This is a genomic window from Nocardia sp. alder85J (genome assembly GCF_020176955.2).
In the GTDB taxonomy this organism is placed as follows: Bacteria; Actinomycetota; Actinomycetes; order Mycobacteriales; family Mycobacteriaceae; genus Nocardia.
On the sequence record NZ_JAIUCZ020000010.1, the window covers coordinates 112,946 to 170,616 of the forward strand.

Annotated in this window: 50 protein-coding genes (1 of these 50 cut by a window edge); 29 read left to right on the top strand and 21 right to left on the bottom strand. The window is 70.7% G+C overall.

The features are described from left to right. Positions 1-132 precede the first annotated feature (132 nt). From LBW94_RS32910 to LBW94_RS32920, 3 genes are read right to left on the bottom strand one after another with little or no spacing between them, the layout of a single operon-like run. Entirely contained in the window at positions 133-2,346 is a 2,214-nt protein-coding gene (locus LBW94_RS32910) for a heavy metal translocating P-type ATPase (RefSeq protein ID WP_266272722.1), read from the bottom strand. Then, positions 2,343-2,588 (bottom strand): hypothetical protein, encoded by a 246-nt coding sequence (locus LBW94_RS32915; RefSeq protein ID WP_225062528.1) that lies wholly within the window; start codon positions 2,586-2,588, stop codon positions 2,343-2,345. Before LBW94_RS32915 ends, LBW94_RS32910 begins: the two co-directional genes overlap by 4 nt. Next, positions 2,585-2,794, bottom strand: coding sequence for a heavy-metal-associated domain-containing protein (locus LBW94_RS32920; protein ID WP_225062529.1), 210 nt, complete (start codon positions 2,792-2,794; stop codon positions 2,585-2,587). Before LBW94_RS32920 ends, LBW94_RS32915 begins: the two co-directional genes overlap by 4 nt. A 155-nt stretch (positions 2,795-2,949) precedes the next feature. Here LBW94_RS32920 and LBW94_RS32925 point away from each other — a divergent pair, with 155 nt between their 5' ends. Further along, complete coding sequence (locus LBW94_RS32925) at positions 2,950-3,879, top strand: 4-(cytidine 5'-diphospho)-2-C-methyl-D-erythritol kinase (RefSeq protein WP_225062530.1); 930 nt, start codon at positions 2,950-2,952, stop codon at positions 3,877-3,879. A 95-nt stretch (positions 3,880-3,974) separates the two neighbouring features. Continuing rightward, positions 3,975-5,777, top strand: a complete 1,803-nt coding sequence (locus tag LBW94_RS32930; RefSeq protein ID WP_225062531.1) for an ABC-F family ATP-binding cassette domain-containing protein — start codon at positions 3,975-3,977, stop codon at positions 5,775-5,777. A 104-nt stretch (positions 5,778-5,881) separates the two neighbouring features. On the opposite strand, the gene LBW94_RS32935 is transcribed toward LBW94_RS32930, so the two are convergent. Together LBW94_RS32935 and LBW94_RS32940 are read right to left on the bottom strand one after the other, a co-directional pair. Next, the gene (locus LBW94_RS32935) at positions 5,882-6,700 is read right to left on the bottom strand and encodes an Abi-alpha family protein (protein WP_225062532.1); all 819 of its coding nucleotides are present in this window, start codon (positions 6,698-6,700) and stop codon (positions 5,882-5,884) included. Further along, complete coding sequence (locus LBW94_RS32940; protein WP_225062533.1) at positions 6,691-8,055, bottom strand: hypothetical protein; 1,365 nt, start codon at positions 8,053-8,055, stop codon at positions 6,691-6,693. Before LBW94_RS32940 ends, LBW94_RS32935 begins: the two co-directional genes overlap by 10 nt. Positions 8,056-8,264: 209 nt before the next feature. Here LBW94_RS32940 and LBW94_RS32945 point away from each other — a divergent pair, with 209 nt between their 5' ends. Further along, the gene (locus tag LBW94_RS32945; protein WP_225062534.1) at positions 8,265-9,149 is read left to right on the top strand and encodes an Abi-alpha family protein; all 885 of its coding nucleotides are present in this window, start codon (positions 8,265-8,267) and stop codon (positions 9,147-9,149) included. A 105-nt stretch (positions 9,150-9,254) separates the two neighbouring features. Further along, positions 9,255-9,761 carry a nuclear transport factor 2 family protein gene (locus LBW94_RS32950; RefSeq protein WP_225062535.1) on the top strand — a complete coding sequence of 169 codons (507 nt, stop codon included), beginning with the start codon at positions 9,255-9,257 and terminating at the stop codon, positions 9,759-9,761. 3 nt (positions 9,762-9,764) lie between these two features. Here the strand turns inward: LBW94_RS32950 and LBW94_RS32955 are convergent, their stop codons facing one another. After that, positions 9,765-11,408 carry a peptide chain release factor 3 gene (locus tag LBW94_RS32955; protein WP_416276994.1) on the bottom strand — a complete coding sequence of 548 codons (1,644 nt, stop codon included), beginning with the start codon at positions 11,406-11,408 and terminating at the stop codon, positions 9,765-9,767. Positions 11,409-11,486: 78 nt separating this feature from the next. Then, positions 11,487-11,924 carry a plastocyanin/azurin family copper-binding protein gene (locus LBW94_RS32960; protein WP_225062536.1) on the bottom strand — a complete coding sequence of 146 codons (438 nt, stop codon included), beginning with the start codon at positions 11,922-11,924 and terminating at the stop codon, positions 11,487-11,489. Between the two features lie 972 nt (positions 11,925-12,896). Here LBW94_RS32960 and LBW94_RS32965 point away from each other — a divergent pair. From LBW94_RS32965 to tsaD, 7 genes are all read left to right on the top strand, one after another. Continuing rightward, entirely contained in the window at positions 12,897-14,336 is a 1,440-nt protein-coding gene (locus LBW94_RS32965; RefSeq protein ID WP_225059581.1) for an NAD(P)H-hydrate dehydratase, read from the top strand. A 308-nt stretch (positions 14,337-14,644) separates the two neighbouring features. Beyond that, positions 14,645-15,799 carry an alanine racemase gene (gene alr / locus LBW94_RS32970; RefSeq protein ID WP_225059580.1) on the top strand — a complete coding sequence of 385 codons (1,155 nt, stop codon included), beginning with the start codon at positions 14,645-14,647 and terminating at the stop codon, positions 15,797-15,799. Continuing rightward, on the top strand, positions 15,796-16,881 hold the full coding sequence (locus LBW94_RS32975) for an alpha/beta fold hydrolase (protein ID WP_225059579.1): 1,086 nt from the start codon (positions 15,796-15,798) through the stop codon (positions 16,879-16,881). The genes alr and LBW94_RS32975 overlap by 4 nt, the downstream gene beginning before the upstream one ends. Then, positions 16,874-17,320: a tRNA (adenosine(37)-N6)-threonylcarbamoyltransferase complex ATPase subunit type 1 TsaE gene (tsaE, locus tag LBW94_RS32980; RefSeq protein WP_225059578.1), complete on the top strand. Its 447-nt coding sequence runs from the start codon at positions 16,874-16,876 to the stop codon at positions 17,318-17,320. The genes LBW94_RS32975 and tsaE overlap by 8 nt, the downstream gene beginning before the upstream one ends. A gap of 64 nt (positions 17,321-17,384) precedes the next feature. Then, positions 17,385-18,101: a tRNA (adenosine(37)-N6)-threonylcarbamoyltransferase complex dimerization subunit type 1 TsaB gene (gene tsaB / locus LBW94_RS32985; protein WP_225059577.1), complete on the top strand. Its 717-nt coding sequence runs from the start codon at positions 17,385-17,387 to the stop codon at positions 18,099-18,101. Between the two features lie 11 nt (positions 18,102-18,112). Beyond that, positions 18,113-18,607, top strand: a complete 495-nt coding sequence (gene rimI, locus LBW94_RS32990) for a ribosomal protein S18-alanine N-acetyltransferase (protein WP_225059576.1) — start codon at positions 18,113-18,115, stop codon at positions 18,605-18,607. Beyond that, a complete protein-coding gene (gene tsaD, locus LBW94_RS32995) occupies positions 18,604-19,638 on the top strand; it encodes a tRNA (adenosine(37)-N6)-threonylcarbamoyltransferase complex transferase subunit TsaD (RefSeq protein ID WP_225059575.1) in 1,035 nt (344 codons plus the stop codon). The genes rimI and tsaD overlap by 4 nt, the downstream gene beginning before the upstream one ends. A gap of 218 nt (positions 19,639-19,856) precedes the next feature. Here the strand turns inward: tsaD and LBW94_RS33000 are convergent, their stop codons facing one another. Both LBW94_RS33000 and LBW94_RS33005 read right to left on the bottom strand, forming a co-directional pair. Beyond that, positions 19,857-21,050, bottom strand: coding sequence for a Dyp-type peroxidase (locus tag LBW94_RS33000; protein WP_225059574.1), 1,194 nt, complete (start codon positions 21,048-21,050; stop codon positions 19,857-19,859). Positions 21,051-21,486: 436 nt separating this feature from the next. Then, a complete protein-coding gene (locus LBW94_RS33005) occupies positions 21,487-22,956 on the bottom strand; it encodes an Hsp70 family protein (RefSeq protein ID WP_225059573.1) in 1,470 nt (489 codons plus the stop codon). Positions 22,957-23,495: 539 nt separating this feature from the next. Here LBW94_RS33005 and groES point away from each other — a divergent pair. Further along, complete coding sequence (gene groES, locus LBW94_RS33010; protein WP_225059572.1) at positions 23,496-23,798, top strand: co-chaperone GroES; 303 nt, start codon at positions 23,496-23,498, stop codon at positions 23,796-23,798. 158 nt (positions 23,799-23,956) lie between these two features. Continuing rightward, positions 23,957-25,564, top strand: coding sequence for a chaperonin GroEL (gene groL, locus LBW94_RS33015; protein WP_225059571.1), 1,608 nt, complete (start codon positions 23,957-23,959; stop codon positions 25,562-25,564). A gap of 81 nt (positions 25,565-25,645) precedes the next feature. On the opposite strand, the gene LBW94_RS33020 is transcribed toward groL, so the two are convergent. The 3 genes from LBW94_RS33020 to LBW94_RS33030 all read right to left on the bottom strand — a co-directional run bounded on the left by LBW94_RS33020 (position 25,646) and on the right by LBW94_RS33030 (position 27,087). Beyond that, the gene (locus LBW94_RS33020) at positions 25,646-25,906 is read right to left on the bottom strand and encodes an RskA family anti-sigma factor (RefSeq protein ID WP_225059570.1); all 261 of its coding nucleotides are present in this window, start codon (positions 25,904-25,906) and stop codon (positions 25,646-25,648) included. Between the two features lies 1 nt (position 25,907). Further along, the gene (locus LBW94_RS33025) at positions 25,908-26,561 is read right to left on the bottom strand and encodes a sigma-70 family RNA polymerase sigma factor (protein WP_416276995.1); all 654 of its coding nucleotides are present in this window, start codon (positions 26,559-26,561) and stop codon (positions 25,908-25,910) included. A 232-nt stretch (positions 26,562-26,793) separates the two neighbouring features. Then, complete coding sequence (locus LBW94_RS33030) at positions 26,794-27,087, bottom strand: WhiB family transcriptional regulator (protein WP_026344120.1); 294 nt, start codon at positions 27,085-27,087, stop codon at positions 26,794-26,796. A 642-nt stretch (positions 27,088-27,729) separates the two neighbouring features. On the opposite strand from LBW94_RS33030, the gene LBW94_RS33035 reads away from it, so the two are divergent. The 3 genes from LBW94_RS33035 (at position 27,730) to LBW94_RS33045 (ending at position 30,754) form a co-directional block, all read left to right on the top strand. Then, a complete protein-coding gene (locus tag LBW94_RS33035; RefSeq protein WP_225059568.1) occupies positions 27,730-28,725 on the top strand; it encodes a hypothetical protein in 996 nt (331 codons plus the stop codon). 144 nt (positions 28,726-28,869) lie between these two features. Next, entirely contained in the window at positions 28,870-29,448 is a 579-nt protein-coding gene (locus LBW94_RS33040; protein WP_225059567.1) for a sigma-70 family RNA polymerase sigma factor, read from the top strand. Next, positions 29,441-30,754, top strand: coding sequence for an anti-sigma-D factor RsdA (locus LBW94_RS33045; protein WP_225059566.1), 1,314 nt, complete (start codon positions 29,441-29,443; stop codon positions 30,752-30,754). Before LBW94_RS33040 ends, LBW94_RS33045 begins: the two co-directional genes overlap by 8 nt. Positions 30,755-30,946: 192 nt before the next feature. Here the strand turns inward: LBW94_RS33045 and LBW94_RS33050 are convergent, their stop codons facing one another. Next, complete coding sequence (locus LBW94_RS33050) at positions 30,947-31,360, bottom strand: DUF5319 domain-containing protein (RefSeq protein ID WP_019932909.1); 414 nt, start codon at positions 31,358-31,360, stop codon at positions 30,947-30,949. 239 nt (positions 31,361-31,599) lie between these two features. Here LBW94_RS33050 and guaB point away from each other — a divergent pair, with 239 nt between their 5' ends. Both guaB and LBW94_RS33060 read left to right on the top strand, forming a co-directional pair. Then, on the top strand, positions 31,600-33,141 hold the full coding sequence (gene guaB, locus LBW94_RS33055; protein ID WP_225059565.1) for an IMP dehydrogenase: 1,542 nt from the start codon (positions 31,600-31,602) through the stop codon (positions 33,139-33,141). Between the two features lie 230 nt (positions 33,142-33,371). After that, positions 33,372-34,523, top strand: a complete 1,152-nt coding sequence (locus LBW94_RS33060) for a GuaB3 family IMP dehydrogenase-related protein (protein ID WP_225059564.1) — start codon at positions 33,372-33,374, stop codon at positions 34,521-34,523. Between the two features lie 23 nt (positions 34,524-34,546). Here LBW94_RS33060 and LBW94_RS33065 read toward each other — a convergent pair whose 3' ends face one another. Continuing rightward, positions 34,547-35,338, bottom strand: a complete 792-nt coding sequence (locus LBW94_RS33065; RefSeq protein WP_225059563.1) for an alpha/beta fold hydrolase — start codon at positions 35,336-35,338, stop codon at positions 34,547-34,549. A gap of 98 nt (positions 35,339-35,436) precedes the next feature. On the opposite strand from LBW94_RS33065, the gene guaA reads away from it, so the two are divergent. Further along, the gene (gene guaA / locus LBW94_RS33070) at positions 35,437-37,038 is read left to right on the top strand and encodes a glutamine-hydrolyzing GMP synthase (protein WP_225059562.1); all 1,602 of its coding nucleotides are present in this window, start codon (positions 35,437-35,439) and stop codon (positions 37,036-37,038) included. Positions 37,039-37,100: 62 nt separating this feature from the next. Here guaA and LBW94_RS33075 read toward each other — a convergent pair whose 3' ends face one another. The 3 genes from LBW94_RS33075 to LBW94_RS33085 form a co-directional block, all read right to left on the bottom strand. Then, positions 37,101-37,343 (bottom strand): hypothetical protein, encoded by a 243-nt coding sequence (locus LBW94_RS33075; protein ID WP_225059561.1) that lies wholly within the window; start codon positions 37,341-37,343, stop codon positions 37,101-37,103. Further along, positions 37,336-38,907, bottom strand: a complete 1,572-nt coding sequence (locus LBW94_RS33080) for a PspC domain-containing protein (protein WP_225059560.1) — start codon at positions 38,905-38,907, stop codon at positions 37,336-37,338. Before LBW94_RS33080 ends, LBW94_RS33075 begins: the two co-directional genes overlap by 8 nt. A 141-nt stretch (positions 38,908-39,048) precedes the next feature. Next, positions 39,049-39,693, bottom strand: coding sequence for an MspA family porin (locus LBW94_RS33085; protein ID WP_225059559.1), 645 nt, complete (start codon positions 39,691-39,693; stop codon positions 39,049-39,051). Positions 39,694-40,145: 452 nt separating this feature from the next. On the opposite strand from LBW94_RS33085, the gene LBW94_RS33090 reads away from it, so the two are divergent. Together LBW94_RS33090 and LBW94_RS33095 are read left to right on the top strand one after the other, a co-directional pair. Beyond that, positions 40,146-41,417, top strand: coding sequence for an ATP-binding protein (locus LBW94_RS33090; RefSeq protein ID WP_225059558.1), 1,272 nt, complete (start codon positions 40,146-40,148; stop codon positions 41,415-41,417). A 122-nt stretch (positions 41,418-41,539) separates the two neighbouring features. Beyond that, positions 41,540-42,175 (top strand): response regulator, encoded by a 636-nt coding sequence (locus LBW94_RS33095; RefSeq protein ID WP_225059588.1) that lies wholly within the window; start codon positions 41,540-41,542, stop codon positions 42,173-42,175. A 6-nt stretch (positions 42,176-42,181) separates the two neighbouring features. Here LBW94_RS33095 and LBW94_RS33100 read toward each other — a convergent pair whose 3' ends face one another. Beyond that, on the bottom strand, positions 42,182-43,339 hold the full coding sequence (locus LBW94_RS33100; RefSeq protein WP_225059557.1) for a serine/threonine-protein kinase: 1,158 nt from the start codon (positions 43,337-43,339) through the stop codon (positions 42,182-42,184). A 231-nt stretch (positions 43,340-43,570) separates the two neighbouring features. Between LBW94_RS33100 and LBW94_RS33105 the strand changes: the two genes are divergently transcribed. Together LBW94_RS33105 and LBW94_RS33115 are read left to right on the top strand one after the other, a co-directional pair. Further along, a complete protein-coding gene (locus LBW94_RS33105) occupies positions 43,571-44,314 on the top strand; it encodes a hypothetical protein (protein WP_225059556.1) in 744 nt (247 codons plus the stop codon). A gap of 735 nt (positions 44,315-45,049) precedes the next feature. Next, a complete protein-coding gene (locus LBW94_RS33115) occupies positions 45,050-47,101 on the top strand; it encodes a DNA polymerase Y family protein (RefSeq protein WP_416276996.1) in 2,052 nt (683 codons plus the stop codon). Positions 47,102-47,110: 9 nt separating this feature from the next. On the opposite strand, the gene LBW94_RS33120 is transcribed toward LBW94_RS33115, so the two are convergent. Further along, the gene (locus tag LBW94_RS33120; protein WP_225059555.1) at positions 47,111-47,311 is read right to left on the bottom strand and encodes a DUF5808 domain-containing protein; all 201 of its coding nucleotides are present in this window, start codon (positions 47,309-47,311) and stop codon (positions 47,111-47,113) included. 79 nt (positions 47,312-47,390) lie between these two features. On the opposite strand from LBW94_RS33120, the gene LBW94_RS33125 reads away from it, so the two are divergent. Both LBW94_RS33125 and LBW94_RS33130 read left to right on the top strand, forming a co-directional pair. Then, positions 47,391-48,182 (top strand): alpha/beta fold hydrolase, encoded by a 792-nt coding sequence (locus LBW94_RS33125; protein ID WP_416276997.1) that lies wholly within the window; start codon positions 47,391-47,393, stop codon positions 48,180-48,182. A gap of 73 nt (positions 48,183-48,255) precedes the next feature. Continuing rightward, the gene (locus LBW94_RS33130) at positions 48,256-49,170 is read left to right on the top strand and encodes a sucrase ferredoxin (RefSeq protein WP_225059553.1); all 915 of its coding nucleotides are present in this window, start codon (positions 48,256-48,258) and stop codon (positions 49,168-49,170) included. A 328-nt stretch (positions 49,171-49,498) separates the two neighbouring features. Here LBW94_RS33130 and LBW94_RS33135 read toward each other — a convergent pair whose 3' ends face one another. Then, positions 49,499-50,470, bottom strand: a complete 972-nt coding sequence (locus LBW94_RS33135) for an SDR family NAD(P)-dependent oxidoreductase (protein WP_225059552.1) — start codon at positions 50,468-50,470, stop codon at positions 49,499-49,501. Positions 50,471-50,651: 181 nt separating this feature from the next. Here LBW94_RS33135 and LBW94_RS33140 point away from each other — a divergent pair, with 181 nt between their 5' ends. After that, positions 50,652-53,939, top strand: a complete 3,288-nt coding sequence (locus LBW94_RS33140) for an error-prone DNA polymerase (protein WP_225059551.1) — start codon at positions 50,652-50,654, stop codon at positions 53,937-53,939. 18 nt (positions 53,940-53,957) lie between these two features. Here the strand turns inward: LBW94_RS33140 and LBW94_RS33145 are convergent, their stop codons facing one another. Further along, complete coding sequence (locus LBW94_RS33145; RefSeq protein WP_225059550.1) at positions 53,958-54,932, bottom strand: hypothetical protein; 975 nt, start codon at positions 54,930-54,932, stop codon at positions 53,958-53,960. Between the two features lie 245 nt (positions 54,933-55,177). On the opposite strand from LBW94_RS33145, the gene LBW94_RS33150 reads away from it, so the two are divergent. The 3 genes from LBW94_RS33150 to LBW94_RS33160 form a co-directional block, all read left to right on the top strand. After that, positions 55,178-55,537 carry a hypothetical protein gene (locus LBW94_RS33150; RefSeq protein ID WP_225059549.1) on the top strand — a complete coding sequence of 120 codons (360 nt, stop codon included), beginning with the start codon at positions 55,178-55,180 and terminating at the stop codon, positions 55,535-55,537. Next, positions 55,534-57,351 carry a glycoside hydrolase family 19 protein gene (locus tag LBW94_RS33155; protein ID WP_225059548.1) on the top strand — a complete coding sequence of 606 codons (1,818 nt, stop codon included), beginning with the start codon at positions 55,534-55,536 and terminating at the stop codon, positions 57,349-57,351. Before LBW94_RS33150 ends, LBW94_RS33155 begins: the two co-directional genes overlap by 4 nt. Before the next feature lie 65 nt (positions 57,352-57,416). Next, positions 57,417-57,671 carry the 5' end (the start) of a hypothetical protein gene (locus tag LBW94_RS33160; RefSeq protein ID WP_225059547.1) on the top strand. It continues 840 nt past the right edge of the window, so the window shows 255 of its 1,095 coding nt (coding positions 1-255); it begins with the start codon at positions 57,417-57,419; the stop codon falls past the right edge of the window.

The following is a 57,671-nucleotide window of genomic DNA, read 5'->3' on the forward strand; positions in this document are numbered from 1 at the left end:
GCTGCCTGCGGTGCGACTTTCGGCACGGCCGCGTTCGCCCACCCGGTCGAGGTCTTGCGATTCACGTGCTGTGGGAAGGCTTGCGCGGCAGCGCGATCTCGCTACCGCCGCATGCGTTCTCCGGTGCTCGGTTCAGCGGAAGGTGCGCAGGCGGAGGCTGTTGGTGACGACGAAGAGGCTGGACAGGGCCATGGCGGCGCCGGCGAGCATGGGGTTGAGCAGGCCGGCGGCGGCCAGGGGGATCGCGGCGACGTTGTAGCCGAAGGCCCAGAACAGGTTTCCGCGGATGGTGCGCAGGGTGGCGCGGGACAGCCGGATGGCGGTGGCGACCGAACGCAGATCGCCGCGCACGAGGGTGATGTCACCGGCCTCGATCGCCACGTCGGTGCCGGTGCCCATGGCCAGGCCCAGGTCGGCCTGGGCGAGGGCCGCCGCGTCGTTGACGCCGTCGCCGACCATGGCCACCACCTTGCCCCGGTCCTGCAACTGCTTGATCACGTCCAGCTTGCCCGCGGGCAGGACTTCCGCGATCACCTCGTCGATGCCGACCTGCGCGGCGACGGTGTGCGCGGTGGCGGCGTTGTCGCCGGTCAGCAGGATGGGAGTGAGGCCGAGGGCGCGCAATCGGGTGATCGCCTCGGCGCTGGTGGGTTTCACGGCGTCGGCGAGGACCAGCGTCCCGCGGGCGACGCCGTCCCAGGCGACCAGCACAGCGGTGCGGCCGGCGGCCTCGGCGGTGGTCCGGGCGGCGGCCACGGCGGGCGGAACGGTGATCGACCCGTCCGCCAGCAGTTCGGCGCGGCCGATGGTCACCGACCGCTCGCCGACCGTGCCCAGTACGCCCTTGCCGCCGTGATTCACGAAGTGCCGCACCGGTTCCCGAGGCAAGCCCCGGTCGGCGGCGGCGGTGACGATGGCGCGGGCCAGCGGATGTTCGGAGCCGTGCTCGACCGCCGCGGCGGTCGCGAGCAGATCGTCCGGATCGACGCCGTCGGCGGGCAGCACCTCGGTCAGGGCCGTCGCGCCGGTGGTGACGGTGCCGGTCTTGTCCAGGACCACGGTGTCGACCCGCCGGGTCGACTCCAGCACCTGCGGGCCCTTGATCAGCACGCCCAACTGTGCGCCGCGGCCGGTGCCGACCAGCAGGGCGGTCGGGGTGGCCAGGCCCAGCGCGCAGGGGCAGGCGATGATCAGCACCGCGACCGCGGCGCCGAACGCCACGGTCGGCGCCACGCCGGTGCCGAGCCAGAAGCCCAGCGTCGCCACCGCGAGGGCGATCACGATCGGCACGAACACCCCGGCCACCCGATCGGCCAGCCGCTGCACCGGCGCCTTGCCGTGCTGTGCCGCCTCGACCAGTTTCGCCATCCGGGCCAGCTGGGTGTCGGCGCCGATCCGGGTGGCGCGCACGGTGAGCAGACCGCCGATGTTCACGGTCGCGCCCACCACCGCATCGCCCGGCCCGACCTCGACCGGGACGGATTCGCCGGTGAGCAGGCTGAGGTCCACCGCGGACGCGCCGCTGTCGACCACGCCGTCGGTGGCGACCTTCTCGCCGGGGCGGACCAGGAACAGGTCGCCGATCCGCAACTGCCCCAACGGGATTCGTTCCTCGGGTCGGCCGTCGCGCAGCACTGCGACGTCCTTGGCGCCCAGTTCCAGCAGGGCCCGCAGCGCGGAACCCGCGCGTTGCTTGGCGCGGGCCTCGAAATACCGCCCGGCCAGCACGAAGACGACCACCCCGGCGGCGACCTCGAGATAGATGTCGGAGGCGGCCGCGCCGCGGTCGACGGTGAGGGTGAAGCCGTGCCGCATGCCCGGCATCCCGGCGTCGCCGAAGAACAGCGCGTAGAGCGACCAGGCGAACGCCGACAGCGTGCCCAGCGAGATCAGGGTGTCCATGGTGGCGGTGGCGTGCCGGAGGTTGACCCAGGCGGCGCGGTGGAATCCCGCTCCGCCCCAGAGCACCACCGGGGCCGCCAGCGTCAGCGACAGCCACTGCCAGTTGCGGAATTGCAGCGCGGGGATCATCGCCATCGCGATCACCGGAACCGCCGGCAGTAGGCACAGCAACAATCGGCGGCGCAGCCGATCCGCCGCGGACCCCGGCGGATCCGGCTGTGCGGCAGTGATTTCCGGGGTGTGCACGGTGGCGGTGTAACCGGCGTCCACGACGGTCTCGACGAGTTGCCGCGCGGTGATCGCGGGCGGATGGTCGACGGCCGCCTTCTCGGTGGCGTAGTTCACCGTCGCGGTGACGCCCGCCAGCCGGTTGAGCTTCTTCTCGATACGCGCGGCACACGATGCGCAGGTCATACCGCCGATGTCGAGTTCGATGACGCTCACGGCCGATGCCCTTCGTGATCGTGCCCCGGGCTCGCCGGGGCGGTGGTGTGCGTATCGCCGGAGGGCCCGGCGCTCGGATCGCCCACGAGGGCGCCGAGGCCGAAGGCCGCCGCGAACAGGACGACCAGGCCCCCGCCGAATGCGGCGAGTCGCACCCGGTCGCCTCCGGCCCGGAGCGTTCGCCGGTGCGGCGCAGTGCTGTTCACCGCCGCGCCGGAGCCGTCCGCCGCGCTCGCGCTCACGCCGCCGCGACCTGGTATCCGGCCTCGTCGACGGCGGCGATGACGGCCGCGGCATCGATCGGGTCGGTGGATTCGACCCGCACCCGGCCGCTGTCCAGATCGACGTCGACCTCGGTGACGCCGGGGATGCCGCCGATCTCCTTGCGGACCGACGCCACGCAGTGGCCGCAGGTCATGCCGGTGACGGTGTAGGTGCTGGTGGCCATGGCGGTTCCTCCGAAGTAGCGGATTCATACGGTATGGGGGTATGTCGTACCGTCTCGAAAATACCCCCGGTGGGTACCTGGGTGCAAGCGGCCCCGGTCGTGCGCGCGGGCGGTGTGGCGGCGGGCGCCGGTCCCGCCAACTACGCTTACTGCTCGTGCTTTCCGTTGTCCCAGGTCCCGTGGTGGTACGGGCTCCGTCGAAGGTGAATCTCCACCTCGGAGTGGGTGATCTGCGCCCGGACGGGTATCACGACCTCACCACGGTCTTCCAGGCGCTGTCGCTGAGCGACGACGTGTCGGTGGCGCCGGCCGCCTCGCTGTCGGTGAAGGTGACCGGCGAGGGCGCCGCCGAGGTGCCCACGGACCGCGAGAACCTGGCCTGGCAGGCCGCCGTCCGGATGGCGCATCTGGCCGGCCGGGCGCCCCTGGTGGAGATCACCATTCGCAAGGGTATCCCGGTGGCCGGCGGCATGGCCGGGGGGAGTGCCGACGCCGCGGCCGTCCTGGTCGCGCTGAACGAGCTGTGGGATCTGGGCCTGCCCCGCGACGAACTGGCCGAGGTCGCGGCCCGGCTCGGCAGTGACGTGCCGTTCGCCCTGTACGGCGGCACCGCGCTCGGCCGCGGCCGCGGCGAGCAGTTGCTCCCGGTGTTGTCGCGCAACACGTTCCACTGGGTGCTGGCGCTGGCCAAGGGTGGCCTGTCCACTCCGGTGGTGTTCCGCGAACTGGACCGATTACGCGAGCAGGGCGAACCCCCGGAACTCGGTGAGCCGCAGGCGCTGCTGCAAGCCCTGGCCTCCGGCGACCCCACCCAGCTGGCTCCGCTGCTCGGCAACGATCTCCAGTCGGCCGCGCTCTCGCTGAAGCCCGAGTTGCGCCGCACCCTCCGCGCCGGCGTCACCGCCGGCGCCCTGGCCGGACTGGTCTCCGGCTCCGGCCCGACCTGCGCGTTCCTCTGTGAGGGCGAGGACGCGGCGGTCGCCGTCGCCGCCGAACTGGCCGGGGCCGGCGTCTGCCGCAGCGTCCGCACCGCCGGCGGTCCGGTCGCCGGGGCCCGCGTCATCGACAACGCCGCCCGGCGCTGACCCGGCGGCCCGGCGACCGGGGGACCGGCCGTCCCGTGAGATCATGAATGGTCCCAGAGGGGACCGGTGCGGAGAGAGGCGGCAGACGGCGCGTTATGGCGAACCTGGTCAATCTGGAACAGGTCCACAAGAGTTTCGGTATCACCCCGCTGCTGGACGACGTCTCCCTGGGAGTGCAGGAGGGGGAGCGGATCGGCGTCGTCGGCCTCAACGGCGGCGGTAAGACCACCCTGCTCGAGGTGCTGACCGGTATCGAAGCACCCGACTCCGGCCGGGTCAGCCGTCGTGGCGGCCTGCGGATGGCGGTGGTCACCCAGCGTGGCGTACTGCCCGAGGGCGCCGTGGTCGGCGAGGTGGTGCTCGCCGGACTGGCCGCCGACAGCCGCGCCGGCGGCTCCGACGATGTCGCCGAGCACGAGTGGGCCGCCGACTCCCGCATCCGAGGCGTCCTGGAGGGCATCGGCATCGCCGGCCTCGGCATGGACACCCCGGTCGCCAACCTCTCCGGTGGTGAACGCCGCCGCGTGGCCCTGGCCGCCGCCCTGGTCCGCGACCTGGACCTGCTGGTACTGGACGAGCCGACCAACCACCTCGACGTCGAGGGCGTGCAATGGCTGGCCTCGCACCTGCTGTCGCGCCGCAGCGCCCTGGTGGTGGTCACCCACGACCGCTGGTTCCTCGACACCGTCGCCACCCGCACCTGGGAGGTGGTCGGCGGCGCGGTGGAGAGCTACGAGGGCGGCTACAACGACTGGATCTTCGCCCGCGCCGAACGCTCCCGCCAGGCCGACGCCACCGAAGCCCGCCGCCGCAACCTGGCCCGCAAGGAACTGGCCTGGCTGCGCCGCGGCCCCCAGGCCCGCACCTCGAAACCGCGCTACCGGGTCGAGGCCGCCGAGGCCCTGATCGCCGACGTCCCCGCACCGCGCGACAGCGTGTCCCTGGCCTCGTTCGCGCGCAAACGCCTCGGCCGAGTGGTCGTCGAACTCGAGGACGTCACCCTCGAAACCCCCGACCATCGCGAACTGGTCCGTGACCTCACCTGGCGCCTGACCCCCGGCGAACGTGTCGGCCTGGTGGGTGTCAACGGCTCCGGCAAGACCACCCTGCTGCGCGCCCTGGCCGGCGACGCGACTCCCGCCGCCGGCAAGCGAATCCAAGGCCAGACCGTCCGAATCGGCTGGCTCCGCCAGGAACTCGACGACCTCCCCACCGAGATGCGCGTCCTGCAAGCCGTCTCCGACGTGGCCGAGCGAATGATGCTCGGCGACAAGGAGATCAGCGCCGGCCAACTCGCCGAACGCCTGGGCTTCACCCCCGCCAAGCAGCGCACCCCGGTAGGCGACCTGTCCGGTGGCGAACGCCGCCGCCTGCAACTGACCCGCATCCTGATGGCCGAACCGAACGTCCTGCTGCTCGACGAGCCCACCAACGACCTCGACATCGACACCCTGCAACAACTCGAGGACCTCCTGGACGGCTGGCCCGGCACCCTGGTGGTGATCAGCCACGACCGCTACCTGATCGAGCGCATCTGCGATTCCACCTGGGCCCTGTTCGGCGACAGCAAACTCACCAACCTCCCCGGCGGCATCGAGGAATACCTCCGCAAACGCGCCGCCCTCGTCGAACCCACCCGCCGCCCCGCCACCGCGACGAGCACTCCGGCAACCACCACCGACTCGGCCACCTACCGCGCAGCCCGCAAAGAACTCACCAAACTCGAACGCGCCCTGGAGAAACTCACCGAACGCGAAGACAAACTCCACGCGGCCCTGGCCGAAGCCGTCACCGACCCGGACAAGCTGATCACCCTGGGCACCGAGCTGAAACAGGTCCAAACGGAGAAGGAAATTACCGAGGAACGCTGGCTCGAACTAGCCGAAGAACTCGGCTAGCTGCACAGCCCCGGTCACCTTCGAGCAGGCCCCAACCCTCAGTATCCCCACCCCACCCCTACCGGGCTCACCCCCGCCACCACCGAGCAGACCCACCCCCCGAGTCACAACACCGGCAGACACCGCCGGACGAAGTCGGTGCCGAACTTCGTGAGCCCGATACTCCGGTACCGTACCTTCGTCCCGAACCCGGTCTGCTGCAAGATCTTCCGAACCTCCGGCTGTGACTCCAGCAGTTGATACCGCACCGGGTTGTCCAACGGATCCGGCACCACCGTGATCAGCCCCAGCCGCCCCAGATTGGTGAGATAAGGATCCACCCGCTCCGGCTGCGCCAATGCGGCATCCACGGCGAGCAGCGTGAACCCGAATTCCCCCCTCGTGACCCCGCTACGCAACGGCCGCCGCGTCCGAATATCCAACGCGGGCTGCGCCCCATCGAGATACAGCAACCGCAACACCCGAGCCTCATCGGGCAACAACTCGGTGAGCATGCGCCCATACGCGGGATGCTCCTCGTCCGGATCGGTATCCACCCGCGCCGACAACCGCAGCAACTCGGCCCCCTGCTGCCGCAACGTCGGGGCCTCCGGCAACGCCCGCGGCACCCCGGTAGGCACCCCCAGCGCCTTGCGCAGCGAATCACGCAGCTGCTCACCGGCTTCCGACAGCACCTCCCGAGGCGGCCGACCGGCCAGACTCCCCCGCACCACCGTCCCGGTCACCTCCAGCGCGGTGTCGACCCCCCACCCCGCCGCCTCCGTCACCGCGGACGCCGCCACCTGCACGATCCCGGCGGCAGCCCGCACCGGATTACCGCCGAGAGGGAGAACCCGAGCATCGCCGCGCCGCGCGGGAAGCCGGGATGCGGCCTCGCCCCCCGACTCCCCCCGGTCGCCGGAATCCGGATCGGTCACGGCCATGGCGCCACTCCTGTTCCGAAGATCAGGATGTGAGCGTAACCGGCCATCAGCCCCAGCGCACCGCCGTGCACGAACAACAACCACTCGTCCTGCTTGATCGCCGAGCGCAGCATCTCCACGAAGTCCGGCGGCGACAACGCGGCCATCTGCCGCGCGATGAACTGGCTGACCTGCACACTCTGCCGGGCGTTGAACGCCGGATCCGCGAACGCCACCGGCGCCAGATTCTTCGCCTGATCGGCGAAACTGTTCTGTAGCGATTCGTAATCCCGGTTGCCCATCATGAAACGCAATGGCCCCCGGGCGATGCCGAGCGCGCGATCGGTGGCCGGCCGCAGCGTGTCCTCCAGGATCTGGATGGTGCGATCCGAGCGCGGCCCCTTCAGCAGTTCGTCACCCACATTGGCGATCGTGATGATCTGCGTGGCCACCAGTTCCGCGTACCCCTCCGTGATCTCCGGCTGCCGCTTGATCAGCAGCCCCTGCCGCCACGGGCACCACCACTTCGGATACGCCGGCGCGAAGATCAGATTGATGCCGATCCAGTTGACCACCCAGCCGATGATCACCCCGCCGACCGGCAGCACCACCAGCGGCGACCAGCCCGTCAGATGCAGTACCAGCACCAGGATCACACCCATCGGCGCGCCGAAGTAGAAACCGAAGTTCTGCATGAACCGCAGTTCCTTGGCGCCCAGCACCTGGAACACCGTGTTCAGCAGCTGCGGCCGGGACTGGAAATACCGGATCACCATCGACTTGACGTCCAGCAACTGCTCGATATTGCTGCCCAGTTCCACGGTGAGCTCACGCAATACGTCGGGTAGTTGCTGACGGACCCGCTCGTGCACCATCTCTCGCACCGGCGAGGGCAGGTTGTACCAGAGCTGTGGATGTTCCCGGCGGGCGATGTCCTCGACGATGTCGCGGATCTGCTCCTGCGCGATCTCCGTCAGATGTTCGGCCAGCGCATCGGGTTCCAGTTCCCGGTAGAAGTCGGCGACGCTGCCCAGTTTCGACAGTCCCTTGTCCACGGCGATGGACGCCATCTTGTCCGCGCGCGACGGCACGATGCCCTGCCAGCCGAAGCGGCCGTCGTACTGCAACAACGGCAGTACCTGGATGCGCTTGGGCAGGAACGGGAACAGCCCGCGCAGTCCGGCCACCTTGACACCGTGGAAGTGCAACGGCTGGAACAGCATCAGCACACCGGTCCAGTTGGTGATGTAACCGATGATCCCGGTGAACAACGGAATGGTCAGCAGCTCCAGCCACCAGGTCGGGTGGATATGAAAAACATTGTCCAGCACGACACCCTCCTGCCCGACCCACAACCGGTAGCCCGCCGCCGTCACCGGCACCTCAACGTACCCGCCCGGGAAGGTGGACCTTACTGTGAACCGGGCCGATAGGTCCACTTCCACGCTGTCGCCGTGTGGTGTCGGCCGGACGGGAGACTTCGGTCACACCGGACCGGCGTAACGCGGTGCGGAACACCCGGTGGGGAAGAATGGCCCGTGATTCGAGGACGTACCGTTCATCTGGTGACAGTCGGAGAGGATCAGTGACAGACGACAGGACCGGACGGGATGTGGTCCGCCCCGGTTCCCGAGCCGTGGAACGCAGTTCGGACGTGGAGCAGCGGCAGATCAGCAATGAGGCCAGACTGATCCGCGGGGCGTTTCGTGCCGCCGGACTGGCGGTCGGCACCGCCGTGCGCGGCGGGCAGTGGACCGTCGGCACCACCGTCGAGGTCACTCGTCAGCTCACCCAGGCGGTGCTGGACGGCGAGTCGTCCGCCGACATCGCCGAGCGCACCGGATCGGCGTTGCAGTCCATCGCGCGCAGCGTGCTCGGGGTCACCGAGGGTTCGGTGCGGGAGATCGTCAGCTATGTCCCGGCCGGTAACGGCGCCGGGCAGCAGTCCGTCGGCAACGGGTACATCCGCTCCGCCAGCCTCGGTGATCTGCGCCGCCGCGGCGATGCGCTGCTGGCCCGGTCCGCGGACGTGTATTTCACCGAGGACGTGCATCCCGCCTACGACCGCATCCTCGACCAGATCGCCCCCGACGAGGCCCGCATCCTGCGCTTCATGGCGCTGTCCGGTCCGCAGCCGACGGTCGACGTGCGGACCAATCGCCCGCTGGGCATCGGCTCGGAACTGGTGACCGGCGACCTGACCTCGGTGCCGGAACAGGCCGGGGTGCGCTATCCGGATCGCGCCCGGCTGTACCTGATCAACCTGAACCGGCTCGGATTGCTGGTCACCTCGCACGATCCGGTGCTGCTCAGCCGCTACATGGTGCTCGAGGTGCAACCGGTGGTGGAGGCCGCGCTGAAGCAGGCCGGCCGCGCTCCCAAGATCGTCCGGAAAAGTTTGCGGCTGACCGAATTCGGCGAGGACTTCTGCAAGACCTGCTTCTCCATCAACGGTTCCCAGCAGGCGTGATGCCCGGCTGCCGGGACGGGTCGCGCAGGTTACCGCGTCGATAGCAGTTCGATACAAATTCGCCGATCGTGGTTGATCCGTGGATTTCGATGGGATTGTGGAGGTATGGACTCCGATGCCGTCGCCGCGATCAGCCGGCTGAAGTTCCGATATCTGCGGACCCTCGACACCAAGTCGTGGGACGACTTCGCGGACACCATGATTCCCGAGGTCACCGCGACCTACAGCGAGTACCTCCAATTCGAGTCGCGCGACGCCTTCATGGCGTTCATGCGCAACACCCTCGGCCCGCACGTGGTGACGGAACATCGCTGCGACCATCCGGAGATCGATATCGACGGCGATACCGCCACGGGCACCTGGTATCTCGCCGACACCGTGCTGATCCCCGGCCACAACATGCTGTTGCACGGCGCCGCGTTCTATACCGATCGCTACGTGCTGTGCGAGGACGGCCGCTGGCGAATCGCGCACACCGGCTACGAACGCACCTACGAAGTGGTGCTGTCGCTGTCGGATCTGCCCAGTCTGCGACTGACCTCCAGCCGCTGGGGCATGCCGACCCGGGAGCCCGGCATGATGCTCGACGACGACAACACCACCATGGGCTGAGGCTCAATCGGCCGTGGCGACAAGCGGTTCCAGGGTGAGGGCGGGCATCTCCTTCTGGATGTACTGCAACCGCCACTTGTCGCCGAACAGCGCGAGCAGCGCGCCGTCGGTGCGGGTGAAGACCTCGACACCACGCTGCCGGTCCAGTTCCGGCGCCGAGGCCGCGTCGGTGCGCCGGGCCAATTGGTACGGCAGGAAATCCAGGTGGGTCTCGACGTTGAACTCCGCCATCATGCGCGCGGTGACCACCTCGAACTGCATGGGGCCCACCGCCGCCAGCACCGGCGAGGCGTCGCCGCGGGTGTCGTTGCGCAGCACCTGCACCACGCCCTCGGAGTCCAGCTGATCGATCGCCTTGCGGAACTGCTTGTACTTGCCCGCGGTCTGCGCGCGCAGCGTCGCGAAATGTTCGGGGGCGAAGGACGGGATCGGCGGGAATTCCACCTTCTTGTCCGAGAACAGCGTGTGGCCCGGCGCGAGCGCGGTCGCGTTCACCAGGCCGACGATGTCGCCGGGGTAGGCGGTGTCGACGGTGGTGCGGTCGCGGCCGAACACCGTGAGCGCGTACTTGGTGGCGAACGGCCGGCCGGTCTGGGCGTGCGTGACCACCATGCCGCGCTCGAACTCACCGGAGACGATGCGCATGAACGCCAGCCGATCGCGGTGTGCGGCATCCATTCCCGCCTGCACCTTGAAGATCACCGCACTGAACGGATCGGCCGGTTCGCGCGGGGCGCCGGCGACGTCGGCGCGCGCGCCCGGCGGTGGGGCCAGCGTGATCAGCGTCTCCAGCAGTTGCCGCACACCGAAATTCAGCATCGCGGAGGCGTAGATGACCGGGGAGGTCTGGCCGGCGAGGAACAGTTCCTGGTCGTGGTCCTGGCCGGCGGCGGACAGCAGTTCGCTCTCCTCGGCGGCGGTGGCCCAGACGTCGGCCTCGCGTTCCGCGGCCTGCTCCGGGGTGTAGTGCTCCTCGGGGGCGATGGTGGCGCCGCCGGCGGTGCGGGTGAAATGGATGTATTCGGTGGGGGCGCCCTCGGCGTCGGCGGGGCCGCGGCGCAGCAGGCCGCGGAAATCGCCGGCGATACCTACCGGTAGGAACAGGGGGGTGGGGGTGAGGCCGATCCGCTCGAGGATCTCGTCCAGCAGTTCCAGGGGGGCGCGGCCCGGGCGATCCCATTTGTTGATCACGGTGATGACCGGGATGCCTCGGTCGCGGGCGACCTGGAAGAGTTTCAGGGTCTGGGGTTCGAGGCCCTTGGCGGCGTCGATGAGCATGACCGCGGCGTCGACGGCTGTCAGCACCCGGTAGGTGTCCTCGGAGAAGTCGGAGTGGCCGGGGGTGTCGACCAGGTTGATCACGCACTCGCCGTACTCGAACTGCAAGGCGGTGGAGCTGACCGAGATGCCGCGCGCCTTCTCCATCTCCATCCAGTCGGAGACGGTGGACTTGCGACCGGCCTTGCCGTGGATCGCGCCTGCCTCGGAGATCACCTTGGCGTGCAGGGCCAGGGCCTCGGTGAGGGTGGATTTACCGGCGTCCGGGTGTGAGATCACCGCGAATGTGCGCCGCCGGGCCACTTCCTCGGCCAGCCGTCCCGCACCGGCGCGGACGCCGTTCTCGATACCGGTGGACGGGGAATTCACGGGTGGCTCCTGGAGTGCGGGGTACAGGTGACAACCGGTCCAGGCTACTCGACACGGGGGAGGGGGCCGGTTTCCGGGTTATTGGACCGTGACGGTGCCGCGCATGTCCGGGTGGAGGGGGCAGAGGTAGCGGTAGGTGCCTGGGACGGAGAAGGTGTAGCTCCACTCGCCCTTGTTGTAGATGGGGCTGTTGATGCCCATGGCGGTGTCGCCCATGCCCTGGACCGCGTGTGGCATGCGGTCGGCGAACTTCCAGGTCACGGTGTCGCCGGGTGTGACTGTGAGGGTGGCGGGGGAGAACTTCATATCCTTCACGTCGACGGTGATCGTGGAGGCGTGGGGGGTGGGTGTGCTTGCCGGTGCCGAGGCGGTGGTTGGTGGGGAGGCGATTGTCGTCGGGGGCGGTGTGGAACTCGTTGTGCTCGAACCACATCCACTGGTGGCCAGCGCGAAGGCGCACAGGGCGGCGGCGAATCCGCCGGGCCCGGTGAGTCGGTGACGAGTACCGAATATCATGGCGTCAGCCTAGTGGTGTGGTTCTGGTGGTCGGGGTGCTGCGGTGGGTCGGCCGGGCTGGGGGCTCGGGGTGGGGTTCGTTCGGTTGGTTGGGTCGGGAGTGCGTCTGGTTGCGGATGAGGGTTTGGCCGTCTTGGTGGTGACCGGCTGTGTTTTTGGCCTCCGCTTCGCTGCGGCGGGTTCTCGGCCCCTGAGTCTCGATTCTTCCCTCCTCCGCTCCTCCGCTTCGCTCCCCCGCTCCGTCAGTCCAGAATCGAGACGGGCCGAGAACATTCGGGGTATGCCTACTCGGGGGTGACCGGGCCCTCAGCGGGCGGGCCGAATGCCGGGCCTGCTTGTTGGTGACCGCGGTGGAGGGTGAGGTGGGAAAAGAAACTCGAGGGTCCGGGCCTGCTCGGGGGTGACCGGGTTGGAGGGTGCGGTGGGAAAAGAAACTCGAGGGTCCGGGCCTGCTCGGGGGTGACCGGGTTGGAGGGTGAGGTGGGAAGGGAACTCGAGGGGTCGGGGCTGCTCGGGGGTGACCGCGTTGGAGAGCTGGGGCGGGAAGAGAACTCGAGGGTCCCGGCCTGCTCGGGGGTGACCGGGTCGATGGGGAGGTGGGCAGCGGATTGGGGTGTCCGGCCTGCTGTTGGTGACCGCGAACCGGGGTGGGCCGGGTGTCGGGGCTGTCTGCTGGTGGCACGGGCTCGGAGGTGAGTCGGGCAACGAACAAGCTTGTCCGGGCTGCGGATTGGTGACCGCGATACGGGGAGCCGGAACGGATGTCCGGCCTGCTCGGTGGTGAGGGAGGTCCGAGGGTGGGGCGGGCAGTGGACAGGTGTGTCTGGACTGTGGATCGGTGACTTGGCCGGACCCGGGTGAGGCGGTGGGGCGTGGACAGGCGGGCTGGGCCTGTGTATCGGGTGACCTGGGTGGGGTGGGGCGTAGTCTGCTGGGGTTGCCGTTCGGGGTGTGCGAGCGTCGAGGAGAGCGATGGCACCGGTACGTGGCTATTACACCGCCGACGAGGTGCGGGCCGCGGAGGCGGAACTGTTCACCCGGGTTGCGGACGGGGTGCCGATGCGGCGGGCCGCTTACGGGCTGGCCGAGGTGGTGGCGGCGGAACTGCGGGAGCGTACCGGTGGGGTGGTCGGGCGGTCGGTGACGGTGCTGGTCGGGTCCGGTGACAACGGGGGGGACGCGCTGTTCGCGGGGGCCATGTTGCGGCGGCGGGGGGTTGTGGTGTCGGCCGTGTTGCTGTCGCCGGAGCGGGTGCATGCGAAAGGTCTTGCGGCGCTGCGGCGTAGCGGGGGGCGGGTGCGTGACGATCCGGGGTCTGCGGATCTGGTGGTGGACGGGATCGTCGGTATTTCCGGGCGTGGGCCGTTGCGGCCGCGGGCTGCGGAACTTGTTGCGGGGGTGCGGGTTCCGATCATCTCGGCCGATCTGCCCAGTGGGGTCGATCCGGATACCGGTGCGGTGGACGGTCCTGCCGTTCGTGCCGATGTGACCGTGACCTTCGGGGCCCGTAAGCCGGTGCATGCGCTGGCCGCGCCCTGGTGTGGGCGCATCGAGCTGGTACCCATCGGCTTGCGGCTGCCGGTGCCGTCGCTGGCGGCGTTGGATCCGGGGGGGATCGGGGCGGACTGGCCGGTGCCGGGGCCGCACGACGACAAGTACAGCCAGGGGGTTGTCGGTATCTGTGCCGGTAGTGCGGCGTATCCGGGTGCGGCGGTGTTGTGTACCGGGGGTGCGGTCGCCGCGACGTCCGGGATGGTTCGCTACACCGGGACCGGGATCGAGCAGGTGCTCGCGCATGCGCCGGAGGTCGTTGCCGCCGAGACCGTCGCCGCTACCGGGCGGGTGCAGGCGTGGGTGTTCGGGCCCGGTGCCGGAACCGATACCGCCGCTCGTGATCGGCTGGCCGAGATCCTCGCCACCGACCTTCCGGTTCTGGTCGACGCCGACGGGCTGACCCTGCTGGCCGCCGAGCCGAAGCTGGTCGCCGGCCGGCGCGCTCCTACGGTGCTGACTCCGCATGCCGGTGAATTCGCTCGGCTGACCGGGCACGAGCCGGGGCCGGATCGGGTTGCGGCCGTTCGGGGGCTGGCCGGGGAGTGGGGGCTGACGGTGCTGTTGAAGGGGCGTGCCACCCTGGTCGCGGGGCCGGGCCAACCGGTGCTGGTGAACGAGGCGGGCGGTTCCTGGGCCGCTACCGCCGGTGCCGGTGATGTCCTCTCCGGTGTCCTGGGCGCTCTGCTCGCCGCGGGCCGCGAACCGGCCTGGGCCGCCGCGGCTGCCGCCCGCGTGCACGCCCTTGCCGCCAACCTCGCCGCGCACGCTCACGACGGCAGCGCGCCGATCTCGGCGACTCCCTTGCTCCACCACATCCGGCCGGCGATCGCCACCCTCCGCGCCCAGACGGACGCCTGACGGGTGGGGCTGGTCGGCCTGCCGATCATGGCTGGTACGAATTGCGCAACCAGTGTGTGCGGGTGAGCTGATTGCGGCTGTCGACCGTTGTACCTGTGCACAGGTCTTTCGGACTGTGCGTACCTGTGTACGGATGTCGACTCGAGGTGATCGACGTGCGATGGAGTCGGGTTCGTGGGTGATCGCCGATCCGGGTGGGGCGGCACGCCGGTGGAACAGGGGTCCGACCGGCCCGTGAGCCGGGCTGTTACCGGACGCATTCCGAGGTGTCCGACGTGTGGCGGCGGGTTCCTGGCAGGATCGGTGTCGTGAGCACTCCCGATCCGCAGGTGGAGATCGTTGTCGACCTGGACGCCATCGCGCACAACGTGCGGGTGTTGCGGGCGCACGCCGGTGATGCCGCGGTGATGGCGGTGGTGAAGGCCGACGGGTACAACCACGGTGCGGTGCGGGTGGGGGAGGCGGCGCTGGCCGCGGGGGCGGCGGAACTCGGGGTCACCACGGTCGCGGAGGCGCTGGTGCTGCGGGAGGGCGGGATCACGGCGCCGATCCTGTGCTGGCTCAACACCTCCGATGCCGACTATGCCGCCGCGGTGGCTGCCGACATCGAGATCGGGATCTGTTCGGTCGCCCATCTCGAGGCGGTTGTCCGGGGTGCGCGGGCCGTCGGGCGGCCGGCGGTGACGACGGTGAAGGTCGATACCGGGCTGAATCGCAACGGGGTGCCGGATGCGCAGTTGCCCGCGGTCCTGGAGTTGTTCCGGGAGTCGGTGGCGGCGGGGACGGTGCGGTTCCGGGGGGTGTTCTCGCATCTCGCGCATGCCGACGAGCCCCGGCATCCGATGCTGGACGTGCAGCGGGACCGGTTTCTGAACGCGATCGCGCTGGCCAAGGAGTACGGGTTGCAACCCGAGGTGGCGCATCTGGCCAATTCGGCGGCCACGCTGACCCGTCCCGACCTGGCCTTCGACATGGTGCGGCCGGGTATCGCGGTGTACGGGTTGTCGCCGATCCCGGAGTTGTCCGATTTCGGGTTGCGGCCGGCGATGACCTTCCGGGCGCGGGTCGCGCTGGTCAAGCCCGTCGCCGCCGGGGAGGGCGTGTCCTACGGTCACGAATGGGTGGCGCCGTACGACACCACGGTGGCGTTGATCCCGGCCGGGTATGCCGATGGTGTGTCGCGTGCGCTGGGAGGCCGGATCCCGCTGCGGATCGGTGGGGTGGCATATCCCGCCGTGGGGCGGATATGTATGGATCAACTGGTCATCGATCTCGGTGACAATCCGGACGGGGTGGCGGAGGGTGATGCCGCGGTGCTGTTCGGGGCCGAGCCCGGCGATCCGTCCGCCCAGCACTGGGCCGAACTGCTGGGCACGATCAATTACGAGATCGCCTGCGCGCCGCGCGGGCGGGCGGTACGCAGCTATCGGGGCGGCCGTGACGAGGTCGGGGGTGCACGATGACGGGATCGGCGCGAGCACGCGCGGTGTGGACCGGCGGCGTGGCCTCCGCGGCGGTGCTGGGGGCACTGGCGGGGGCACACGCGTTGCGGCGGGTCGGCGCGAGCGTGTGGTGGCCCGCGAACAGCGACGACCTGCGTGACGAGGATTTCCTGCTGCTGGATCGCGACCGTCCCGACACCGTGCTGGCCGACGACGGGGTGAAACTGGCCGTGCGCAGTTGTGGTTCGGAGAATGCCCCTGTCACAGCGATTTTCGTGCACGGATTCTGTAACAGCATGGAGTCCTTTCACTTTCAGCGACGTGATCTCGAAAAGCTGTGGGGGCCAAGGGTTCGCCTGGTGTTCTACGACCAGCGCGGGCACGGCCGCTCCGACGCGCCCGGCCCCGGCAGCTGTACCGTGGCGCAGCTCGGGCGCGATCTGCTGGCGGTGATCGACCAGCTCGCACCGGCCGGTCCGCTGCTGCTGGTCGGGCATTCGATGGGCGGGATGGCGGTGCTGGCCGGGGTGGCGCGGGCCACCGAGCCGGTGGCCGCGCGGGTGCGGGCGGCGGCGCTGCTGTCCACCGCGGCGGCCGACGTGACCGCCACCGGAGTGGGGCAGTTGCTGCGCAGCCCGGCGCTGGACGGGGTGCGGCTGGCCGCTCACGTCGCGCCGGCCCTGGTCCAGATGGGCCGGACCACCACCCGGCAGCTGCTGCGGCCGTTCCTGCACGTCAGCTCGTTCCACGGCGAGGTCAGCCCCACCCTGTCCCGATTCACCACCTCGATGATCGACCGGGTTCCGGTCGACACCATGGTGGCCTTCGCGCGGGCGGTGGAACTGCACGACGAGCGGGCGGCGCTGCCGCGGCTGGCGCCGCTGCCCGGTCTGGTGCTCGGCGGCGCGCACGATCTGGTCATCCCGTTCGGCAGTTCGCGCGCCCTGGCCCAGGCCCTGCCGAACGCGGATCTGGTGCGGGTCACCGATGCCGCGCACATGGTGCACCTGCAATATCCGGATGTGGTCAACGGAGCGCTGGATCGGCTGGCGGTCCGCGCCCGGCTGGTCGGGGAATCGGAGGGAGCGGTGGCTCGTGGCTGATCAGCGCACGCTGCCGACGGTGGCGGACACCGAGGCGCTGGGCCGGGAACTGGCCGCCGACCTGACCGCGGGTGATCTGGTGATCCTGGACGGCCCGCTCGGCGCCGGCAAGACCGCGCTGACCCGGGGCATCGCCGCCGGGCTGCGGGTCGAGGGCCGGGTCAGCTCGCCGACGTTCATCATCGCCCGCCAGCACCGGGCCGGCGCGCATCCGGGCGCGGTCGCGCTGGTGCACGTCGACGCCTACCGGCTCGGCGGCGACCTGGACGAGCTGGACGCCCTCGATCTGGACACCGATCTGGAGGACGCGGTCGTGGTGGTCGAGTGGGGCCTCGGGGTCGCCGAGCACCTGGCCGACCGGCATCTGCGGGTGCAGCTGCACCGGGCGGCGGAGTCCGACGTCCGCACCGCCACCTGGGAGTGGGTCGGCGCGGTCTGACCGGGTCCCGGCAGGGTGTACGGCCGGTGGGGCGGGGATGTCGTACCGGTATCGTTGGGCCATCATGCTTGTACTCGCTGTCGACACCGCGACACCCGCCGTGACGGCGGGTCTGGTGGAGCTGACACATGCCCCGCACGCGGACCGGGAGCCCGCCCCGCAGGCCCGCACCCTGGCCGCCCGGGTGACCGTCGACGCGCGCGCCCACAACGAGGTGCTGACCCCGCAGATCCTGGACTGCCTGGAGGCCGCGAACATCGCCCGCGGCGATCTGGACGCCGTGGTGGCCGGGGTCGGACCGGGCCCGTTCACCGGCCTGCGGGTCGGGATGGCGACCGCCGCCGCCTTCGGCGACGCGCTGGGCCTGCCGGTGTACGGGGTGTGCAGCCTGGACGCGATCGCCGTCGACGCCTGGCGCGACCTGCATCCCGCCATCACCGGTGACAGCGCGCCGGACGCGGTCGAACTCCTGGTGGTGACCGACGCTCGTCGCCGCGAGGTGTACTGGGCGCGCTACCGGTCCGGCGGCGTGCGCGTCGCGGGCCCGGAGGTGTGCCGCCCCGGCGATCTGGACCCGGGCGTGGCGACCGCGATCGCGGGCTCGGCCTCGCACGTCGACTTCTTCGATCTGCCGGTGCTGCCGGTGGAGACCCCCTCGCCCGCCGGGCTGGTCCGGTGCGCCGCGGCGCAACTGCTGGACCGGTCCGTGCCGCCGCCGCTGACCCCGCTGTACCTGCGCCGCCCGGACGCGGTCGAGCGCAGCTATCAGGCGGTCCGGTGAAACCCGGCGAGATGGTCGTGCGAATCGAACGGATGCGCCCGGCCGACATCGACCGGTGCGTGGAACTCGAGCGGCTGCTGTTCCCCGAGGACGATCCGTGGCCCGCGGGCGCGTTCCGCTCCGAGCTGAGCGGCTCGCACAACCACTACGTGGTCGCCCGCGACGGGGACGGGCGAATGGTCGGCTACGCGGGCATCGCGCTGCTGGGCACACACGACCATCCCGAGGCCGAGGTGCACACGATCGGCGTCGACCCGGACTGCCACCGCGGCGGCATCGGCACCCGGCTGCTGCGGGCACTGCTGACCGTGGCCGGACATCGTGGCGGGCCGGTGTTCCTGGAGGTGCGCACCGACAACGTCGCGGCCATCGCCCTCTACGAGCGGCACGGTTTCCGCGTCGTCGGCCTGCGCAAGCGCTACTACCTGCCCAGCGGCGCCGACGCCTACACCATGCTCCGCCCCGAGCCGACCGGCGCGGACCAGCCGAACGAGGTGCTCGCATGATCGTCATGGGAATCGAGAGCTCCTGCGACGAGACCGGGGTGGGCATCGTCCGCCGCCACGCCGACGGCGTCTGTGAACTACTCGCCGACGAGGTGGCCTCCAGCGTCGACCAGCACGCCCGATTCGGCGGCGTGGTCCCGGAGATCGCCTCCCGGGCCCATCTGGAGGCGATCGTGCCGGCTGTGCGGCGGGCGCTGGCCGCCGCGGGCGTCGACCGTCCCGACGCGCTGGCGGTCACCATCGGCCCCGGCCTGGCCGGCGCGCTGCTGGTCGGGGTGGCGGCCGCGAAATCCTATGCGGCGGCGTGGGACATCCCGTTCTACGCGCTGAACCACCTCGGCGGTCACGTCGCCGTCGACACCCTGGAACACGGCCCGATGCCGCCCTGCGTGGCGCTGCTGGTGTCCGGCGGCCACACCCACCTGCTGCACGTCACGGATCTGGCCGAGCCGATCGTGGAACTGGGCAGCACCGTCGACGACGCGGCGGGCGAGGCCTTCGACAAGGTGGCGCGGCTGCTCGGGCTCGGCTATCCGGGCGGCCCGGCGCTGGACGCGGCCGCCGCGCACGGCGACCCGCACGCGATCGCCTTCCCGCGCGGGATGACCGGTCCGCGCGACGCGCGCTACGACTTCTCCTTCTCCGGACTGAAGACCGCGGTGGCCCGCTACGTGGAGGCCGCCGGACGCACCGGCGCGGACCTGCCGATTCCGGACATCGCCGCCTCCTTCCAGGAGTCGGTGGCCGACGTCCTCACCATGAAAGCCGTGCGCGCGGCCACCGACCTCGGCATCGACACCCTGGTGCTCGGCGGCGGCGCCACGGCCAACACCCGCATCCGCTCGATGGCGGAGCAGCGCTGCACCGCCGCGGGCATCCGGCTGCGGGTGCCGAAACCGCGCCTGTGCACCGACAACGGCGTGATGATCGCCGCCCTGGGCGCCCACGTGATCGCGGGCGGCGCGAAACCGTCGGCCCTGACGGTCGGCACCGACCCGGGCCTGCCGGTGTCCACCAGTCAGGTGCGCTGACCGGGCAGCGCGCGGACCGTCCGCGAAAGTCTCTGCCGCCGTGCGGGTTCCGGTGAGGCCGGCGGCCTCCCGATGCGCCCGGCGGGTGCGCCGCGTGCGGCCGGGGCTGCCCCGGCGCTCCCGGCATCCGCCGCCGGGTCGGCCCGGTGGCCGAATTCGCCGCGAAATCTCTTGTCGCCGAGCGGGTGCCGGTGCGGTGAGGGGGAACCGGTTGCCCCTCAGGCAACCAGGCCGCGGCCGTAGAAGTCGGATTCGTCGCGCACGCCCGGCGGCACGAAGAAATATCCGCCGCCGAAGGTGGTGACGTAGTCGATCATCGGCTCGTCCGCCAGGCGGCGCTGGATCGCCTCGAACTGGGTGCGCGGATCACGCTGGTAGCACAGGAAGATCAGGCCTTGGTCGAGGGCGCCGGTCTCGTCCAGGCCGCGGTCGTAGTTGAAGCCGCGGCGCAGGATCCGGTTGTGCGCGGTCTCCGGTGTGCGCGGATTGGCCAGCCGGATGTGCGCGTTCAGCGGGGTGAGCACGCCCTCGGGGTCTGCGGCGTAGTCCGGTTCGTCGGTCTCCCGGTTACCGTCCAGCGGTGCGCCGGTGTCGCGGTTGCGGCCGAGGATCTGCTCCTGTTTGCCGGGCTGGAGCCCGTCCCAGGAGTGCACCAGCATCCGGATCAACCGGATCACCTGATAGCTGCCGCCGCTCGCCCAGGCCGGTTCCGCCCCGCCCGCCGCCCAGATCAGCCGATCGAATTCGGCGGCAGCGGGATTGACGATGCCGTCCTTGAAACCGAACAGGTTGCGCGGCGCCCCCGACGGCCGTGGCGGGCTGACGAAGCCGTCGATGCGCCAGCGCGCCCGCATGCCACCGTCGGTGGCCCGGATGAGAGCGCGCAGCGCGTGCACGCAGGTATCGAGGTCCGGCGCGACCAACTGCACCCCGAGATCCCCGTGGCACCACTGCGATTGCTGCCGGTCGCCGGGAAACACCGGCATCGGGGTCAGCGCCGCCGGTCGCCGCCCCGCCAGCCCGAAGCGCTCGTCGAACAACGAGGCCCCGAAGCCCACCGTCACGGTGAGCCCGCCGCCGGGGGGCCGCGGCCCGAGCAGCCCGTTGTCCCCCGAGGGCGTGAGCCCGGACGGGCGCCCCCCGGCGGTGAGCCACCGCGCCCGCTCGGTGAGCGTGCGCAACAATCCGGTCAACTCGGCCAGGCCGCAGACGGTGACGTCGAAGGCCATGAGAACCGCCTGACTCCCCACCGCCGGCGCCTGCTCGATCCCGGCCTGATGGACCCCGTGGAACGGTGCCGGCGCGGTGTGCACCACCGCCGGCGCGACCGCGGACGCGGCGGTCAGCGCCCCGCCCGCCCCGGCCACCGCCGCACCACGCAGGAATGCCCGCCGATCGACCGGCGGCGTCACGGGAACGTCCCGCGGGAGTTCGGGTCCGCCGACCGGCGTCGATCGCACGTCCGCGGAGCGTGCGCGGCCGCGCCGGTGGTCGGCCGACAGCCGATGGTCACGGCTGTAGGCGACCGGTGGCGGAGTGTCGTCCGGGAGGCTGTGGGCGCCTGGGCAGTTGGCCGGGAGCGGTAGGCAGAGGTCAGCCGGACGAAGTCCGGGGGCATGTGGATGTCCGGCCGGTCCGGCGGGGTGGGCGCGCGGTCGGCGGCTGTCGGGCCGAGGGGCGCGATACCTGCCGAGCCGGTCGGCACTCGATGCGTGCGCAGCGGGGTGCCCATAAGAAGATCAGAGTAGGACGCGTGCCGGGCGTGCGGCAGCCGGGGCGATCACTTTGGATCATGAATGTTTCATGACGCCATGCCGGCACGAGGCGGCCGGTCGCGCCGGTCCGGGCTCAGGCGTGGCCGTGCAGCAGCAGGCCGATACCGGCGGTGCCGGGACGGGTCCGCAGCGGCATCGAGGCGTGCTCCGGGTCCGTTTCCGGCTCCGGGGCCACGGTCGGCTCGGCCGGGGGCAGCAGGCGGGAACGGGACGGCTCGACCGTGCCGCCCAGCAGCGGGCCCAGCAGCCGCGGCAGGTCCGGCAGCGGGATCGGCGGCAGGTTCGGGTCGGGGCGCAGCGGTGGGATGTTGCCGCTGGTCTGCTGGCCGGCGTACGTGGTCGGCAGCTGGTTGTTGTTCGGGGCGGCCGGGACGGCGGTGCCGGTGCGCCGATCGGGATCGCGGGTCTGGCCGATGGTGGTGGCGGTGGCCCCGGGCGCGGTGCTCGCGGTCAGCTGGGCGGTGTTGCTGGTGTTGGCCGGGGTGACGTCGTGGTTGGCCGGTACGAGCTCCTTGACGCCGTATCCGACCACCAGGCCCACCACCACGACCGCGCCCGCCAGCGTGCCGATCAGCTTGGTGAAGGTGGCCGCCGGGGCGTCGGAGCCGGCGCCGGTGGCCGAATGGCTCGGCTGCATCGCGTCGGCGACCAGTGCGGCGCCCTTGGCGATGACGGCCTCCGGCTCGGGCAGGGTCGACACCGGCACGTCGAGCAGCCGGTTCAGACCGGACACCAGCGCCGGGATGTTGGCGCCGCCGCCGATCACGATGACCGACTCCGGCCACTTCGGCGCGCGGGAGAACACGCCGCCCGCGAAACCGGCGGCCTCGCGCAGCAGATCGGAGACCAGCTCCTCGAAGTCGGCCCGGGTGAGCTTCAGCGGCTGCCCGGCCACGTGGTCGATGGTGACCGCCGGCGCGATGGACAGGTGCTCCTTGGCCGCGCGGCTGCGGTTGATGAGCATGCCCCGGTTGGGCCGGGTGCCGCGGCGCAGGAAGTGGCAATCCAGCAGATGCTGGTAGATCAGCTCGTCGACGGCGTTGCCGCTGATGGTGGTGCTGCGCTCGGTGCGCAGCACCTGATCGTCGATCAGGTCGGCGACGGTGATGGTCATCCCGGTGGCGCCGAGGTCGATCACGGCGACGGTCTGGTACCGGTCCAGCAGCCCGGTGTGGCGCAGATAGGCCAGTGCCGCACTGCTTTCCGGGATGAGCTGGACGTCGCGGCGCTGCCGGCCGATGGCCGAGCGGATCACCACCTGCTGCTCCCGGTCGCGATAGGCGACGGCGATGGCGCCCGGCGGTTCGGGCTGCTCCATCGGCGCCGACCCGAGCCCGGCCGCGTGCACCGGATACGGGAAGTCGCGCGGCAACTGGGTGGTCATCAACTCGATCGAGGACGCCACCAGATCGCCGAGGTCGGAATGCGCCATATCCGCCGAGACGACGCGGTAGTCGAAACTCTGCGCGCCGTGCGGCGCGGTCGCGACGAGGGCCGAGCACACGACCTCGTTGCCGGCGGAGATACCGAGGGATGTTCGCATGTTCACCTCCCTTCGAACGGATGGTCACGGTGTCGCCGACCATCTCGAACGGACAGCACGGGCCTCACGCGGGGTTGGCGATCGGCCCGGGCACCGGATCCGGCTGAGCCCTCGTCCGTTCGGGTGTCGGGACCAGCCACGATCACTTGCGGTTTTGCTCTCGTCTAGGCGTGCAGGGGTGAAGCAGGGTGGTAGAGCTCGGGGGTGGAGCTGGGTGACGCTGGGCCGGGCAGCAAGCATCACGCCGACCGTCGTCCATACTGTCACAATCCGTTATCCGAACGTTACAGATTTTCCGAATCAATTCTCGTGTCGCGCAACGGGTCCGTTCCGGTAGCACTACCCACCCTTGAGCGCTGGCACTCTCATGTATAGAGTGCTAGTGGCACTGGATGTGCTCAGATGCCAGCTCGACTCCTGCGCAGGGTTCCGGCACCCGCGACGACGGGGCAATGCGCAGAGTCGACAGTGACCGAAACCGTGAGTCCGGGGAACAGCCCCGGACGACCACATCATCCCCTGAAAGTGGAGGGCTCAACGTGGCGAGCGTGAACATCAAGCCGCTCGAGGACAAGATCCTCGTCCAGGCCGGTGAGGCCGAGACGACGACCGCCTCCGGCCTGGTCATCCCCGACACGGCGAAGGAGAAGCCCCAGGAGGGCACCGTCATCGCCGTCGGCCCCGGCCGCTGGGACGACGCCGGCTCGAAGCGGATCCCGGTGGACGTCCAGGAGGGCGACACCGTCATCTACAGCAAGTACGGCGGCACCGAGATCAAGTACAACGGCTCGGAGTACCTGATCCTGTCGGCGCGCGACGTGCTGGCTGTCGTCAACAAGTGACCGCGTTACGGTCGTGACACGACGCTGCCCCGGTGCCGCCGACGAGCCGGCATCGGGGCAGTCGTCTTCCGGCGCCGGGCCTGTCGGCCGATCCACCGGGCCGATCCACGACCGATTCCCGATCCAACCTCTTTCGACAGGGACGGACTTTCACACCCATGGCAAAGCAGATCGAGTTCGACGAGAAGGCTCGTCGGGCAATGGAACGCGGTGTCGACAAGCTCGCCGACGCCGTCAAGGTCACGCTCGGCCCGCGTGGCCGGCACGTGGTGCTCGCCAAGGCGTTCGGTGGCCCGACGGTCACCAACGACGGCGTCACCATCGCGCGTGACATCGACCTCGAGGACCCCTTCGAGAACCTGGGCGCGCAGCTGGTGAAGAGCGTCGCCACCAAGACCAACGACGTGGCCGGCGACGGCACCACCACCGCCACCGTGCTGGCCCAGGCCCTCATCAAGGGCGGCCTGAAGAACATCGCGGCCGGCGCCAACCCGATCGCCCTCGGCTCGGGCATGAGCAAGGCCGCCGACGCGGTGTCCGCGGCCCTGCTGGCCGCCGCGCAGCCGGTGTCCGGTGAGACGGCCATCGCACAGGTCGCCACCGTGTCCTCGCGCGACGCCGAGATCGGCGAGATGGTCGGCAAGGCGCTGACCACCGTCGGCAAGGACGGCGTGGTCACCGTGGAGGAGTCCTCCACGCTGCACACCGAACTCGTCATCACCGAGGGCGTGCAGTTCGACAAGGGTTACCTGTCGGCCTATTTCGTCACCGACCCGGACAAGCAGGAGGCGATCTTCGAGGACGCCTACGTGCTGCTGCACCGGGAGAAGATCTCCTCGCTGCCGGACTTCCTGCCGCTGCTGGAGAAGATCGCCGAGTCCGCCAAGCCGCTGCTGATCATCGCCGAGGACATCGAGGGCGAGGCGCTGTCCACCCTGGTGGTCAACGCGATCCGCAAGACGCTCAAGGTGATCGCGGTGAAGGCGCCGTACTTCGGCGACCGCCGCAAGGCGTTCCTGCAGGACCTGGCCGTCGTCACCGGCGGCACCGTGATCGAGCCGGACCTGGGCATCACGCTGCGCGAGGCGACCCTGGAGCAGCTCGGCAACGTGCGCCGCGTCGTCGTCACCAAGGAGGCCACCACCCTCGTCGAGGGTGCCGGCGCCCAGGCCGACATCGACGGCCGGATCGCGCAACTGCGCGCCGAGATCGAGAACACCGACTCCGACTGGGACCGCGAGAAGCTGGAGGAGCGGCTGGCCAAGCTGTCCGGCGGCGTCGCGGTGATCAAGGTCGGCGCGGCCACCGAGACCGCGCTCAAGGAGCGCAAGTACCGGGTCGAGGACGCGGTCAGCGCGGCCAAGGCCGCGGTCGAGGAGGGCATCGTGCCCGGCGGCGGCACCGCGCTGGTGCAGGCGGCCGCGAAGCTGGGCGAACTGCGCGACTCGCTGACCGGTGACGCGGCCATCGGCGTCGACGTGGTGCGGCAGGCGCTGCAGGCCCCGCTGTACTGGATCGCCGCCAACGCCGGCGTCGACGGCGCGGTCGTGGTCTCCAAGGTCACCGACGGCAAGGACGGTTTCAACGCCGCCACCCTGACCTACGGCGACCTGGTCACCGACGGCGTGGTGGATCCGGTGAAGGTCACCCGCTCCGCGGTGCTCAACGCCGTCTCCGTCGCCCGCATGGTGCTCACCACCGAGAGCGCCATCGTGGAGAAGCCGGAGGCGGAGCACGCCGACGCCCATCACGGTCACGCCCACTAGACGCACACGAAAAGACCGGTGGGCCCGTTCACATCCCGGATGTGAACGGGCCCACCGGCGTGTCTCCGGTGTTCGTGCCCGTCAGCGGCCGCCGGTGCGGCCCGGATCGGGAACGGGCGGGAGCGCGGCCAGCAGCCGGGCCCGCAGGGCCGCCGGTGGCTCGGTGGCCACGACGCCGGCGATTACGGTCAGAGCTTCCCGGGTACGTCGAACTTCCCGGGTGAAGGCCGCGCGCAGCACGGGATCCGCGTTGTCGAGTAGTTCCGCCACCGCGCGCCGGTCTTCGTCGCCGATCGACCCGAGCGCTACCGTGTGCGCGAGATCGATCTGGCTTTCGTTCATCTCACGTCACTCCCAAACTCTTCTTCAGTCGTGTCAGGCCGTCCCGGATACGAGACTTGACGGTGGGTAACCCTACGCCGAGATAGGCCGCGACCTCGGCATATGTGCGCCCGCCGAAGTAGGCGAGTGAGATCGCCTCGCGCTGCGTATCGGTGAGGGACGCCAGTCCTTCCAGTACCGCCTGCTGTTCGAGCCGCCGGCCGACCTCTTCGGTGACCTCGTCGAACTCCTTACCCAGAGTGCTCACGCCGTACGCCACCTCGCGCTGGGCGTGGGCCTGTTCGGCGCGCACGCGGTCGACCGCGCGGCGGTGGGCGAGGGTCATCAACCAGGTGACCGCCGAGCCCTTGGCCGAGTCGAAGTTGGCCGCGGTACGCCAGATCTGGAGGTAGACCTCCTGCGTGGTCTCCTCCGCGTAGCCGGGGTCGTGTAGGACGCGCAGCACCAGACCGAACACGCGGGCGCAGGTGCGGTCGTACAGCTCGGCGAACGCCCGCTGATCCGACTGCCCGCAGCGTTCGAGAAGTGCGGCGAGTTCGATGCTTTCGGCTGCGCGTGCCCTGACCGCAGAGTCTCCGCCCGGTGTCGCCACCGGCCCGCTCCCGACTGCTTCCTGGAACGAGTCGCCCTCTGCGGCCGGTGGCCGCGTTGTCACAACGCTCCGATCTGTGTCATCGGCGACCACCGTAGCGCGGTGCGGGAACCTCCTCTCGGCTGGGGTGTCGGGAAACCACATGTGCCCCAGTGGCTTTCGGACATTCCTCCCAACACGCCGAGGTGTTCGCAAGAGACGCGCCGTGACTGCCGCCGGAGTGGCCGGTTGTTTGCTAGGCATTCGGCGCACCATCCGCTACGGATGGCCCGGGGCGAAGAGGAATTTCGTGGCGCTAAACGGCCAGGCGGCGACGGTTGCGGCGGGCGTGCATCTCACGCTCGGTTTCCGACATACCGCCCCAGATGCCGTAGGGCTCACTGACCTTGAGGGCGTGGCTGCGGCACTGCATCAGCACCGGGCAGGTCCGGCAGATCTCCTTGGCGCGCATCTCGCGCTGGGCCCGGGCGCGGCCACGCTCACCGTCGGGATGGAAGAAGACCGACGAGTCCACGCCACGGCAGGAACCGCGCATCTGCCAGTCCCAGACGTCCGCGTTCGGCCCGGGAAGGTGGGTGGGCATGGGCATGGTGAACTCCTTGTGGTGCGAGCTCGTCGGCGTTGTCGAGCGGTGCTTGGTGAAGCAACGGTCTGTCCGGACCCGGGTGCGGCCGGACGAGCCGGCGCCGAGATGGGGCTCGGACCGAATCGCCGGGCAACCGGCGATCGCAGTTCGCGGTCGCCGCAATTTCGAGCGGCGCCGACGACGGCGATGACGTACGTTATGTCGTGTAGTGAAAACGAGTCAATAGTTTCCCCGGCGACGATTCGAATTCACGGGGCTCCGAGATTTAACCGGTCGGCTATTTACATCTCGGCCGCGATTGGCGATACTGATCGGTTGACCAGTCTTCGCCTGAGCAGCCCGATCGGTGTGCCTGGTCACAAATCGCCAGCTCGCGCGCAATTTCCCGGTGGTGGGTTGCCGATGGCTTTGGCCATACCCGGCCGCTGTGGTATATGACGAACGACACTGTTCGTATTGATCGGGCCGGTGTCAGATGGCCGAATCGAGGCGGCCAGGTTAATTATCCGAAAAGCATTACACTTTCTCGATATCTGTGCTGAGTGGTAGCCGGGTAGAGATTTACGCGATCGAAACATGCTGTGAGAATTCTCTGGACGCGGGCCGCTCGGTACCCCGCCGGATGCCGATCGATAGGGTGCGACCGTGCTCGACCTCCACCTCCCCGGCGAGTCACGGCTGCGGCCGGAACGCAGGGTGTTCGCCGACGCGGCCTTCGGTGCCCGCCCCGGCATCGCTGCTGCCGAATTGCCCGCCGCCACCGACGCGGTCGAAAACTGGTTGCGCGCGGTGATCCTCGGTGGCCAGGGTCGTTACGCCGCAGCGCGTGCGGCCGCCGCCCGGGTCCGCCGCCACACCACCGATCCGGTGCTGTGCTCGCTCGCCGTCAGCACCGAGGCGTCGCTGTGGCGGCAACTGGGCTGGCACGCTCGCGCCGCCGGCTTGGACGGCCGCGCGCTGGCCCTGGTGACCGGCCCCGGATCCGCGTCGGCCGCAATCGAATCCGGCGACGCCTGTCCCGGACAGCCGGCCGGTGATCTCGGGCCCGCCGCCGGACCCGGTCGCGACGAGGCGGTGTGCGACGCATTCACCGGCCTGGCCGCGGACGCGCTGGGCACTGCCGATCCGCTGCTCGCCGCGCGGCTGCTGGAACGTTGCCAGGTGCCACTGCGCCGCCTCGGGGATCGGCCCGGCAGCTGGCGGCCGCGGTTGCGCTGGCATTGGGTCGCCGCCGAGACGGCGCTGTCGTCGCCCGCGGGTGCTGCGACGGCGCTGACCCACGCCGAGACCGCCGTGGCCCTCGCCGCCGACTGTCCGTCGGTGCGGCATCGCGTCAAGTCCCGTCTACTCCTGGCGGCCGCCGCCACGGTGGCCGGCGACCCGGACCGGGCCCGCGCGCTGTCGGCGGGTGTCGCCGCCGAATGCCGTGAGCACGGACTGCTGCCATTGCGGTGGGCCTGCGCCATGCTGCGCACCGGGCTGGGCGATGCGCCGGGAGACGAGGGTCACGCCGCCGATCCCGGCCCCGGCCGTGCCACCGTCCCGTCCGTGGCGGCCGCCGCCGCGGAGGCGGATCACTGCGCCCGGGTACTGGCCGAGTACGGCGGCCGACTGCGCACGACCGCGGAACTTTCACGGTGACCCCGATTTTGGGGTGACCTGTGCGGGCCCATGATGCCCTCGTGCCGGGGGTTAGCGGCTATTGTTGGACCGTTCCGCCCGACCGGCGGAAGCACCGGTCGGGATTCGGCCGTGCCACTTGTAACGCCAGGAATCTCTCTGACGATGACGCACACGGGTGAGGAGTTGGACGCCGCCGTAGCTGCCGCAGCGCAGGGCGATCGTTCAGCTTTAGCCCAGGTACTGGAGACCATTCGCCCGCTGGTGGTGCGTTACTGCCGCGCGCGGATCGGGTCTGCGGAGCGTGGGCAGCTCTCCGCGGACGACGTTGCGCAGGAGGTATGTCTGGCCGTGATGACCGCCCTGCCCCGATATCAGGATCAGGGCAGGCCCTTCATGGCCTTCGTCTACGGGATCGCTTCGCACAAGGTCGCAGACGCTCATCGGAATGTCGCCCGTAACAGGTCGGACTCGATGGCCGAAGTACCAGATGTCATATCCACCGACCAAGGGCCGGAACAACGGGCTCTCGAATCGGAGACGAGTCGGCAGATGAACAGTCTGCTGGCCACGCTCCCCGAGAAACATCGAGAGATCTTGATTCTGCGTTTGGTCATGGGTTTGTCGGCAGAAGAAACTGCTGTCGCCGTGGGCAGTACGGCGGGAGCTATACGAGTGGCCCAGCATCGGGCGCTCGCGAAACTGAAGTCACAAGTGGCGAGGGCAGGTGAAATGTATGGCTAGGGATGGCGAGCGCGGTCGGGGCGACTGGAAGGCGCGACGCGGATCGCGAGACAGCGGTCCCTATGCCGATTCGTCCGGCGACCCGGAATCGGGCAACACCGGGCCGGTGGACATCATGGCGGTCCGCCGCGACGACGCGCTGATCGAGGCGATCGCCGGCGACGGCCCGGTCACGACCGACAGTTCCGAGGAGTATCAACTCGCGGCCCTGCTCGCCAACTGGCGAGCGGAGATCATCGAGCCTCCGCTGCCGGCCGGACCGGATCTGGATGCCATCGTGGCCGCCGTCAATCAGGAGATCGGCGCACGGCAGTCCCGGATCGGCGGCGCCCGGCGCGGCAATCTGCGACTGGTCCGGCCGTTGCTCGGTGCGGCCGCGGCGGTGGCGGTGATCGCCGGTGGCACCACCGCGTTCTCCTACAGCGCACAGCCGGGTGATCCGTTGTGGCGGGTGAAGGAGGTGGTGTTCAGCGAACAGGCTCAGACCACCATCGCCCAGCACGCCGACGACGACCTGACCAAGGCGCAGGACTTCATCGCGCAGAACCGCCCGGAGCAGGCCAAGGCACTGCTGCAGAGCGCGTCGAGCACGGCGACCCAGGTGAGCGACGATGGACGCAAGTCGGATCTGCTGGAGAAGTACAACGATCTGCTGGTCAAGCTCCAGGCGCTGGGTCCGGGAGCGGCCGCCGGGCTGACCCCCGCGGTCCCGCCGCGGCAGACCGTGCCCGGTTCGCAGCCGCCGACCTCGGGCTCCGAGCAGCCGGTCACCCCGGGCGGTGGGCCGGGCCGGCCCACCTACGATCCGCGGTACGCGCCGCAATCGTCCGGTAGCGGTCCGGAGAGTCCGGGCGGTGACCACAACGGCCCGGGTCGTCTCGACGGCCCGTCGCCGGAATCCGGTGGTCCGATCGTCCCGCCCGGGCACACCACCGTGGTCAGCCCCCCGAGCGAGCCGTCCTCGCCGGGCAACCACGAACCGGGCGGGCACGAATCCGGTGGCAGTCACGAGCCCGGCGGTACCGGTAGCGGGCCCGACGGCGGCACGCCCGCCGGGCCGAGCACCATCGCGACGCCCGGCGAGTCCGGACCGGACAAGCCGGGCGCCGGTGAAGGTATCGGCGGAGGCGGTGCGCCCGGGGGGGACCCCACGCCCGCTCCGAACACTCCCGCTCCGAACACTCCCGTGAAGCCGGTCGCACCGTCCGGCGACGACCCGCACATCCATCCGACGATGCCACCGGTAGCACCGACCACGGTGCTGTTGCCGCCGATCGGCGGTACGGGGCTGGGCGGAATCAAGTAACCGCTCCGGACACCAGCGCACACGACGAGCACGGCCGCGAATTCTCGCGGCCGTCCGTGTGTCCGGGCAGCGGCGTCCCGGGGGAGTGTTCGTCCGGGGACCGTTCATGTTTCGAGCTGTGCGTACGAGTGATGTTGCCGCGCCGGGTGTTTCACACCGCCCGGGGCCGCTCGGCCCGCGGGGTCGCGGTGGTCAGGCGTCGAATCCGTCGAACCCGTCGCCGTGCAACGCCTCGTTCATCGAGGCGTCGGCGTAACCACGGCAGTAGTCCCAGGTGACGTACGCCTCCGGGGTGGGATCGTAGGCGGGCTCGTGCGGGCGGACCGTGCCGTCCACCAACAGTTGAAGCAGGTTGGCGCGCAGCATGTCCCAGTCGTGGTAATGATCCTGCCGGCAGTCCTCGCAGCTGACCACGAGTCCACGGATGCCCCGATGCGCCAGCAGCGCCTCGTAGACGGCGAGATCGGCGAGATCTTCTTCGACCGCTAGGCGCTCGTGAGGATCCAGCGGTTCCCCCGGCTCGATGGCATCGAGCGCGGCCGACGGGTCGGAGGGGTCTCCGGCGAATGGATCCGGCGGCAGGCCAGGTGGTAGATGGTCACGCACAATCCCACGGTACGCAGAACAAGGGGCTGTGCGCCAGCGCTGGCCTCAATTTGCTGCGTTGTGTTTATGGAGGTGGCCGCCGACCGGTACGGCGGCGGGGCGAGTGGGTCACCCTCCGGCGCGTCGCGTTTGCCCGTAGTTGTCCGATGCCGCTCGGAGCCGCCGAACCGTCCGCGGTGGGGGGCCGATACCATGGACGTACAGGTGCCGGGTTGCAATTCCAGGAGGGGTTTTTTCCGATGAGTGATCCCGTGATGGGCGAACGCGCCGTCCGCCCGCATACGGGTGGTGACGATCCGAACAAGATCGCCATGCTCGGCCTCACGTTCGACGACGTGCTGTTGCTGCCGGCCGCTTCGGATCTCATCCCCAGTTCGGTCGACACATCCAGTCGGCTGACGCGCGACATCATCTTGCGCACGCCGCTGGTCAGTTCGGCGATGGACACCGTCACCGAGGCCCGGATGGCGATCGCGATGGCCCGCGCCGGTGGTATGGGTGTGCTGCACCGCAATCTGTCCGTCGCCGATCAGGCGGCCGCGGTGGAGACGGTGAAGCGGTCCGAGGCGGGCATGGTCACCGATCCGGTGACCTGCCGTCCCACCGACACGCTCGCCGAGGTCGACGCCATGTGCGCGCGCTACCGCATCTCCGGTCTGCCGGTGGTGGACGAGAAGGGCGCGCTGGTCGGCATCATCACCAACCGCGACATGCGCTTCGAGGTCGACCAGGACCGCCGCGTCGCCGACGTGATGACCAAGGCCCCGCTGATCACCGCGCAGGAGGGCGTCACCGCCGAGGCCGCGCTGGGGCTGCTGCGCCGGCACAAGGTGGAGAAGCTGCCCATCGTGGACGGCAACGGCCGGCTGCGGGGCCTCATCACCGTCAAGGACTTCGTCAAGACCGACCAGTTCCCCCATGCCACCAAGGACCGCGACGGCCGCCTGCTGGTCGGCGCCGCGGTGGGTGTCGGCGAGGATTCCTGGTCGCGGGCCATGTCGCTGCGCGACGCCGGGGTCGACGTGCTGATCGTCGACACCGCGCACGGCCATCAGGCGCAGGTGCTGCAGATGGTGGCCAAGCTGAAGACCGAGGTGGGCGAGCGCATCCAGGTCGTCGGCGGCAACATCGCCACCCGCGAGGGCGCGGCCGCGCTGGTCGAGGCCGGCGCCGACGCGGTCAAGGTCGGGGTGGGCCCCGGCTCCATCTGCACCACCCGGGTGGTCGCCGGGGTGGGCGCCCCGCAGATCACCGCCATCCTGGAGGCCGTCGCCGCGTGCAAGGCCGCCGGTGTGCCGGTGATCGCCGACGGCGGCATCCAGTACTCCGGCGATGTGGCCAAGGCCATCGCGGCGGGCGCGTCCACCGTGATGCTCGGCTCGCTGCTGGCCGGCACCGCCGAGTCGCCGGGCGATCTGATCCTGATGAACGGCAAGCAGTTCAAGAGCTACCGCGGCATGGGGTCTCTGGGCGCGATGCAGGGCCGCGGCCAGGCCAAGTCGTACTCCAAGGACCGCTACTTCCAGGACGACGTCCTCGCCGAGGACAAGCTGGTGCCGGAGGGCATCGAGGGCCGAGTGCCGTTCCGCGGCCCGGTCAACCAGGTCATCCACCAGTTGGTCGGCGGCCTGCGGGCGGCCATGGGCTACACCGGCTCGCACACGATCCCCGATCTGCAGGAGGCGCAGTTCGTGCAGATCACCGCAGCCGGCCTGAAGGAGAGCCACCCCCACGACATCACGATGACCGTGGAGGCCCCGAACTACACTGGCCGCGGCTGATACCTGACGGCCGCGGTGTCCGCGGCCGGTAGGACGGAGGTCACGGGATTCCGGCGGGCACCGGAACCCGGAGCGACGAGCGTGTGGTTCCGCTGTCCGCACCGCGAGCGGGCATCGGGGCGCCGGGCGGACGCCCGGTGGTCGCGCCGGCGCGGCCGCCGCGTGCGCTCGTGCCGATGCACGGGTTCATTCGGTGTCGTGTACGTCGAAACAACAAGGGAGAACAATCAATGCGCGACATGGTCGAGATCGGCATGGGCCGGACCGCTCGGCGGACCTACGAGCTGGACGATGTCGACATCGTTCCCTCCCGGCGGACCAGGTCCTCCACGCAGGTGTCGGTGGCCTGGCAGCTGGACGCCTACCGCTTCGACATCCCCGTCGTCGCCCATCCGTCCGACGCCCTGGTGTCGCCGGAGTTCGCCGTCGAACTGGGCCACCTCGGTGGCCTCGGCGTGATCAACGGCGAGGGCCTGTGGGCGCGGCACGCCGACGTGTCCGCGCGCATCGATCAGCTGATCGAGGTCGCCGAGAAGCAGGGCCCCGAGGCCGCGGTCACCCTGTTGCAGCAGTTGCACTCGGCGCCGATGCAGCCGGATCTGCTGGCCGGCGCGGTGGCGCAGGTGCGTACCGCGGGCGTGACGGTGGCGGTCCGGGTCAGCCCGCAGAACGCGCGCGCGCTCACCCCCGCCCTGGTACAGGCCGGGATCGACCTGCTCGTCGTGCACGGCACCATCATCTCCGCCGAGCACGTCGGCGGCGCCGGCGCCGCGGCGTCGGCCACCGAACCGCTGAACCTGAAGACCTTCATCGCCGATCTCGACGTGCCGGTGGTGGCCGGCGGCGTCAGCGATCACCGCACCGCCCTGCATCTGATGCGCACCGGCGCGGCCGGGGTGATCGTCGGTTACGGCTCCACCCCGGGCTCGACCACCACCGGTGAGGTGCTGGGCATCGGCGTGCCGATGGCCACCGCGATCGCCGACGCCGCCGCCGCGCGCCGCGACTACCTCGACGAGACCGGCGGCCGCTACGTGCACGTCATCGCCGACGGTGACATCGTGTCGTCCGGTCAGCTGGCCAAGGCCATCGCGTGCGGCGCCGACGCGGCCATGCTCGGCGTGCCGCTGGCGCTGGCCCACGAGGCCCCGGGCCGGGGCTGGTACTGGCCGACCGCCGCCGCGCATCCCTCGCTGCCGCGCGGCCTGCCGTTGCAGTTCGCCGACGACGAGGACCGCCCGTCGTTGCAGCAGGTGCTCTACGGTCCGGCGAGCGATCCGTGGGGTTCGGTGAATCTCGTGGGCGCACTGCGTCGTTCGATGGCGAAGGCGGGCTACAGCGAGCTCAAGGAGTTCCAGAAGGTCGGCCTCTCGGTGCGCTGACCGGCCCGGTCGCCCGGCGGCGGTCAGTTGCTCAGGGCCAGTTCGTCCAGGAAGGCGCCGAGGGCGGCGTTCACCGCGGCCGGATGGGTCATGGTGACGGCCTGATGCGCACCCGGAATCTCGACGAAGCGGGAATCCGCCAGCCGCCGCGCCAGTTCCACGGCGTTGCGGCGCGGGACGCCGGCCAGCGCCGGGTGGATCACCAGTGCGGGACAAGCGATCTCGGACAACCGGTCGACGATGCTGTCGCGGGCGAGCAGGCAGTTGGCGGCGGCCTCGGTGGCCCGCGGATCGCGGGTCACCCAGCGCTGCGTCCAGATCGTGCAGTGCCAGGGATCATCGCCGATCAGGCGGCCGGCCAGCTGTTCGGCCAGCAGGTACCGCGAACCCGGACCCGACCAGCGATCGAGGAACCAATGCGCGGTCTCCAGTTCCAGCGCGCTGGCCGGATGCGCCTCGGTCGCGATCAGGACCAGGGCGGCCACCCGGTCCGGGGACAGCAGCGCGGTGCGCAGCGCGCTGAATCCGCCCTGCGAGGCGCCGCCCACCACCGCGCGGTGCACCCCCAGGTGATCGAGCACGGTCAGCGCGTCGCGGGCCGCGGTCCAATAGGTGAACGGCAAGCCCTCGTCGCGGGTGCGGCCGTGTCCGCGGGCATCCCAGGTGACGATCCGGTAGTCCGGCGCGAGCGCCGTCACCTGGGCCGCGAACATCGTTGTGTCCATGAAGAATTCGTGCCCCAATAGCACCACGGGACCGTCGCCGCCGGTGTCCTCGTAATGGATCTCGGCATCGATCGCACGGGCGAATGGCACAGCACGAGGATAGCCGTGCCGCCGCGGCCCCGAAGGGCCCGCGCCGCACTCGGTGGACGCGGCGCGGACGGTCGCGGCGCCGTCACTAAACTGGCCCGGTGGCAGATACCCAGCGACCAGTCCTCGTCGTCGATTTCGGGGCGCAGTACGCGCAGTTGATCGCGCGGCGAGTACGTGAGGCCAGCGTGTACTCCGAGGTGATCCCGCACACCGCGACCGTCGAGGAGATCGCCGAGCGGCAGCCGCTCGCGGTGATCCTGTCCGGCGGACCGGCCAGCGTGTACGCCGAGGGCGCGCCGCAGCTGGACGCGCGACTGTTCGATCTGGAGGTGCCGGTCTTCGGGATCTGCTACGGCTTCCAGGCCATGGCGCAGGCGCTCGGCGGCACCGTCACCAACACCGGCACCCGCGAATACGGCCGCACCGAACTCAGCACCGACGGCGGTCTGCTGCACGGCGGCCTGCCGACCGTGCAACCGGTGTGGATGAGCCACGGCGACGCGGTCACCGACGCTCCGGCCGGCTTCGAGGTCACCGCGACCAGCGTGGGCGCGCCGGTGGCGGCGTTCGAGGATCCGGCGCGGCGGCTGGCCGGGGTGCAATACCACCCCGAGGTGCTGCACTCCCCGCACGGCCAGCAGGTGCTCAGCCGGTTCCTGCACGAGATGGCGGGCATTCCCGCGGCCTGGACCCCGGCCAATATCGCCGATTCGCTGATCGAGCGGGTGCGCGCGCAGGTCGGTGACGCGCACGCGATCTGCGGCCTGTCCGGCGGCGTCGACTCCGCGGTCGCGGCCGCGCTGGTGCAGCGGGCCATCGGCGACCGGCTCACCTGTGTGTTCGTCGACCACGGCCTGCTGCGGGCCGGGGAGCGCGAGCAGGTGCAGCGCGATTTCGTCGCCGCGACCGGCGCCCGCCTGGTCACCGTCGACGCGGTCGACAAGTTCCTGGGCGAGCTGAAGGGCGTGACCGACCCGGAGGAGAAGCGGAAGATCATCGGCCGCGAATTCATCCGGTCGTTCGAGGACGCCATCGCCGAGGTCGTGCAGACCACCGAGCACGACACCGCCGGCGCCCCCACCACCAACGGCGCCGGAGGCGGTCCGCTGGTCGAATATCTGGTGCAGGGCACCCTCTACCCGGATGTGGTGGAGTCCGGCGGCGGCACCGGCACCGCCAATATCAAGAGCCATCACAACGTCGGCGGCCTGCCCGACGATCTGGAGTTCGAACTGGTCGAGCCGCTGCGACTGCTGTTCAAGGACGAGGTGCGCGCGGTCGGCCGCGAGCTGGGGCTGCCGGAGGAGATCGTGGCCCGCCAGCCGTTCCCCGGTCCGGGCCTGGCCATCCGCATCGTCGGCGAGGTCACCGCCGAACGGCTGGCCACGCTGCGGCAGGCCGACGCCATCGCCCGCGAGGAGCTCACCGCGGCCGATCTGGACAGCCGGATCTGGCAGTGCCCGGTCGTGCTGCTGGCCGACGTGCGCTCGGTCGGCGTGCAGGGCGACGGCCGCACCTACGGCCATCCGATCGTGCTGCGCCCGGTGTCCAGTGAGGACGCGATGACCGCGGACTGGACCCGGCTGCCCTACGACGTGCTGGAACGCATCTCCACCCGCATCACCAACGAGGTGGCGGAGGTCAACCGGGTGGTGCTCGACGTGACGAGCAAGCCGCCGGGGACCATCGAATGGGAGTGAACCACCGCTGAGGGCCCGGTCGCGATGGCGACCGGGCCCTCAGCGTTTGCCGGTGGGGTGTGTCAGCGCTTGCGGCGTGGTGAGAGCACCAGGCCGCAGCCGACCACGACGGCCGCGCCCACCACGATCCAGCCGATCGGCAGGCCGCTGTGCGCGGGCCAGCTCGACGGGCCGATGAAGGCCCAGACGCTCACCAGCACGGCGAGCAGACCGGCCAGCAGGAGCAGTAGCGACGGGCCGCGGCGGGCGCCGCGAGCGGATTCGGTGTCGATCGGATCGGTGCCGATCGGATTCTGGTCAGCCACGTTTCACCTCCACGTGTCCGGCACGGACGTCGATATCGAGATGCAGGACCGGGCCGATCGCGGGTCCGGTGAGGCCCTGCGGGCAGTCCGCGGCGTCGGCCAGCCGGACGGTGCAGGTGGTGTCCAGCCGCATCGATTCCGGGACCAGCACCCGCAGATTGCCCATTCGGACCTTGGCGGTCGCGGTCCGGTCGTCGGTGAGCGCCAGCGAGCGCAGGTCCAGCGTGCCGGTGCCCGCGCTGACCCGGAACGGCTGGTCCAGTTCGGCGGCCGTCGCGGGGGCCCAGGCGTGTTCGCCGACGGCGCCGCGATCGAATTCCACCGGTCCGATCGCCGCGGCCAGGATCACGAATCCGGCCAGCGGTGCCAGCAGCACCATCAGGCCGTAGCCGCGGCGCAGGAAGGCCCCGACGATCAGCCCCAGTCCCACCACCGCCAGCGCCACCGCGCCGATCCGGGCCGGGGTCATCCAGTCCACCCCGAGAGCGGCGATCCCGCCCGCGATCGCGGCGGCGAGGACGGCGTGCCCGATCACGATGGGGGTCAGCCGCGAGCGCGGCGGCCGTGGCAGCACCGCGACCGGGCGCGGCGGTGCCGGATCCGGCAGATCCCAGGCCAGCGGGGAGACCCCCAGCGGATCCCAGCCGGGCGGCCTGGCGCCGAAGCGGGTCGAATCGGCGGTCGTGTCCCGGCGGGCGTCGCCGCGGCCCCGGAATCTGGATGCGGTCGAGGTGGTGGACGGGGCCGGCCCGGCGGGGTCGTCCGATTCCGGCGCGTCGACCACCGGATCCGTGGCGCCCGGCACGAATTCGTCGGTGGTGACGGCTGCGTCCGCGGGTGATCCGCCGCCGGACGCGGCGGCGGCACCGGTGGCCGTGGCAGTCGTGGTGCCGGGGGCGGAAGCCGTGGTGCCGGAAGCGGAAACACCGGCGTCCCGCGGATCCGGGACGGTCGCTGCGGCCGGATCCGGCTCGTAATGGTCCGGCAGCGTCGTGTAAGGCCCGTACGGGTGGGCCGCCCACGGGGAACCACCGGGGAAGACCGTGCCCGGGTAGCCGGTCGCCGCGATCGGGTTCATCGTCAGCGGATCCACCTCGTCGGCGGGTGGTTGCGGCTGCCGCAGGTACAGCAGCCACCAGCCGGCCACCATCAGCGCGAAGCTGATCAGCCCGGAACCGCCGAGGCCGACCCCGACCGGGCCCATGGTGGCGAGCGCGATCACCAGCGCGATGAGCAGTACGACGGTCCGCATCGGGGACTGCCCGGTGTAGCCCTTGCCGAGCAGCCCCTGCGCCGGCGACACCTGATCGCCCGCGGCGGGCAGCAACAGCCAGGCCGCCAGGTACAGCACGATGCCCGCGCCGCCGAAGATCGTCGCCACCACGAACGCGATCCGGATCAGCACCGGATCGACGTCGTAGCGCCGCCCGAAGCCCACGGCGACGCCGGCGACAGGCCCCTGTCGCGGGCGGCGCACGGGCCGGGTTCGCCACAGATGCTGGAGTTGCTCGTTGAATCCGGCCCGGCTACCGGTGCCCCCGGCCCAGCCGCTCGCTCTGGTCATGAGTCTCATGGTGGAACGGCCGGGGGCCGGTTGCATCGGGGTGAACCCTGAAATGAGACCTGAACTCCTGGGCACGGTCCGGTCACGTCGTCGTGACCGGCCGTGTTCGCCCAGCTCAGGGTGCCGGATACCAGATCTCGATCAGATGACGGCCGGATCGCCGAAGACCGCGCCGGAGGCATCGGTGGTGGGCGAGGTGGCCGTGATCATGCTGTAGGGCCGGATCGTGAGCGGACCACCGCAGTGGTGGGCCGACAGACGGAAATCGTGGCTGACGATGGTTCCGGTCAGATCCGGGGCCAGGTCCTTCTCACCGATGACGACCTCCTTGATCTCGCCGGGCGCGATGGACAGATCCAGCCCGATACCGGCCGAGATACTCGGGCCGAGCGTGGCATCGACACTGGGCGACACCGCGTCCGGGCTCACGGACACCCCCGCGTCGGCGCCGAGTCCCAGCGAGGCGGACGCGTCGGCGCTGAAGACGACGTCGATGTCGACCGCGCAGGCGACGAAATATCCGGCCTTCAGCTTCCCGGTGCCGCCGGCGACCCGGCCGTAGAAGCTCCCGTCCAGGAACGCCTCCCGGTTGGTGGGCATGTTGTTCAGAGGCGCGATCGGACGGATCGTGTAATCGCTGTGTCCCACCGTGTAGGTGAGCCCGTCCGAGGTGCTGTAGGTGTTCTCGTGCGGTGCGAACCCCCCGGTGTCCGCCACCGCGTGCGGTGCGCCGAACAGCAGTCCGGTGGCAGTCGCGGCGATCGCGAATGCGGACGTGAAGTGCATTTTTCTCCCCTGTGCCGCGCCTGGCAGGCGCACTGTCTGCGCACCGCCCGATGGTCGTGGGACCGTCGGGCGGGGCATCGCCCTCCTCGCCGGGAAGCCCGGCGAGGCCTCCGGTGAATGCCTGTGTGAGGCAGGTCGGCCCGGATTCGATGCCGCACTCAGCGTGACCCGGCGGGCGCCCCGCAAGCAGCTGCTTATTCGCGCTCGCCGGACGAATCTGCTGGTCATCGGGTTGGAGGCGGTTTTCCGGACCGGGTCCGGAATCGAGGCCACCGACGGTCGGATTGTCCGGTCCGGACAATGAATGCCCTGGTGACGGGATTGCGACGCTGCCGGGACGGACGTGCGCACGGCTCCGAGCCGAACGGACCGGTCCGGGCCCGCACCCCCGAGGGCCGAATGGGGGTTGTTCCCGATGGTCGGTGTCGGGGGGCCGTGCCAGTATCGAAGGCATGTTCCCGGTCACGCCCGCCCTGGATGCGCCCGCGCCACCACCGCGGCTGTTGCGGCGGGCCGGCGGCCGGGTGGTGGGCGGTGTGGCCGGCGGCATCGCCGATCATCTCGGGGTCGACGTGTTCAAGGTGCGGATGGCCTTCGTGCTGCTGTCCGCCCTGATGGGGGCGGGCATCGTCGCCTACGGACTGCTGTGGATCTTCACCTCGGCCGGTGCGGACGGCCCGCCGCCGACGGGGGCGGAGCGGCGGCAGGCGGTCGGGCTGGTGCTGCTGGGGCTGGCGCTGGCGGTCTCGATGTCCTGGGTGTTCAACGGCACCGCCGCGCACGTGGTGGGGCCGATCGTGGTGGTCTCCGTGGGCGCGGCGCTGGTGTGGCGGGAGTTCGACGCCGAGGGGCCGCGGTCGATGCTCGGGCTGCCCGCCCGGCCCGGTGTTCTGACCTGGACCCGCATCCTGTCCGGGGCCACGCTGATCGTGGTCGGGCTGAGCGTGGTGGTGCTGGCCCGGATCAATCTCAGCTCGATGGGGTCGGCGCTGATCGCGGTCGGCGTCACCCTGGTCGGGGTCGGGCTGCTGACCGTGCCGCTGTGGCTGCGGCTGATGCGGGCGCTGAACTCCGAGCGCGCCGCCCGCATCCGCAACGAGGAGCGCGAGGAGATCGCCTCCCATCTGCACGATTCCGTGCTCCAGACGCTGGCGCTGATCCAGCGGCAGGCCGGCGATCCGCAGGAGGTGGTGCGGCTGGCCCGCAGCCAGGAGCGGGAGTTGCGCAAGTGGCTGTTCGAGGATTCGATGCCCGCCGAGTCGAGCCTGGCCGCGGCGCTGCGCACCATCGCCGGTGAGGTGGAGGATCAGCACGGGGTGAAGGTCACGCCGGTGACGGTCGGCGATGTCTCGATGGATCCGGCCGACACCGGATTCGGCCTGCCCAAGGAACATTTCACCGCGCTGCTGGGCGCCACCCGGGAGGCGCTGGTCAACGCGGCCAAACACGCCGGTGTCCCCACCATCGACCTGTTCGCGGAGGTGGAGCCGGAGCAGGTCAGCATCTTCGTGCGGGATCGGGGTGCCGGTTTCGACCCGGCCGCCGTCCCCGGCGACCGCCGCGGCGTCGCCAAGTCCATACGTGCCCGCATCGAGCGTCGCGGCGGTTCCGTCGACATCCGTTCCGGCGTGGGCCGCGGCACCGAGGTCCGGATCACCTTGCCCCGCACCGATTCCGAGGGCCGCTCGGGCGCCGATCAAGAGCCCGCGGCGGAGCGCGGGTGACGGGGTGCGAGGCCGGTCCGCGCCCGCCGGGAATCGGTAGGGTGAGTGCGGCCGAGGATGTTTCGTTCCCGGGGGCGGACGATGCCGTCCCGGGGATCGACGAGCGAGGGAGAGCAGTGTCCATCCGGGTTTTTCTGGTCGACGACCACGCCGTGTTCCGCTCCGGGGTGCGGGCGGAGCTGAGCCGGGAAGCCGATATGGTGGTGGTCGGCGAGGCCGGTGCGGTGGGTGAGGCCGTCGCCGGGATCAGGGTCGCTCGCCCGGATGTGGTGCTGCTCGATGTGCACATGCCCGACGGCGGCGGGGTGGCGGTATTGCAAGGTATCGATCCGGGCCCGGTGTGCCTGGCGCTCAGCGTGTCCGACGCCGCGGAGGATGTGATCGCGGTGATCCGAGCCGGGGCCCGCGGTTATGTCACCAAGACCATCTCCGGACCGGAACTGGCCGACGGCATCCGCCGGGTGGCCGGCGGCGACGCGGTGTTCAGCCCGCGGCTGGCCGGTTTCGTGCTGGACTCGTTCACCGGCCGTTCCCCGGTTCCGGAGCCGCAGCTGGATCCCGAACTGGATTCGCTGACCCCGCGGGAACTCGAGGTGCTGCGCCTGCTGGCTCGCGGATACACCTACCGCGAGATCGCCGAAACCCTGTTCATCTCGGTGAAAACCGTGGAGACGCACGCCTCGAACGTGCTGCGCAAGACCCAGCAGTCCAACCGCAACGCGCTGACCCGCTGGGCCCACCGCCGCCGCATCGACTGAGACGGCCTACAGCGCGACCAGCACGACGATGATGATCAGCAGGCCGATCAGCAGTCCCACCGCGATGGCGAGCGGTCCGGCGTTCGGGCCGAGGCTGTCCAGGCCGATGCCGCCGCTCTTCGCGGCCTTACGGGGAGCCGGTTGCCGCAGCGAGGCGGGCGCGCCACCGAGCGAGACCGCGCGCGGCGGGCGGGGCAGCGGCGCCGTATGCGGGCTGCGCAGCCCGGCGGCGGAGTTGCGGGCCGCCCAGGCCGGAATCGTGCCGTCCTCGGTGCGGATCGGCGCGCCGAGAATATAAGGCCCGGTGCCGGGCCCGAACACCGCGGCGAGGATCTCGTTGCGGGCCTCGGCCATGGTCGGGCGGCGTTGCGGCGCCGGCTCCATCATGTGCAGCAGCACATCGGTGAGCGGCCCGCTGCGGCTGGGCGGGATGATCTGCGCCATCGCGGCGCGGGTGACGATCACGTTCTGGTCCTCGTCGTACCCGTACGGCGTCTGCCCCTCCACCGCCGTGTACAGGGTGGCGCCGAGCGAGTACACATCGCTGGCGGCGGTCGGCTGCGCCCCGCGGGCCACCTCCGGCGGCATGTAGGCCGGGGTGCCGGTGATCATGTCCTCCTGCTCACCGGCGAGATCTCCGGCGCCGGCGGCGATACCGAAGTCGGACAGCTTGGCCTTACCGACCTCGCCGCCGCGATCGGCGACCAGGATGTTGCCGGGCTTGATGTCGCGGTGGGTGATACCGACGGCGTGCGCGGCGGCGAGTGCGTCGGCGACCTGCGCTCCGATCTGCGCCACCTCGACCGCCGGCAGCACATCGACCAAGGCCAGTGCCTTCGCGACGCTGCGCGACGGTAGATACTCCATCACCAGCCAGGGCTCGCCCGCCTCCAGCACCACGTCGTACACCGCGATGGCGTGCTCGTGTGACAGTTTGGCCGCGACCCGGCCCTCGTGCACGATCCGATTGCGGACCTCGGCGGCCTCCGCCTCGGTGAGTCCGGCGGTGGTCAGCACCTGTTTGATGGCGACATCCCGATTGAGCAGGCGGTCGGTCGCCAGCCACACCGCACCCATGCCGCCGCCGCCGAGCTTCGACTGCAAGCGGTAGCGACCGGCGACGAGGTAGTCGGGGCCGACGATGGGACGAGCGCGTTCGGTCACGGCCGCGAGAATAGCCGAAAACCATCCTGACTGGCCCGGTTACCCGGAGTCGGCTTCCCGCCCGGAGCATCTTGACGCGCACCGAAGTGGGGGTTCTACTGAGGTGGTATCGAACGTATATTCGACTATGATCGATAGCTGAACAGATGCTGGTCATCGGCTGCGGTGATGTCCCCGGCCCGTCTCGGTGTCGCGGTGGAGTCCGTTCGGTGAGAGATGGGTGGTCGTTGGATGGGTTCGGCTGAGGAACGGAAAGCGGAGCAACTGGCGGACCTGCGCCGCCGCATGGCCGCCATCCCCGCACGTGGAACCGGTGCCACCACCCGGCCCTCGGTCTCGCGACGGTCTCGCCGGGAGTCGCTGCCGGTGCCGTCCGCGCTGGCGGAACTGCTGCCCGAGGGTGGCGTACCACGCGGATCGGTGGTGGCGTACGCGGGTGCGAGCTCATTGCTGGCGGGCCTGCTGGCCGCGGTGACCGCCGCCGGCGGCCATGCCGCGGTGGTCGGCCTGCCCCGGCTGGGCCTGCTCGCCACGGCCGAGATGGGTGCGCACCTGGCCCGGCTGTACGTCGTCCCCGACCCCGGCCCGGACCCGGTGGAGATTGCCGCAGTATTGCTGGACGGCCTGGATCTGGTGGTGCTCAACCTCGGCGGCCGCTCGGTCCCGGCCGCCCGCACCCGGGTGCTCGCCGCCCGCGCCCGCAGCAAGAGCGCAACCCTCGTGGTGACCGGTGGCGCCTGGATCGGCCCGACCCTGCGCATCGCCACCGAGATCGACGGCTACGACGGCATCGGCCGCGGCACCGGCCGGTTGCGCACCGTACGCCTGAACGTCTGCGTGCGCGGCCGTTCCGCTCCGCCCCGCACCGGCCGCCTGGCCCTGAGCCCCCGCGACGGGCAGGTCGAATGGCATGCCCCCCAACCGGATTCGACGTTGACGCCGGTCCCGGAAGTCACCCGCCATGCCGTCTCCTGACCCGGAGCCGTCTCCGGCCCGCCGGAACGGATATCGAAGCTCGAGTGGACCGGGCATGCCCGCGATCGGCCGCGGGATGCCGGAGACCGGCCCGTTCCGGCCATCGCTGTTCACCGCCGCCCGCCGCCGGACCGCCGGCGGCCGAGCGCGACGGCGATCGGCCCGCTCGGAGGTGGTCGTCCCGACCGGGCCGGCGACAGCGTGGACGATGCTGCCTCTGCTGTCGGGCCCGATCGAACGGCCGGTGGCCGGAACTCGGCCGGGGCGGATCACCTGCCCGGGCGGAACGGCCGAAATCGGGCAGATGCGACCGCATGGACGGTCCGGACCCACTCGCGAGTTCCGGTCGGGTGATCTCAGGGACCCGGCCGACACCCATGGGCGGTCCGGACCCGCCCGTGAGTTCCGGCCTGCGGCACACCGGTCGCCGTCGCGATCAACGGCGACGCCGTGGGCGGCGGTCTGGAATCGGCGCCGGCCTGCCACTACCGGGTGGTCGTCGTCGACGACCCGGCGGTGCGGCTCGGCCTGCCGGAAGCCCTGGTGGGTCTCATGCCCGGTGGCGGCGGCACCGCCGCGGACCCGCAGCCGGCCATGCCATGTCGAGGACCCGGTCGACACCGGCCGGATCACGGTGCCCATCAGTGGCCGGAGGCGCCGATCCGAACGATCCGCCTCCTCGGGAGCGGCCGTCATGGCCGCGTCGAGGACGAGGCGCGCGGTCGGGGGAGTGCGGTGAGGGCGTCCCGGTCACAGCGTGCGGCGCGGGTGCTGGCGCTGTGGTGCCCGGACTGGTCGGCGGTCGCGGCGGCGGCCGTGGACGCGGTACCGGCGACCCGGCCCGTGGTGGTGCTGCACGCCAACCGGGTGGTGGCGGGAACGGCGACCGCACGGGCCGAGGGGGTGCGGCGTGGTGCGACCCGCCGGGAGGCACAGGCCCGCTGCCCGGATCTGCATGTGGCGCAAGCGGATCCGGATCGTGACGCGCGACTGTTCGAACCGGTGGTGGCGGCCGTGGCCGAGATCGTGCCCGGAGTGGAGGTGCTGCGGCCCGGCTTGGTGGTGCTGGCCGCGCGCGGCGTCGCCCGATTCTTCGGATCCGAGGAGACGGCGGCCGAACGGCTGATCGACACGGTCGCGGCGACCGGGGTGGAATGCGCGATCGGCATCGCCGACGAACTGTCCACCGCGGTGATCGCCGCCCGCCGCGCGGCGATCGTGCCGCCCGGCGCCGGGGCGCGCTTCCTGGCGCCCCTCCCGGTGGCGGAACTGGCCGTCGAACCGAGCCTCGCCGCCCCGGAACGTCACGACCTGGTGGACCTGCTGCACCGCCTGGGCCTGCGCCGCATCGGCGATTTCGCCGCGCTGACCCCGGCGGAGGTCGGCTCCCGATTCGGCGCCGACGCGATCCGCGCCCACCGCTGCGCCCGGGCCGAACCGGAACGCCCGCCCTCGGCGGCCCCGCCGACGGCGGATCTCGCGGTGGAATACCCCTGCGATCCACCGATCGACCGGATCGACGCCGCCGCCTTCGCGGGCCGACTGCTCGCCACCCGGCTGCACGAGCGCCTGTCCGGTGCGTCGGTGGCCTGCACCCGGCTGATCGTCTCGGCGGAAACCGCTGCGGGCGAACAACTCTCCCGAGTCTGGCGCTGCGCTGAACCGCTCACCCCGGAAGGCACCGCCGACCGGGTGCGCTGGCAGCTGGACGGCTGGCTCACCCAGCGCGCCCTGCGGGGAATCCCACCGGACGAGGAGCCCGGGGCCACGGTGTACGGTCGCGGCACCGCTCCGGCCGTTCCCCGAACGAGGGGCCGCGCGCCCGCACTGGGTTCCGACAGCACAGCAATGGATACGGGCAGAGCGCCCGCGCCGGGTGCCGGCAACGCGGCAATGGATCCGGGCAGAACGCCTCTGCCGGGTGCCGGCAACGCGGCAGTAGGTCCGGGCAGAACGCTCGCGCCGGGTGCTGGCAACGCGGCATCGGGTCCGGATAGCGCGCCCGCATCGGGTACGGGTGACACGGCAGTAGGTCCGGGCAGAACGCTCGCGCCGGGTGTAGGCAACACGGCAGTCGGTCCTGGCAACATGTCCGCACCGGGTGCGGAAGGCGCGGTCGTGGGTTCGAGCGGCACGAGTACGGCGAGGCCGGGCGGACGCCGCGACGGCACGAGGCCGGGTGGAGTATCTGCGCGCTACGGTAACCAGACCCCCGCTGCCCCGATCACCGTGCTGCGGCTGGAACCCGTCGAGGTCGTCACGACCACCGCTCTGCAATGGGGTCTGTGGGGTGAGGCCGGCGACAACGAGGATCGTGCCCGCCGCGCTCTGGTCCGGGTGCAGGGACTACTGGGTGGAACCGCGGTGCAGGTCGGAGTGCTCAGTGGTGGCCGCGGCCCCGCCGAGCGCATCACCCTGATCGCCCTCGGCGACGAGCCGGCGCCCCGGTCCGATCCGGAGCTGCCCTGGCCGGGCCGATTACCCGAACCCGCACCGGCCGTGGTGCTGGTCGACCACCCCGGCGTGCGGCTGGTGGCGGCCGACGACGCACCGGTGTGGGTGACCGACCGCGGCGATTTCACCGCCGTCCCGGCCCGGCTGTACTGGGGTCGCAAGGACTGGGCGGTGACCGGCTGGGCGGGCCCCTGGTTGCTGGACGAACAATGGTGGGGCAGCACTCGCTCCGACTGTCTCGTCCGCGCTCAGGTGCTGCTCGACGACAAGGTGCGAACCCTGCTGCTGCTCGGTTACGACCGCACCTGGCACGTGGAGGGCCTCTACGAGTGAGCTGCTACCTCACTTCCGCAGCGGATGCAGCAGCCGGTGGACGTTCAGGTCGTAACCCCAGCCGAAGACCTTCGGGGTGAACAGCCGCGAATCGTCCGGATTCCACCAGCGGGCCCGCAGCCGGGCCAGGGTCGGTGCTCGCCAATCGTAGGGAATGCCGAGCGCCGTGCCCTGCGGGCCGGGAACTCGGTCGTCGGGACCGGTCGTCATGGCTCCATCCTGCCATTCGGGTACGACAAGCGGCCGGACCCGGCATATGGCACCCGGCACATTCTGCGGCGCCGCCGTGATGGCATCCGTACTCTGGCGAAACGTGGAGTCGATCGTCATCCGGGTGCCGCTGGGCGGCGTGCTGATCGCCTGTCGCGATTCCGGGCGGCCCGTGGCGCCACATCCGCTGTCCGAGGTACCGGTGTTGCTGGTGCACGGCATGGGTGGCGACGGTCACACCTGGGACCGGTTCGCGGACCGGCTGATCCGATCCGGCCGCCGGGTGATCATCCCGGATCTGCGCGGTCACGGGCGCAGCGCACATACCAATTCCTATCGTTTCGACGAGTTCGGCGCTGATCTGCTGCGGCTGTGCGAACACCTGGAGCTGTCTACCGTCGATCTGGTCGGGCACTCGCTCGGCGGCTATGCGGTCTCCTGCGTGGCGCTGGAGCGGCCCGCGCTGGTGCGGCGTCTGGTGATCGAGGAACAGCCGCTCCCGATACGCTCCGGCGACGAGCGGCCGCCCCTCACCCGCCGCTTCCCGTCGCTGCCGGAACTGTGGCACGCCACCACCAGCTTGATCCGCCATCCGCGGGCCGTGCTGGCCTTCGATCGTGCCATGACCCGCACCGCCCTGGAACAGTTCCGTAAGCCGAATCCGGAATGGTGGGAACGGATCTCCGACATCACCGCCCCCACCTTGTTCCTGCGCGGCGGCCCCGGCGGCATGGTCGACCCGGAGAAGCTGGAACTGTTCCGCGCGACCGTCCCCGATTGCACGGTCGGCGTCTTCACCAGCGGCCACAGCATCCACCGCGACCGCTACCGCGAATTCGTCACCACGGTCCTGCCCTTCCTGGGGCACTGAGACCGGATCGTCCGCCGCCCGCGAGATCCGTGCAGGCCGCGGCGGGCGCGTGAGACGACGGTTCTATTCTGAAATGATGTTCACCGGTTTGTCCTGCTCGGCCGCCGCCGCGATCGACATCCCCCTGCCCGGCAGCGCCACCCGGGTGTCCGGGTGGCTGTGCGTGGAGCAGCCCGGGGCCTGGGGCCGGGACGTGATCGGTGACGAGGTGCTGGGCCCGGAGCTCACTCCGGAACTGGCCGCGCGCACCAAGGCCGCGCAGGTGCGGCCGACGCTCATCCGCCGCCCGGGACGCAGCGAATTCACCGGTGTCCGAACGATATTGCTGGTGAGCTCACGACCGGGAGAATCCTGGTGCGAACGGCTGGAGATCACCGAGCTGAAGCAACTGCTCGACCTGGACCTGCACCTGCTGACCGGCCCCGCCCCCGGACTCGGTGCGCCCGTTGCGGATTCGCCGATCCTGGTGTGCACGCACGGAAAACGCGACCAATGCTGCGCACTGCTGGGCCGCCCGATCGCGGCCCGGCTCGCCACCGAGTATCCCGATCGGGTCTGGGAGTGTTCGCACACCGGTGGCCATCGCTTCGCCCCCGCGATGGTGCTGCTGCCCACCGGCCTCACCTTCGGCCGCCTCGACGAGGACGCCGCGGTGGCGGTGGTGGCCGCCGCCGACCGCGGCGAGCTCCCGCTGACCGGATTCCGCGGCCGCAGCGGTTGCTCACCGGTCGAACAAGTAGCGGAAATTGCTGTGCGGGAACGGGTTCCGGTGCTCGCGAACGACCTCGCGGTATCCGCGGTACCCGATGCCGAACCCACCGGTGACCCGGCTACCTTCGCCGGTGCCGCCCTGGTGGCTCATCGCGACGGCCGCCGCTGGTTGGTCACCGCGCACACCGTGTCCTATGCTCCGCGCCAGGCCAGCTGCGGCGCCGCCCCCAAATCCGCGACCGCCGTGGTCGCGGACGGGATCCGCGAATTGCGCTGAGGCATCGGCCACTCGGCGCCGTCGGCATTGTCGACGGGCGAACCGGTCGCCGACCTGGGCATGCGGGTCGGTGCCGTCGATCCGGTGGCCGGTAGCGGGCGACACCGCGCGGTCCGGCAGCCTGTTTCGGCGAGCAGTCGGAGAGCACTGCGGCGCAGCGCGGCGAGTGCGGGGTCCCGCCGACAGGACCCGGTGGCTGCCGGGTCCGCGGGCTGCGCCGGCGCATCGGTGTTGCGGCGGCTGTGAGGCCTTCGAGCGGCGCCGGCCGATATCGGCGGCCGTCGCGCTCCAGTGTGGGAGTGGCGGTGTGCGGGTTAACCGGGCAGCGCTACCAGTGGATGCCCGGGACCAGATTGACCGTGCGGCGCAACGCCGTCCGCGCCGCACGGCCCGCGACGGACGGGACGCGATGTGACTTGTGCTGCGCGACGAGGACTTCCGAGGCCGGTTCGGCGGGCGCCTCACCCTTGGCGGCGGGGGAGTCGGGCAGCGCGCGATAGTACTGGTGCATGATGCGGTCCTTCAGCCGCGGCGCGAACAGGCTGCCGTACTCGGCGAGAGTGCCGACCGGCACATCGATGCGCTTGGGCCGGTCGGTGAGGGCGCGCACGACGGTGTCCGCGGCCCACTCCGGAGATTGCGAGGGCCCCTGCCTGCCGCTGGGCGCGATCATCGGGGTGCGGACCAGCGGCATGTGGATGGTGGTGAAGGTGACATTGTCGGCGAGCATCTCGGCCGCGGTCACCTCGGCGAACTTGTCGAGGGCGGCCTTGCTGGCCAGATAGGCCGCGAACCGCGGGGTCGCCACCTGCACCCCGGCGCTGGAGATGTTGACGATGTGACCGAATTTCCGCTCCCGCATCTGCGGTAGCAGCGCCAGCGTCATCCGCAGCGCGCCGAAGTAGTTGACCGCCATGGTGCGCTCGAAGTCGTGCAGCCGGTCGGTGGACCGGTGCACGGCCCGGCGGATGGACCGACCGGCGTTGTTGACCAGCATGTCGACGTGAGCGTGCTCGTCGAGGATGGTCTTGACGGTGTGCTCGACCGATTCGGCGTCGGTGACGTCGCAGGTGTAGCCGAAGGCGGTGCCGCCCGCGGCGGTGATCTCGTCGACCACGGCGGCCAGTTCGTCGCCGCGGCGGGCCAGCAGGATCACCACGGCGCCCTTGGCGGCGACTGCGAAGGCGGCGGCCCGGCCGATGCCGGAGGACGCGCCGGTGATGAGGACGTGCTTACCGGTGAGATCCCGGCGGGCGCGGCGTCGCGGCGCACGGCCTCGCGCGGCGGCGGTGTCGGACATCGTTGCTCCCTTGACCCGAACGGTCCGGCCTTGTCCCGAACGTGTTCACCCTCAACTTACTCTGAAGTAAGTTCTGCTGCCAGCGTGCTTCGTCACAGTCGGGCATGCCGAAGTATGGCAAATCGGTCATCGAATGTATGTTCGACTAATAAGGGTACCGATCGGTTTGCCGGAGGTGTGTATGGGCTGGGGAAACGGTCCGCCGACCTGGTCGGAGATGGAACGGGTGCTGTCCGGCCGCCCCGGCCGTGACCTGCCGCCCGGCGACGGTGGCGACGGCCCGGCGTGGTCCCGGTCCCGCGACGCCTACCGGGCGGGCGCGCGGCCGTCGCTCGACGAGCCGGTGGTGCGGTACGCCGAACTGCACGCCCACTCCGCCTACAGCTTCCTCGACGGCGCCTGCCGGCCGGAGGAACTGGTGGAGGAGGCGGTCCGGCTCGGCCTGGAGGCGCTCGCCCTCACCGATCACAACGGGTTCTACGGCGTGGTGCGCTTCGCCGAGGCGGCGGCCGAGTGGGGGCTGCCGACGGTGTTCGGCGCCGAGCTGTCGCTCGGGGCGGGGCTGCCGCAGTCCGAACCCCGCACCGGCGCACCCGATCCCGCCGGCCCGCACCTGCTGGTCCTGGCCCGCGGCGAGGAGGGGTACCGCCGGTTGTCCCGGGAGATGTCGGCCGCGCACATGGTGGCGGGGGAGAAGGGGGTGCTGCGCTACGACCTGGATCGGCTCACCGCGGCCGCCGGCGGGCACTGGCAGATCCTCACCGGCTGCCGCAAAGGCCATGTGCGCGAAGCGCTTCGGCACGGCGACGCGGCCGCCGAGACGGCCCTGCGGGAGCTGACGGACCGATTCGGCCGCGACCGGGTGACCGTGGAGCTCACCCGGCACGGCATCCCCGCCGACGACGAGCGCAACGCGCGGCTGATCGCCCTCGCCGAGCGGGCCGGGCTGCCGGTGGTCGCCACCACCGGCGCGCATTTCGCCGGACCCGCGCAGCGCCGGCGGGCGATGGCCCTGGCCGCGGTCCGGGCCCGGCGCGGCCTCGACGACATGGACGGCTGGCTCGCACCCGCCGGTGGCGCGCATCTGCGCTCGGGAGCGGAGATGGCGCGGCTGTTCGCGGCCTGCCCGCAGGCGGTGGGCAATGCCGCCGATCTGGCCCGCGAATGCGCCTTCGACCTGCGGCTGATCGCGCCGCAACTGCCGCCGTTCGAGGTGCCGACCGGGCACGACGAGATCTCGTGGTTGCGGCAGCTCACCTTCACCGGCGCGGTCCGCCGCTACGGCCCGCCACAGGAGAATCCGAAGGCGTACCGGCAGCTCGAACACGAACTGCGGGTGATCGCCGAACTCCGCTTCCCCGGCTACTTCCTGGTGGTGCACGACATCGTGGACTTCTGCCGGGAACACGGCATCCTGTGCCAGGGCCGGGGGTCGGCGGCCAATTCCGCGGTCTGCTACGCGATCGGCATCACCAATGTCGACCCGGTGGCCAACGAGCTGCTGTTCGAACGGTTCCTGTCGCCGGAGCGGGACGGGCCGCCGGACATCGATCTGGACATCGAATCCGATCGCCGCGAGGAGGCGATCCAGCACGTTTACGAGAAGTACGGCCGCGAGTACGCCGCGCAGGTGGCGAACGTGATCACCTATCGCGGCAAGTCGGCGGTGCGCGATGCTGCTCGGGCCCTGGGCTTCTCACCCGGTCAGCAGGACGCCTGGAGCAAGCAGGTCAGCCGCTGGACCGGGGTGGCCGCCGAGGAACACACCGACATTCCCGCCGAGGTGCTGCGACTGGCCGGTGAGATCGAGGGCCTGCCCCGGCATCTGGGCATCCACTCCGGCGGCATGGTGATCTGCGATCGGCCCATCGCCGACGTCTGCCCGGTCGAGTGGGCCCGCATGCCCGGCCGCAGCGTCTTGCAGTGGGACAAGGACGATTGCGCCGCAGTGGGTCTGGTGAAGTTCGACCTGCTCGGGCTGGGCATGCTGTCGGCCCTGCACTACATGATCGATCTGGTGCGCGAGCACGTCGGCGAGGTCGTGGAGCTGCACACCCTGGACCTGAGCGAGGCGGCGGTCTACGAGATGCTGTCGCGGGCCGATTCGGTGGGCGTGTTCCAGGTGGAATCGCGGGCGCAGATGGCCACGCTGCCGCGGCTACGGCCGCGCAACTTCTACGACCTGGTCGTGGAGGTGGCGCTGATCCGTCCCGGTCCGATCCAGGGCGGGTCGGTGCACCCCTACATCCGGCGGCGGAACAAGTTGGAGGAGACGGTCTTCGACCATCCCGCGCTGGAGAATGCGCTGGGCCGCACGCTGGGGGTGCCGTTGTTCCAGGAGCAGCTCATGCAGATGGCCGTCGACGTCGCCGGATTCAGCGCCGCCGAGGCCGATCAGCTGCGCCGGGCGATGGGGTCCAAGCGCTCTCCCGAACGGATGAACCGGCTGCGCGGGCGCTTCTACACCGGGATGCGCGAATTGCACGGCATCACCGGCGAATTGGCCGACCGCATCTACGAGAAGGTGTACGCCTTCGCGAATTTCGGTTTCCCCGAGAGTCATTCGCAGAGCTTCGCCGCGCTGGTGTTCTATTCGGCCTGGTTCAAGCGGCATCATCCGGCGGCGTTCTGCGCCGGACTGCTCAACGCGCAGCCGATGGGCTTCTATTCACCGCAGTCACTGGTGGCCGACGCCCGCCGGCACGGAGTGACGGTGCACGGTCCCGACATCAACCACAGCCGCGCCGCGGCCACCCTGGAACAGAGCGGCGCCCAGGTGCGGCTGGGACTGGCGGCGGTGCGGCACATCGGCACGGAACTGGCCGAGAAGATCGTCGCGGCCCGGGCGGCCGGGCCCTACACGTCGTTCCCGGATCTCACCGGCCGGGTGGAATTGACCGTGCCGCAAGCGGAATCGCTGGCCACCGCGGGCGCACTGGGCAGCCTCGGAACGACCCGGCGGCAGGCGCTGTGGGCCGCGGGCGCCGCGGCGGGGGAACGCCCGGACCGGCTGCCCGGCACCGGCGCGGCCACCACGGCCCCCGCCCTGCCCGGCATGAGCGACCTGGAACTGGCCGCGGCGGACGTCTGGGCGACCGGGGTGTCGCCGGACAGCTATCCGACCGAATTCCTCCGGCCGCAACTGGATGCGCTGGGCGTACTGCCCGCGGATCGCCTGCTCGCGCAGCCCGACGGCACCCGGGTGCTGGTGGGCGGGGCAGTCACCCATCGGCAACGCCCGGCCACCGCCGCCGGGGTCACCTTCCTGAACCTGGAGGACGAGACCGGCATGGTGAACGTGGTGTGCTCGACCGGTCTGTGGGCGCGCTACCGGCGCCTGCTGCAAGGCGCGCCGGCCCTGCTGATCCGCGGCCGACTACAGAACGCGGAGGGCGCGGTCAGCGTCCTGGCCGACCACGTGCAGCGCCTGGACCTGCGAATCACCGCCAGATCCCGCGACTTTCGCTGATCCGCCGGCGGAGCCGGATCAGAAGCTGCTGTCGCTGCCGCCGCCGAAATCGCCACCGCCGCCGCCGAAATCGGTGTCACCACCGCCGCCGCCCCAATCCTGGGACTGGTCGTAGCCGCCGCCCCCTTGGTCGCCGGCCTGGTATCCCGCGTCGTAGCCACGGTCGTAGTCGCCGCGGTCCTCGTGTTCGCCCGACATCTTGCCGAGTTCGTAGCCGAGTAGCCCGCCACCGACCGCACCGGCCGCCGCGCCGAGCCCACCGGCCATGCCCGGGCTCATGCCCGGCCGTCCGTAGCCCGGACCGCCGCCGTAGCCGGGCCCGTACCCGGCGTCGTACTGGCCGGGGCCGTAGCCGGACGGGCCGTAACCGGCCGGTGGCCCGCCACGGTTGAACGTGCCGCCACCACCGCCCCCGCCGCCGCTCCGGCGGCGGATCAGCGCGACCACACCCGCCACGATCAGCACGACGACCAGGATCGGGCACAGCAGGCCCCACAGGCTGAACCCGGAATGCTGAGTGCCGCGATGTTGTGCCTGCGGTGCGTGCGACGGTGCCGGGGCCTTGGCCGGAGCGCCTTGTCCGGCCGCCGTACCCAGCGAGTTCAGGGCCGCGACCGTCGCGCCGGTGTAGTCACCGCTGCCGAACGCGCTGCTGAACGCCTTCCCCGCCGCGCTGGTGTCGCGGATGTGCGAATTGGTGCCGGTGCGGATCGCGAGGTGATGCGATTTGGTGTTGATGGCGATCACCACATCGGTGGCACCGCTGATGTGGGACTGCGCCTCCTGGTCGAACGCGGAGTTGTTGTCGGCGTCCTTCTCGGTGGTGAAGACCTGGACCGGATCCGGCAGCGTGTTGCCCGCCTCGGTCACCCGGGTGACGTCCAGCACCTTCGAGTCGTCGTGGATGCTCACCGGACCGGCCCATGCCTGCCCGGCGACCGTCAGCAGCACTGCGACCACCACTGCCAGCAGTGTCGCGAAACGCTTGACCATGCCTGCGCTCTCCCGTTGGTGGGGCTCGTCGCCCCGTCCTACGCGAGGGTACCGGGTCCACAGAAAGGACCTGTCGGTCGACATTTTCCCGCACCCGCTACCCGCTACTCGCACCCCACTTCTCGGCGCGTCACGGTGGTGTCGCCGGGACCGGGGTGCGGCTGTGCGAACGGTGGTGACAGGCATTCCCGGCCGCGGTTACCGTCGCGGGCATCGAACACCACTCCAGCACGTGAGGGGGTTGCATGTCCGGTTCGTGCATCTCGGGTTCCTGCGATGCCGGCGCCGCGATCGCCGCTGCCGCTGCCGCTGCCGACGTCGAGGCGATACGCCGATTCGGCGGCGTGGCCCGGCGCGCTTTCCGTGAGATGGACGGCGCGGCGGAGGCGGCGCGGGAGGTGCGGGCGCTGGTCGCCGATCTGGTCCCGCACAGTCCTCTGGCCGCGGCCTGGTGTGAATCCGCCGAGGCCGCCGCCGATCTCGTCCGTCGCAGCGCGGCGTGGTTCGCCCGGCTGGCCGACCACACCGACGTCGCCGTCGAGGGATACGCGGCGGCGGACCACCGCCAGGCCACCGCCCTGTTCCGACTGGAGGTACGGATATGACCCCGCCCCGGATGCCCCCACCCCGTTCGGTGGTCGAGGCATGGCGCGCCCTCGAGGCCGCCCTCGGTCTCCGGGGGCTGTTCGATCGTTTCCTGTGTGACGCCGAAAGTCTGTCCGGCGCGGTGCGTACCGAATGTCACCGGCTCGACGGCGAGGGCTGGCAGGGCACGGCCTACGACACCGTCCTGGACCACGTCGAGGCGGCGCATCGCCGCAACCGATTGCTGTGGGACCGGGTCGCGACACTGCGCGACACCGGCGCCACGGCACTGACCGACCTGCACTACACCGCCCTGGCCGCTCTCGATTACGCCGCCGATGCCGAGGCCGCCGGCTGTACGGTCGCCGACGACTGGACGGTCACCGCCGAGCAACCCGCCGTCGCCGGCGAGTGGTCGGAACTGCTCGCCGAAGCGGTCACCGCCGTGACCAGGTCCGCCGACCGCGGCCGCACCGCCGTCCTGACCGTGAGTGACGAAATCAATTGTCTGGCAGCGATGTTCGGTCTGGTCGACGCGACATCGGTAGGTCCTGTCGCTGCCGCGGCGATGGTGTCGGACTCGGGTGGGACCGCTGTGGTCTCGGAAGCCGCCGAGATGTCCGAGGTTTCGGATACCGGCGGAGATCCGGACGACACCGATGCGACCGACGCCGAGTGGGACTCCACTGCCCCGGAGTCCGACGCCGGTGACTCCGGCGGCAGCACCGAGCAGTCCGAAGTGACCGGCGAGGCGGAGATTTCCGGCAGTTCGGAGACGATCGATGATGCAGAGGAGATCGATGACATGGGGTATACCGACGACAACGGACCGGCCGATGACCCGGTGCCGCACACCGATCGGGAATCGACCGGAAGCGCGTCGGCCGACCGTGCCGAGGTGCCCGGCCGCCTGACGATGGACGACGTCCACCGTTCACCGGGGAGCGAAGGCACGCTCGGTGGTCTGTCGGCCGATGGGCCGGACGGGTTCCGCGGCAGCGATGTCCGGTCGGCGGGGATCGGTGACGATCTCGAAGGCGATGCGGCGCGGTCCCGGTATCGCCCGGACGGCCGCGTCGGCATGGACTACTTCGAACCGGCCGATCTCGACGAGATCGATTCCGGGCAGGTCGATCTCGAGGCGTTCGATCGCGCCTCCGCCGCCGCCGGACCTGCGGATGCGGAGGTTGCCGAAACGGAGGCCATCGACGCGGAGCCCGCCGCGATCGGTTCCACCGCGGCGACATCCGCCATCGCGTCCCACGCACAAGGTGGCCCGATCGGCTCGGCTGGTGGCATCACCCTGGCGCAACTCGTCGCCATCATGCCGCAGCTGTCGCCGGACCGGGCCGCGGAGTATCTGCCCGCGCTGAACGCCGCCATGCTGGAGGGCGGCATCACCACACCCCTACGGCAGGCAGCCTTTCTGGCTCAGCTGGCGCACGAGAGCGGCCAGTTGCAGTACTTCGAGGAACTCGGCGGCGCCGAGTATTTCGGACAGTACGATCCGGGACAGCCGAATGCCGCCCCCGGCAACACCGAACCCGGCGACGGTCCGTTGTTCCACGGCCGCGGCCCGATCCAGCTGACGGGTCGCGGCAACTACCGTGACGCCGGTCTGGCCCTCGGGCTCGATCTGGAGGGCGATCCGGAAGCGGCGGCCCGCCCCGATATCGGATTTCGTGTCGCCCAATGGTATTGGCGCTCGCGCGCGATCAACGCGCTCGCCGACCTCGGGGATTTCGCCGCCGTCACCGCGGCGGTCAACGGCGGCTACAACGGCCTGGCCGAACGGGAGAGCTTCTACCGGCGAGCGCTGGAGGTGCTCGGATGACTCGCCACTCGGCGCCGCGTGGCCCATTTGTGGTGTGCGAGCGCCGAATTCCCCGAAGCAGCTGTGTGCTCGTGCTTTCGGTGCTCGCATGGGCGTTGCTGACCAGCGGATGCGCCGGTCGGATGCCGATCGCCACTCGACCCGTGGTCGCCCTGCGCGGCAGCGTCGCCGCCGAACCGGCGGAACATCCGTTCGTCTTCCGCTCCACCACGGAGGTGGTGCTCGCGACCGAGGACCGGGTGATCGCCAGGCATCCGGGGCACTACACCGACGTCGGCTTCACCCGCGACAATTCGCACGTCTACGCGCTCGACGCCACC

What these genes read in the sequence shown, in the direction of transcription:
- LBW94_RS33085 (WP_225059559.1), bottom strand. Translation starts at nt 39,693, where the DNA reads ATGCACTTCACGTCCGCATTCGCGATCGCCGCGACTGCCACCGGACTG.
- LBW94_RS32975 (WP_225059579.1), top strand. Translation starts at nt 15,796, where the DNA reads ATGACGGGATCGGCGCGAGCACGCGCGGTGTGGACCGGCGGCGTGGCC.
- LBW94_RS33005 (WP_225059573.1), bottom strand. Translation starts at nt 22,956, where the DNA reads ATGCGAACATCCCTCGGTATCTCCGCCGGCAACGAGGTCGTGTGCTCG.
- LBW94_RS33125 (WP_416276997.1), top strand. Translation starts at nt 47,391, where the DNA reads ATGGCATCCGTACTCTGGCGAAACGTGGAGTCGATCGTCATCCGGGTG.
- groL (WP_225059571.1), top strand. Translation starts at nt 23,957, where the DNA reads ATGGCAAAGCAGATCGAGTTCGACGAGAAGGCTCGTCGGGCAATGGAA.
- guaB (WP_225059565.1), top strand. Translation starts at nt 31,600, where the DNA reads ATGAGTGATCCCGTGATGGGCGAACGCGCCGTCCGCCCGCATACGGGT.
- tsaD (WP_225059575.1), top strand. Translation starts at nt 18,604, where the DNA reads ATGATCGTCATGGGAATCGAGAGCTCCTGCGACGAGACCGGGGTGGGC.
- LBW94_RS33045 (WP_225059566.1), top strand. Translation starts at nt 29,441, where the DNA reads ATGGCTAGGGATGGCGAGCGCGGTCGGGGCGACTGGAAGGCGCGACGC.
- LBW94_RS32935 (WP_225062532.1), bottom strand. Translation starts at nt 6,700, where the DNA reads ATGGCCGTGACCGATCCGGATTCCGGCGACCGGGGGGAGTCGGGGGGC.
- LBW94_RS33130 (WP_225059553.1), top strand. Translation starts at nt 48,256, where the DNA reads ATGATGTTCACCGGTTTGTCCTGCTCGGCCGCCGCCGCGATCGACATC.
- LBW94_RS33105 (WP_225059556.1), top strand. Translation starts at nt 43,571, where the DNA reads ATGGGTTCGGCTGAGGAACGGAAAGCGGAGCAACTGGCGGACCTGCGC.
- LBW94_RS33060 (WP_225059564.1), top strand. Translation starts at nt 33,372, where the DNA reads ATGCGCGACATGGTCGAGATCGGCATGGGCCGGACCGCTCGGCGGACC.
- LBW94_RS33120 (WP_225059555.1), bottom strand. Translation starts at nt 47,311, where the DNA reads ATGACGACCGGTCCCGACGACCGAGTTCCCGGCCCGCAGGGCACGGCG.
- LBW94_RS33155 (WP_225059548.1), top strand. Translation starts at nt 55,534, where the DNA reads ATGACCCCGCCCCGGATGCCCCCACCCCGTTCGGTGGTCGAGGCATGG.
- LBW94_RS33090 (WP_225059558.1), top strand. Translation starts at nt 40,146, where the DNA reads ATGTTCCCGGTCACGCCCGCCCTGGATGCGCCCGCGCCACCACCGCGG.
- LBW94_RS32930 (WP_225062531.1), top strand. Translation starts at nt 3,975, where the DNA reads ATGGCGAACCTGGTCAATCTGGAACAGGTCCACAAGAGTTTCGGTATC.
- tsaB (WP_225059577.1), top strand. Translation starts at nt 17,385, where the DNA reads ATGCTTGTACTCGCTGTCGACACCGCGACACCCGCCGTGACGGCGGGT.
- LBW94_RS32960 (WP_225062536.1), bottom strand. Translation starts at nt 11,924, where the DNA reads ATGATATTCGGTACTCGTCACCGACTCACCGGGCCCGGCGGATTCGCC.
- LBW94_RS33080 (WP_225059560.1), bottom strand. Translation starts at nt 38,907, where the DNA reads ATGACCAGAGCGAGCGGCTGGGCCGGGGGCACCGGTAGCCGGGCCGGA.
- LBW94_RS33020 (WP_225059570.1), bottom strand. Translation starts at nt 25,906, where the DNA reads ATGAACGAAAGCCAGATCGATCTCGCGCACACGGTAGCGCTCGGGTCG.
- LBW94_RS33135 (WP_225059552.1), bottom strand. Translation starts at nt 50,470, where the DNA reads ATGTCCGACACCGCCGCCGCGCGAGGCCGTGCGCCGCGACGCCGCGCC.
- LBW94_RS32965 (WP_225059581.1), top strand. Translation starts at nt 12,897, where the DNA reads ATGGCACCGGTACGTGGCTATTACACCGCCGACGAGGTGCGGGCCGCG.
- LBW94_RS32920 (WP_225062529.1), bottom strand. Translation starts at nt 2,794, where the DNA reads ATGGCCACCAGCACCTACACCGTCACCGGCATGACCTGCGGCCACTGC.
- LBW94_RS32950 (WP_225062535.1), top strand. Translation starts at nt 9,255, where the DNA reads ATGGACTCCGATGCCGTCGCCGCGATCAGCCGGCTGAAGTTCCGATAT.
- LBW94_RS33030 (WP_026344120.1), bottom strand. Translation starts at nt 27,087, where the DNA reads ATGCCCATGCCCACCCACCTTCCCGGGCCGAACGCGGACGTCTGGGAC.
- LBW94_RS33145 (WP_225059550.1), bottom strand. Translation starts at nt 54,932, where the DNA reads ATGGTCAAGCGTTTCGCGACACTGCTGGCAGTGGTGGTCGCAGTGCTG.
- LBW94_RS33140 (WP_225059551.1), top strand. Translation starts at nt 50,652, where the DNA reads ATGGGCTGGGGAAACGGTCCGCCGACCTGGTCGGAGATGGAACGGGTG.
- LBW94_RS33040 (WP_225059567.1), top strand. Translation starts at nt 28,870, where the DNA reads ATGACGCACACGGGTGAGGAGTTGGACGCCGCCGTAGCTGCCGCAGCG.
- LBW94_RS33150 (WP_225059549.1), top strand. Translation starts at nt 55,178, where the DNA reads ATGTCCGGTTCGTGCATCTCGGGTTCCTGCGATGCCGGCGCCGCGATC.
- rimI (WP_225059576.1), top strand. Translation starts at nt 18,113, where the DNA reads ATGGTCGTGCGAATCGAACGGATGCGCCCGGCCGACATCGACCGGTGC.